Raw genomic sequence first — 57,671 nt, 5'->3', positions numbered from 1 at the left:
TTGCAGTACCAATCACCTGAATCAAACTGCCGCCAGCAGCCTGAATCTTACTGTTAGTCACGGCAACGTTCTCGGCATCACTGGTGCTTTGCATATGTGAAGCACTGAAACGAGATTGAACCACGCGCAGTAAAGGCAAACCCTGAATTGTCTTGATACCACGAAGGATTTCATTCCATTGATACGAGACCATCGCATTGGCGCGCGAGCTTTTGGATGTGGCTTGCGAGTAGATATAGCGAGAATACACACAGAACACCAACATCAAGATTAAGCCACCCATCACTACAAGCGCTGCCGTACCCGACATAAGGGCAATGGCGATGATAAATACAATCACAAACGGCATATCAAAATAGCTAAGCGTTGATTCTGCGGTCACTAAGCGTCGGAAGGTGTCGATATCTTTCAAACGAGCCAACTGAGACGAAACCCCAGCGGTTGATGTCATCGCGTAGGGCAGCCATAGAAGTTTCGATATTACGGCTTGTGAGATGTGCACCGCGAGATCTTTACCGGAGGTCGCAATAATGTTGACGCGCATTTTCTTAAAAAAGTATTCAGAGAAGCCAACAATGATGGCAAATAAAGTTAGCCAATAGAGTGTTGCTTGAGAACTCGAAGTTAGCGCGAAGTTATACACACTCATAATAAAGAAGGGCTGTAACGCGCCCAGTATACTGATGACGAAGCTCAGTATGATCAAGCTTTTAAGTTCGTTGTTATAACGATAGAAAGCGTATTTTATCCAATTGCTTCTGTCTTGCGATTCCGGCGGTGGTTCGCGGAATAGACGAGAATATTCGCTAATCGAAATCAGCAAACAGGGCTTTTTACACATTGGGTATTCAATGGTGTTGTTGTTCGTGTAATCAAACAGGAGCAACTTTCCATCCTTAGTACCTAAGAAAATGGCGCTAAGGTTCTCTATCTCAATTAAGCATGGGTGAGGGTACTGATCGATATTCTCGAGAGTTTTTAGCTTGGTCACATCACAACGGTATCCAAGACGCTCTATAGTCGCAGTAAAACTGTCGCTGTCTTTTTGTTTAGGAATAAAAGCGTCACTGAGAATAGACGGCGTGCCTTCCCATTCCAGTGCTATCAGGGTGTAAGCTAAGCCACGAATCAGCGGTGACTGACTGTAGCGTTCATCATAACCACTTGCTTCAAAGTCCAACACCCGCTGCGGAACATTGTTGAAGTCAACTAGGATGCTCATTGATCACCTCCGGTAAGTTTTACGCGTTTGAGGCGGTGGTTTAGTTTGTCCATCTTATTACTGGCGATGATTAGGATTTTGTCATTGGCACGATAGGCGGTACTGGTGAGCACCACTCGTGCAAATTCCTCATCATAGACACAATCGATATCATCAAATATCAATACACGCTTACTGGCGAGCAGGGCGCGAACCAATAATAAAGCGTAACCTACTTGGCGTGAGAATGGATTGCGCATGTGGCCTTTGAGTTCTGTGTAAAAACCAGCAGGAAGCCCATCGATTTGTGCCTTGATGTTCATGGTCTCGCACAGTGCAAACGCCGTATTATTCAAACTTGGTCGGAAGCAGGTTAGGTTATCAATAATGGTTCCTTCCACGAACGAGCTTGTTTTATCGACCATCAGCACGCTGTTACGCCATACGTTGTAGTTCAAGTCATCCAGAGGCGTGTCATTAATCATGATATCCAGTTTGTTATCGCTATTCTGCCGCGTAATACAGTTGGCGAGATGGGTCTTGCCTGTGCCACTTTTCCCTGTCAGTAAATAAGCTTGTCCGAGTTCAAATTCAATACGCTGATTTTCAGAATATTTAACAGAAATACGGTCTACTTCCGTTGTCTCATGTTGATGTTCAACAGACGCGGCCAGTTCAAGAAGCTCGGCGATACGCTGTATGTGAAGCTTGTTCAATTCCCAACGGCTCGCGGTACGCATCACTTGTTGGTAGGGCGCAAAGTAACGGTTGGTCAGCATGATTATTGCGGCCATTATGCCTTGACTTGACTCCATATTGATCACGGCTGTTGCCAATACCACAACAACACAAGCAATTGAGAGTTGTTGGATGAGCGCTAAGATCAAGCCAAAATTCGATTCAATCTGTTCGTATTTGATGTTTTCAACTTCACGTTCCTCGACCATTTGTGTCATCAGGCTTTCAACGCGGTATTCCATGTTTCGCGCTTTGATATCCAGCGGGCTTGAAATGATTTCAATGATTTTGGACGTCGTTAAGCCCTCTATATCGGACTTGTTCTGTAAGCTGCCAATCTTTTGTTTAGAAAGGCTCCAAGCGAAAATAGCTAAAATGAGCGAGGCAATCAGAAGCGTCACGCCAGCCCATATGTTGATGAGGCCAATAATAAGGATGGTTATTACGCTGACGGCAAGGTTGATCAGCGCTCGAACCGACTCGCCACCAAAGAAGGTTTTCAGCTCAGGAATGGTTGAGATCCGTTCTAGGTATTCCCCCGGTTCTAAACGGCGGAATTTGGAGATCTCAGCCAAACAGATGGATTGGAACACCTTGTTGGTTAAGTTGGTCTCAAACTGCCTCATGATGACGGAAGATATCTTCTCTTCCTGATTTTTCAGGTGATAGTCGAGGAAGATGGAAATCAAGATAATCGCGAACAATAAGAACAGAGTATCTTGTGCTTGGTTGGGTAACACTCGGTCAAAAATGATCAGAATAGAGAAGGGCAGTACCAAGCCAAACAGGGTGGAAATTATCGTAGAGAAAGTCAGGTAGCACTTATCTGCCATATTGATCTTTTGTGAAAACTGCTCAGTTTGCATTGCGGCCTCCTGTTTTCAACGACTCCGTTGAGAGAAGGTGTTTCGGCACGAGTTCTTGATTGTTTCGCCCTTCAATATCGCTCATCAATTGCATGATGCTTTCTATGGATTGAATCGAAAGCACGCCCTTAACTTGCTCAAGCTTAATGGTCTCTATGATGTAGTCATATCGAGCGCTTTCGTAGTCTCTTAAGGCGCTGAACAGTTTACTTTCAGCGGCCAGCAAATCGGTGATGGTACGCGTGCCTAATTGGTAAGCTCTTTGGATTCCTTTGTACGAGGCGTAGTTAGCGCGAATGATGTTTTCGTAACTGCTTATAGATTGCGAGAAATCATTAATGTTGAGTACAGAGGTGTTCACGCTGTTGCGTGTGGTGTAAAGCGAATCTTGATAAAGCAGTTCGGTACGTTCAATTGCCGTCGATGATTTTTGATATCCGTAATAATCGGAACCACCAGATAAGATAGGCAAGGCTAGATTCAAGCCAACACTGGTAGAGTTGCTTTCGCCTGTCGCAGTGATGTCGGTTTTATCGTAGTTATTGGCGTCATCGTGACGATAACTGGCTGAAAGCGACACGGTAGGTAAGAAGTTTGTACCGCTCTCTTTTAAGCTTCTGCGGCTTCTTTCGACATTTTTCTTCGCCACTAACAAGTCGTTATTGAGCTTTAACGCCTGATCCATGATTGAGCGTTGTTCGCTTTCGTTAATCTCTTTTAATGGCACGCTTTCGTATATATCTTGCGACGGAGTGATAGGGTACTGAATTTGAATTGAGAGCCCGTTGAGAATGACGCGACGGTCTTTCTGCAAAGTTCTTAACCGATTTGACACACCTTCTTTCTGAGCGATAACTTCGTACAGTTCACTAGCGGCGGTGTTGCCTAACTCTACGTTGCGTCGCATCTGATGTTCACGCGTTTCAGATGACTTAAGCTCAACCTTGGTTGCTTTTATCTGTGCGTTGTTTTTCAAATACTCGAAGTATTGAGAGCCGATTTCAGAGATAGTGCTTTGGATTTTATTCTCGTGTTTAATCTCTTCGATATTGAAGTCGAGCTTTGCCGTTCCGTATTTGAATATATCGCCTAGGTTGAATACCGATTGTGAAAGGGAAAGACTGTAGCTGTTTGAGTTATAGCTTGAGGACTCATCAGGCACACTCGATAACAAGGTTTCGTTTTCATTCCATGTGGTATCGGCAGCGCCGTTAAGCGAAGGTAGAAACTTAGAGCGGCTGATCCCAATGTTGTATTCGTTTTCTTCCACACCTTTATCACTGGCGCGAAGGGATAGGCTGTTTTGCAGGCCGAGTTCTACTGCCTCAAGCAAGGTCGTCGCCGATGCTGAAGGTGTCGTGCTGAATGCAAGCGCAGCCATGATGCTGCTAGTTAAGTTTCTGTACCGCCACATACTTGTTGATCACCTTAATGATTTGGTCGCTTTTGTAAGGTTTGCTGATCACGTAATCCATTCCGGCCTCAATACAAGCCTGGTGTTCATTACTGCTGGTCAATGCGGTTGCACCTATGATGGTACAAGGGTTTTTCTCGTTTTCTTGTTCAAACTGGCGAATACGTTTTGTCGCTTCAATGCCGCCCATACCAGGCATGATGCAGTCCATGAAGATGATGTCAGAACGTTTATTCATGAAGTGCTCAACTGCGTCAGCACCATCGCCAACCGTGTCTGGTTCATACTCTTGTTTGGTAAGAATTCGTTTAAGTAAGATCTGCTGAACTCGGTCATCTTCTACGATAAGGAACGAACTGTTCTCCATCTGTTCCTCTGATGCTTCTGCTTCCATAATGGTGAGCAAGTTAGGAATAAACTCATAAGGAATCGCAGGGGAGTTGATGATCTTATCGACGAAGCTGTGACACTCTTGCGCATGCTGAGTATTGGTTACTGACAGCAACAACTTGGTATTTGGGTGATTCTTAAGTTGAGATTTCACTGTTTTACTTAGTGATGCCAACTTGTTGGGTTCAAAGGTGTCGGTCAACATGATGGCATCGTACTCACCGAAGGTTTTTGCCGCCGAAAATAACTCATTGGCCGTGCGAACTTCGGTGATATCAAGCCCCAAGTTGCTGAGCATTTTCTTCATTACATCGATACGAACTTGAGTATTGGCACACAGCAGTAAACGTTTGCCGTCGAAGCGAGTTTTCTCTGTATGGAAATTCTTCGCCTTGAGATCAAGCTCAATCTGAAAACGTTCTTGTGTACCCGATTGGAACCAGTGACTTTCGTAATAACCGTAATCTTTTAAAACGCTTTTCGCTAAGTCGTCGGTGTTAGCGGTATGGTGCTTGTGAGCGCTCCAATGAAGCTTATTGAGCTTGGCGACAGAGACATCCAACGTTGAAAGGAAGTTGAGATTGATGGTGACACGCGTATTTTCCATATCCGAAGCCGCGCCAGACTCTATCGTCACGAACAACTTCTTGTTTGATTTAAGTTGGATGGCATTAGAAAGCTGTAGGAACAATATCCAGAACAAGCTGGTGGATTGGCCTTCAACATGGTTCGGCAAATTATCAGAGATAAAGCAGTCAAGTTGACCTTCGTTTCTCTGAACTTTGGCGCTGATATGAATCATCAATTCAGACAACACGTTCAGTAGCGAGAATTCCTTCGACTTACTTTCAGTACCCTGTGAAATCAAACGGTTATAGTTTTCTGCTAACTCAGACAAGGTACTACACGCAGAGGTAATATCCTTCGCCATCAATACGCCGTTTTCATCGGTTTCTTGAACCAGATATTGAACACCGCCGTTGATGGTGTTGGTGATTCCGCGAATTTCATAGCCGATTAGCGCATACAGTTGTTTGTAGAGGTCGTTATTGCGCTTTTGGTCTTCCAATTTACTAAAAATCAGTTTGAGGTGAGAGTAGATTTGGCGTTGTTTGGGGTTGATGCTCACTTCATTAAGAAGCTCTTCGAGTCTTTGTAAATCGAGTTCCTTTAGCTCTTGATAGAGCGCATCAAATTCATAGTCGATTTCTCGCTCGTTAGAGCTGGATTTCTTCAGTTTCAACATGGCAACTGAGTTAGAAAAAACGGCAATCACGGCCAATATCACGACCACCATAAACAACCAGACAAAGAACTCGTTTTTCTCTGACATTAAGTCGCTCGCATGGTTGTTAAATATGGTGCGGTAGTTGTCGTCCATCTGTAGGTAGTTGTTCGTCAGTGACAGGTATAAGTCGAGTACGTCGTTGCGTGTTTTAGTGCTGTCGGAAAAGCGATTGATGGCTAATTCAAGTTGGGTGTATTCGGTCGCACCAACCAAGCTAAATTCAGTTTTGTTCAAAGAAGCTAAAGACCTAAACTCGTCAATTTCACTCTTCAAGGTAACTAGATTGAATTCGTTAGTACCACAAGTGTCGTTACTCAAGCACTGCTGTAGAGTTTGAATCTCTTGTTCTATGGTCTGATTAAGCTTCTGAGCTTGTATAAGAAGTGGGGCGCTTTGCACTTGTGCAACTGAGTCTACTTTTGACCAAGACAGGTATAAATAGAAAGCGAGCGCAGCTAAAACTACGCTAAACAAGATGCTTAGTCGCAGAGCTGGTACGGAAATGTTGTAAGAAGGTTTTCCGCTCATTGATTACCTCTCATCGAATGCATCTTCGATGGCTGACATCACCGGTTTTGCTGCGTATTCGATCACGCGACGCGAGCCTGTTTTTACGTCGGCGGTAAATTCCATATAAGGTGATAGCTTGTATTGAGTGCCTCCTCGTTCAAGAAAGTTTCGGTTAATTTCAATCTCTGCCAAATAGAATTCAGCATCTTCTTCTTCATAGGATGAACGGCTGATTGAGGCGATGGTTCCCTCAACAAATCCATATTTAGCGAAGTTATAGGTATCCATTTTTACCTTCACAGCCTGTCCGATTTCTACAAATCCCATGTCTTTACGTGGAATCTTCGCTTCGCCGTGTAGCGAATTATTTATTGGGGCAATATCGGCGATACTCTCGCCTGGCGGAATCACAGCTGAACGGAAATTGAAGTGCAGTTTGTCGACCACGCCATCGACTGGTGAGTAGACAACCAGTCGATCAACCTTGTCGGAATGTTGTGGTTGTAAGATACGTTTTAGCTTGAGATCTTTATTCGCTTGAATGATTTGTGCTTGGTACTCGGAGTTTCGATTCTCAACCAAGTCACGGTGTTGCTTTTCCAGTTTGTCGAGCTGAAAACGTTCATTCATGACCGACTCATCAAGGTTCTCAATCTCACGCACCATATTGGATTCTTGTACTTTCATGTTGAGAACGTCGACATAAGACGCCATCTCTTCTTTATAAAGTGTGTTTTTAATGTTGAGTTGTTTGCGAATGAGCGATAGTTGGTTCTCTGAGCTTTTACGACGCTTAAGCATCGACCTAATCAGAGAGTTTTTGTGTTTAATATCATGGGTAATGAGCTCTTCGTTGGAGCGGTTTTTAGAAAACTCTTGTTGCCACGTATTCATGTTGACCTGAACTTGTTCTGGAAATTTTTCGATATAAGAAGCGAAGTTTGGTTCTACCATGTCGCGTAGGCTTTCATAACGAATTTTGTCTAGCTCTAGCTGAGTGATTTCGGTATTCACGGTATCAAGTTGAGTGTTGCGGTCTAGTGAGCGTATTCGTGCGATCGGCTGTCCTTCATAAACGACTTCTCCTTTTCGGACTAACATCTCTTCTAATATTCCGCCTTCTAGGTGTTGAACTTTCTCAACGTCAGATTCCAACAACAGTTCACCACGTACAGACACGACGATGTCGATACGCGCTTGTGATGCCACGGCGATAGCGACTAAAGCGAGTAGGAATATGATGAGCAACGTTTTGTGAACACTGGTCATGGCACTTGCAAGCACAATCGTGTCATCAGCTGTGACCTTAGAAGCCTCATTATTAGAAACGAGCGCTTTTCTTAAGTGATGTTCTATTTGGTTATTGCTCATGACTACCTCGATGACTTGTCATCTATTACTTCCTTAATGTCCAACAAGTGATTGATTTGTCGATTGACGTTGTGCAATTCAGTTTTTACATCCTCTAAAAGATCTTCTGGTGCAGGGAATTCGTGCTTACTCAAATGTTCCAACTTGGCCATTTTGGGTGGCAAGTCTTGATCGCACAGTAAAGTTAAGATGGTCTTTAATCTCTTTGAGTAGTTGTTGAGTTCATCAAAACGGTCACTTTTATGGAGCGTCTCTATGTTGATCGCTGCGTCTGAAAAGTCCTTATAAAAATCGCCTAATAGCAATTGAAGCCCTTTGTGGTTGTTGTCGATTGAACGCAGCAAACTCGTCATGTCTATCATCATTCCACCGCCGTAATTGCTTTAATCACAATAACTAAGGATGTTTAAAGGTAGTTTTCAAATTTTTTTTGATTCTTTATGCATAAAAAGAAAAATATGAAAAATGTTGTATAAAAACTTGGTTTTTCAAAATGGTGTCCTTTAATGCCTCTAAATACGATCAGTTAGCTAGTAGCAACGGAGGCTGTAATGGCAGGCGAAAATAACCAAAACAACCAAAATGAAGATCTAAATGACGCGGTAGAACAAACGGACACGAACGACGCGGGTACGCCCTCCCAACAGCAGAATCAACAAAATCAACAAAATACGATTGCGTCGACAATAGCGACGGGTGCTGAAAACACGGATGCGGCCGACGAGGTTAATCAGGCTTTAGAAGACAATCCGAGTGGTGCAGGTAATGCTGAAGATGCGTCGGCTTCTGGTGCGGCTGTTCAAGACGAGACGCCAGAAAGCGATGGAGATTCTGATGCAGCTCAATCCAATGTAGTCGGTGGTGCGGCTTCGGAAGCTGGCTCGGACAATGCTGCTGGCAGTGGTGGCGGAGCAGGTGCTGGCGCTCAAGCAGTAGGTGGCGATAACGCAGAGTCTGCGACAGGTGGAGCAGACGCTGAAGGTAATGAAGAACAAGGCCAAGCTGCACGTACCTCTGCAGCGTCGAGTTCTACATCTTCTGAATCGGGTGAGCAACAAGTCGGTGACGACCTCGATTCACAGACAGTCGAAGAGACATTTGCCGTTGATGTTCAAGCTTCAGATGAAGAGACCATCAGTGAAGTAGAGGATGACTTTGATTCTGAAACAGTAAGCGAAACGTTTAAAATCCAAGTAGAAAGTGAAAATGATGCGCCAGAAGCAGAACAAAATCTGGCTTACATCATGGATGAAGATGGCTCCATAACATTCACTCAAGAACAATTACTCGAATACGCAAGTGATGTAGATGGGGACGAACTGGTTGCATCTAACGTTCAAGTTGGTGCTGATGCAACGGTTCAAGATAATGGTGACGGTACGTTCACAGTTGTACCTTCCGCTGACTTTAATGGCGAGCTAGACCTTACTTTTGATATCAGTGACGGCCAAGAAACGATTAGCAGCGCAATTGATTTAACGGTACGTCCGATTAATGACGCACCTGTACCAGAAGATAAAACGTTTGAAATAGAGGAAGACGGAACTCTTGTATTCACCGACGCTGACCTTCTTTCTGGTGCTACAGACATTGAAGGTGACAACCTTACGGTTGAAGGTGTGACCTACGATGGCGGCGACGGTATTCTTACCGACAACGGCAATGGTACTTACACCTTTGCGCCAAACGAGAACTTCAATGGTGACGTAAACTTCAGCTTCGATGTATCAGACGGTACCGATACGGTAGCGGCAAATATCGATGTAAGCGTAACAGCAGTCGATGATGCGCCAGTATCAGGCGACCTTGCGTACTCAGTGGACGAAGACGGTTCGATTCGTCTAAGCCAAGAGCAACTGCTGTCTCAAGCATCTGACGTAGAAGGCGATGATCTAACTGCTAGTGGCCTAACGGTTGATGGTGATGCGACAGTTATTCAAAACGATGATGGCAGCTTTACCATCACGCCAGATGAGAACTTCAATGGCGACATTGATATCAGCTTTGATATCTCAGATGGTACCAATACAGTTCAAGCATCTGCAGATTTAACCGTTAACCCAATCAATGACCTGCCAGTTCCTCAAGACCAACAGTTCAGTGTTGAAGAAGACGGCACACTTATCTTCACTGACGCTGACCTATTAACAGGCGCGACAGACATTGAAGGTGACAACCTGACTGTTGAAGGTGTGAGCTACGATGGCGGCGACGGTATTCTTACCGACAACGGTAATGGGACGTACACCTTTGCGCCAAATGAAAACTTCAACGGCGACGTAAACTTCAACTTCGATGTATCAGACGGTACAGACACGGTTGCTGCAAACATTGATGTAAGCGTAACAGCAGTCGATGATGCACCAGTATCTGGCGACCTTGCATACTCAGTCGATGAAGACGGTTCGATTCGTTTAAGCCAAGAGCAATTACTGTCTCAAGCATCTGATGTCGAAGGCGATGATCTAACTGCTAGTGGCCTAACGGTTGGTGGTGATGCGACAGTTACTCAAAACGACGATGGCAGTTTTACCATCACGCCAGACGAGAACTTCAATGGCGATATCGATATCAGCTTTGATATTTCAGATGGCACTAACACGGTTCAAGCTTCTGCTGACTTAACTGTTAATCCAATCAATGACTTGCCAGTTCCTCAAGATCAACAGTTCAGTGTCGAAGAAGACGGCACACTCATCTTCACCGATGCAGACCTATTAACAGGCGCGACAGACATTGAAGGTGATAACCTGACTGTTGAAGGTGTGACCTACGATGGCGGCGACGGTATTCTTACTGATAACGGTAATGGTACTTACACCTTTGCTCCGAATGAGAACTTCAATGGTGACGTAAACTTCGGCTTTGATGTCTCAGATGGTACCGATACGGTCTCTGCCAACATTGATGTGAGCGTTACAGCGGTTGATGATGCACCTGTCTCTGGTGACCTAGCGTACTCAATTGACGAAGACGGCTCGATTCGTTTGAGCCAAGAACAGCTGCTTTCTCAAGCATCTGACGTAGAAGGCGATGACCTGACGGCCAGCGGCCTAACGGTTGGTGGTGATGCAACCGTTACTCAAAACGATGATGGCAGCTTCACGATTACGCCAGATGAGAACTTCAATGGCGACATCGATATCAACTTCGATATCTCTGATGGTACCAACACAGTTCAAGCTTCAGCAGATCTAACCGTTAATCCAGTTAATGACCTGCCAGTGCCCCAAGATCAACAGTTCAATATTGCAGAAGACGGTACTTTACTGTTCACAGACGCGGATCTGCTTACAGGCGCGACAGATGTTGAGGGGGATAACCTAACGGTTGAAGGTATCACTTATGAAGGTACTGATGGCGTACTGACTGACCTGGGTGAGGGCTCATACAGCTTTGCGCCAAATGAAAACTTCAATGGCGATGTGAGCTTCAGCTTCGATGTATCTGATGGCACCGATACGGTGTCTGCAAACATTGATGTTAGTGTGACTCCTGAGAACGATCCACCAGTTGCGGGTTCTACGTCTTACACCGTAAATGAAGACAATTCGATTACCATTTCTGATGCACAACTATTGGCAACATCTTCAGATATTGAAGGTGATGTATCTATCGACAGTGTGACGTATTCAGGTAGTGACGGTGTATTGGAAATCAATGGTAACGGCACGTACACCTTCTCGCCAAATGAAAACTTCAGCGGTGAAATTGCACTGGATGTGGTTGTTGCTGATGAAGATGGTGCGACCGATGCGACGACCGCTGGTATCAATGTTCTTGAAGTAAACGATCCACCAGTTGCAGGCCCAACGTCTTACACCATTGACGAAGATTCAGTACTGACCTTCAACGAATCACAAGTGCTACTAAATGCCTCTGATGTTGAAGGGGATGTAGAGCTTGTTGGTATTAGCTACGATGGTCCTGACGGCATCTTCTCAGTAAATGGTGACGGTACTTGCAGCTTCGCTCCGAATGAGAACTTTAATGGCCAAGTACAGCTTGATGTCACCATTCGTGATGGAGATGGTGCAGAAGTTGAAACCGTCATCAATGTTGACGTATTGCCAATCAATGATGCGCCAGTATCGGGTGATTTGGCGTACAACGTTAACGAAGATGGTTCAATCAAATTGAGCCAAGAGCAGCTGTTGTCTCAAGCGTCTGATGTTGAGGGCGAAGACCTAACCGCTAGCGACTTAACGGTAGATGGCAACGCAACAGTAACCGCCAATGATGATGGTAGCTTTACCATCGTTCCAGAAGCGAACTTCAATGGTGACATTGATATTCAATTCAACATTACTGATGGTACTGACACAGTTCAAGCAACCGCCGATCTTACGGTTAATCCAGTTAATGACTTGCCGGTTCCTCAAGATCAACAATTCAGCATTGAAGAAGATGGTACTCTGCAATTTACAGATGCCGATCTACTTACCGGTGCCACCGATATTGATGGCGATGACTTAACCGTTGAAGGTATTAGCTATACAGGTGGCGATGGCGTATTGACCGACCACGGTGATGGTACTTATACCTTTGCGCCAAATGAAAACTTCAATGGTGATGTGAACTTCAGTTTCGATGTGTCTGATGGTACAGAAACGGTCAGCGCTAACATTGATGTGTCTGTGACGCCTGAGAACGATCCACCCGTTGCAGGTTCAACCTCGTACATGGTCAACGAAGACAACGCCATCACCATTTCTGATGAGCAATTGTTAGCAAACTCTTCTGACGTTGAAGGTGCGGTATCGGTTGATAGCGTGACCTACAGTGGTACCGATGGTGTGTTCCAAGATAATGGTGACGGCAGTTACACCTTCCTTCCTAATGAAAACTTCAGTGGCGATATCAACCTTGATTTGATTGTTGCCGATGAAGACGGTTCGATTGATGAAACCACTGCGGGCATTACAGTTCTAGAGGTGAATGATCCACCGGTTGCGGGCCCAACGTCATACACCATTGACGAAGATTCGGTACTGACATTCAGCGAATCTCAGATTCTTGTGAATGCTTCGGATGTAGAAGGCGATGTAGAGTTAGTCGGCATTAACTACGATGGATCAGACGGTATCTTCACTGTAAATGGTGATGGTACATGCAGCTTTGCACCCAATGAAAACTTCAATGGTCAGGTTCAACTGGGTGTGACCATTCAAGATGAAGATGGTGCAACCGTTGAAACACAGATTAACGTTGATGTATTGCCAATCAATGATGCGCCAGTATCGGGCGATTTGGCTTACACCATCAATGAAGACAGCTCCATCACGCTAAGCCAAGAGCAATTGCTAGCACGTGCCGGAGATATTGATAGCGAAAACCTAGAAGCTATTAACCTGTCAAACGACGAAAACGCGACCATCCAACAAAACGACGATGGCAGCTACACCATTACACCAGACGCAGACTACAACGGTGACCTAGACCTGAACTTCGATATCATCGATAACGGTGGTGGTGAGGTTCAAGTTGGTCTAGATATCACAGTTAATCCACTGAATGACTTGCCACAAGCGCAAGATCAACAGTTCACGATTGAAGAAGACGGTACGTTACTCTTCACCGATGCTGATCTGCTTGCAGGTGCGTCGGATATTGATGGTGATGAGCTGTCGATTGAAAACGTGCTCTACACGGGCGCTGATGGTGTTCTTAGTGATAATGGTGACGGCACTTACAGCTTTGCACCAAACGAGAACTTCAATGGTGATGTTCAATTCTCATTTGATGTTTCTGATGGCACGGGTTCAACAGCCGCCCATATTGATGTAAGTGTAACGCCGGAGAACGATCCACCTGTAGCGGGCTCGACAGCTTATACAGTTCAAGAAGATGGCCAAATCACGATCAGTGATGAACAGTTATTAGCTAACTCTTCAGATGTAGAGGGTGATGTTGCTCTATCGAACGTTACTTACGCTGGTGACGATGGTTCGTTCGTTGATAACGGTAATGGCACCTACACCTTCACGCCAAATGAAAACTTCGACGGAGACATCTCACTAGACGTTGTCGTCGTTGACGAAGATGGTGCAACGGCGACAACCACAGCAGGCATTGATGTTATTGCCGTGAATGACGGTCCTGAAACGTCCGGCATTCAGGCTGAAGTCGACGAAGATAATTCAATTACCATTACTCAAGAGCAGTTACTTGCGAATGCAACTGACGTTGAAGGTGATGAGTTAACGGCATCTAACTTACAAACCAACGATCCAGACGCAACAATTGTTACTAATGACGATGGTTCATTCACTATTACGCACACAGAAAACTTCAATGGTGAGTTGGACTTCACGTACAGCATCAGTGATGGTGACAATGAAGTTCTGACCACGCTCGATCTAACGGTTAATCCAGTCAATGATGCGCCGGAAGCGGGCGATGAAATCTTCATCCAAGCGCAAGAAGACCAAACAGTTGGTGTGACTCTGCGTGAAGAGCCCGCACTGCGTTTAGACCAAGCGCCAGAAAACGGCATTATTGAAGCGAATGTCAATGATGAATGGGTGGTACTGGAAGTAGGACAAGAAGTTCCTGCAGATACAGAAGTGCGCTTTGTTCCAAGTGAAGATGCTCTGGCTGAAGGCACACACACTACACAAATCGGTACGTTTGACGATAACGCGAGTGTGGATGACTGGGGTACAGAAGTTGACCCTTATACTCGTGAGTTCTCAGATGGTGACTTAACAGTAACCGTTCAAAGTAACGATGATCCTCTAGGTGCTTGGAATGGCAATACACACATTGGTCACGGCCTTGGTGATACAGACCGCCAAGGGCTGAGTGGTGATGAAAAACTGACAGTTTCAGTTGAAGGTCAAGACATCAATGAAATCAGTTTCCACCTAGATGGTTTAGGTGGTTGGTTTATGGAAGAGTCACGTCACTTTACAGAAGTAGAAATTAAAGCATTCAATGAGGATGGCGACCTAATTGACTCGATGACTTACCACAAAGAAGATCGTGGTGGTTACGAGACTGATTACACGCTTACTGTTTCTGAACCTGTGTCTTACTTTGAACTTGGTACAATACAAGGAAATGGTACTTACGTCGTTCAAAACATGACAGTGTCACAAACCTGTCATGATGAAGCCGTGTTTACTTCGATTGGTGTAGACGGTTCTGAAATCACTGAAACGGTTGAGTTGAACATCCATGCGGGTGACAACGAAATCGAGCTAACGGCTGATCTTCCAAATATCACTATCGATACCGATGGTTCTGCTCAGTTTGCTTCTGTTGTGATTACAGAAGAACAGCTACTGGCACAAGCCTCTGATATTGATGGCGACGACCTTGATATTCAAAATCTAGAGCTGGTGGGTGAAAACTCAGAGCATGCAACACTGACTGATAATGGTGATGGTACTTGGACGGTAACACCGGATGAAAACTTCCATGGTGAAATCGAACTGGGTTATCAAGTTACCGATGGTGAACTGACCGACGACAACATCATTAACATTAACTTCGAGTCGGTGAATGATGCGCCAATCGTTTCTGGTCCAATGGTGCTATCGACAGACGAAGACCAAGGTATTACTTTTAGTGCTGATGATTTATTGGCGAACACTACAGATGTAGAAGGCGATACGCTGTCTATTTCTGACATCACTTACGGTGGTGATAACGGTGACTTGGTCGACAACGGCGATGGCACATTTACCTTCATGCCGAATGAAAACTTCAATGGTGAAATCGACATCGATTACAAAGTCTTCGATGGCACCGATGAAGTAGCAACGCACCTAGATCTAACAGTTATACCAGTCAACGATATTCCTGTTTCAGGTGAGCCGCTACACACCCAAATGCTTGAAAACGGCTCTATGATCATCGAAGCAAAAGATCTATTGTCTGGTGCGACCGATGTTGATGGCGACATTCTTCATGTTGAAAACCTACTACTTGCAGACCAAACGCAAGGTACATTAACGGATAATGGTGACAATACCTTTACCTTCGAACCTGCAGAAGATTTCTACGGTGAAGTGAATCTGACCTTCGATATCAGTGATGGTCAAGCAAGCGCGCCAAGCTCTGCAAGAGTAGACGTTGAGATTGTCAACGAAGGCCCAGAGGTTAGTGGCCCAATTGAAGCGGCGGTTGATGAAGATGGTTCAATCACCATTACGCAAGAGGACTTGTTGGCGAATGCAACCGATGTCGATGGTGACAACCTTGAAGCGGTTAACTTTGCGACCAACGATCCAAATGCGGCTATTGTAGAAAACTCAGACGGTAGCTTCACAATCACACCAAGTGCAGACTTCTTTGGTGAGATTGAGTTCACTTACGATGTCACTGACGCAATTGAGACAGTGGCAGCCGGTCTTAACCTGACCGTAAATCCAATCAACGATGCGCCAGACGTACCGGATATGTCTTTCACAACGGAAGATGGTCAAGCAATCACCATTACCGAAGCTGAGCTATTAGCACAAGCGACAGACGTTGAAGGCGATGAGCTGTCTGTTGTGAATGTGACTAGCGCGAGCGACACGGTAGAAGTCACGGACAACGGTGACGGTACATACACATTAACGCCAGAGCAGGGCTTCTTCGGCAATGTTGATTTAGCGTTTGATGTGAGCGACGGCACGGAGGTGGTGGCGGCAAACATCGACCTAAAAGTTGAGTTCGTCAATGATACGCCAGAAGCGACGCCAATGGTTGCAGATGTCGACGAAGATGGTTCAATTCTCGTTACGCAAGAGATGTTGTTGGAAAACGCGAGCGATCAAGATGGTGATGAGCTGTTTGCGAGCGCGCTGGAAACCAACGATCCAAACGCCACCATCGTAAATAATGATGATGGCACGTACACAGTGACGCCTTCGGAAAACTTCAATGGTGATATCGCATTCACTTATGAGGTGAGCGACGGTGAGCTGAGCACGTCTAATGACATGACATTGACCGTGAATCCGGTGAATGACATTCCAATCGTTGCTCCAGGCATGTACCACATTGAAGAGGATGGCAGCATCCTGTTCACTCAAGAAGATCTGTTGAGTGGTGCGATTGATATTGATGGCGACGACTTAAGCGTTACTAGCATCAATTACTCTGGTGATGAAGGCACAGTCACCGATAACGGCGATGGCACGTTCAGCTTCGTTCCTGAAGAGCACTTTAGTGGTGACTTACAGTTCAGCTTTACGGTTACCGACGGAACTGACGAGGTAGAGCAAGACCTTAACGTTCATATTGAAGCGGTCGCAGATGCGCCGGATCTTGTGATTACCGATGGCGATGGCGTTAACGTCGATGACCAAGCGATTTTGGTTGAGCCAGGCGGCATTGTTGAACTGAATATTGCAGCGGCGCTTGTCGACCAGGACTTGTCTGAAACACTTACCGTAACTGTAGATGGTGTGCCAGAAGGTTCGGTTATTCAATACGATAACGAAGGCGTTCTGAATGACCAAGAGAACGGTATCACCAGTTACAACGACACTGAAATTACAGTAACGTTTGAAGGTGAAACGGCAGGTTACCAAAACGCAGCGGGTTACTACAAAGTTGACGAAGACGGCAACATCACGGGTGTTGAAGTTGTCTATGAAAATGCATCACAAGTGGGTGGCGGTGGTGACCTTGTTCCCGGGCAAGACCAGTTCAGCTTCCAAGTTGAAGAAGGTGAAAGTTTCAACCTGTTCTTGATTCCAAACGGGCATCAGCACAATGACTTTGACGCGATGCAGGAAGGTCAGTACGAGTTCCGTGCAGCGGATGGTTCGCCTGCAAACATGGATACGGTTGATCCTCAACTTGTATTTGTTGCTGCCGATGGAACTGAAACTGTAGTTCAAGGGCAGAATGGTGACGCGATCTTCCATGGTGGTTCAAGCTCTCAGCTAAACCAAGATGGTATCGAACATACGCGCACGACGGTTAATGAAGACGGCGAGCTGGTTTACGGATTTGAAGATTTGTATGGTGGCGGTGATGCTGACTATTCAGACTTCAACTTCACAATCGATGTCGGTGAAGTGAACAGCCAAATCTACAGTGGTGAAGTGACGGTTGGTCCTGATGGTACGGTGAACCTACCAACAACGGCTATCGAAAATGCACTACAAATCCAGTTACCAGAAGACTTCAACGAACAGCTTGAAGTTCATGTAACAGCAACCGCAACAGAGCTATCGAATGATGATTCTGAAATGGTCTCTCAAACCATCTACATTAACGCGACAGGCGCCCACATTGAACATGCACCTGAAGCACTTCCTGTTGCTGCAACTGTGGAAGAAGATGGTTCTATCATCATTACGCAAGAAGACTTGTTAGCTAATGCTCGTGATCTCGATGGCGACCAGCTGACCGCTCTGAATTTAGCAACCGATGATGAGAGCGTAACTATCACAGATAACGGTGATGGTACGTACACATTAACGCCAGATGCTGACTTCAACGGTGATGTTAACTTCACATTTGATGTATCGGATGGTGATGATGTTGTCTCTACCAACCTTGAGTTAACCGTTTCACCAGTGAATGATGGCCCAGAAGCACAAGACCAGACATTCACCGTCGGTGAAGACGGCGTGTTAACGTTCAATGACCAAGACCTATTAACGGGTGCAACGGACATTGAAGGGGACGACCTAAGTGTTGAAGGTGTGACTTACACTGGCGCAGACGGTGTTCTCACAGATAACGGCGATGGCACATATAGTTTTGCGCCAAACGAAAACTTCAATGGCGATGTGAACTTCTCGTTCAATGTATCAGATGGTACCGATACGGTAACCGCTAACATTGATGTCAGCGTGACGCCAGAGAATGATCCTCCAGTGGCGGGTAGCACGTCTTACACCGTTCATGAAGACAACTCCATTACGATCAGTAACGAACAGCTATTAGCGAACTCTTCGGATATCGAAGGGGAGGTGGCAATTGACAGCGTCACCTACAGTGGCAGTGATGGTGTGTTGGAAATCAACGGCAACGGTACTTATACCTTCTCTCCAAACGAAAACTTTAACGGCGAAATTAACCTAGATGTTGTCGTGGTTGATGAAGATGATGCTGCCGTATCGACTACCGCGGGTATTACAGTCCTTGAGGTAAACGACCCTCCTGTGGCTGGTCCAACGTCATACACTATCGATGAAGATTCTGTACTGACCTTCAATGAGACTCAAGTTCTATTGAACGCATCTGATATCGAAGGTGATGTACAACTCGTCGAGATTAACTACGATGGCCCTGACGGAATCTTCTCCATCAATGGTGACGGCACATGTAGCTTTGCACCGAATGAAAACTTCAACGGCCAAGTACAGTTGGATGTGACCATTCAAGATGAAGACGGCGCTCAAGTTGATACTCATATTACGGTTGATGTCTTACCAATCAATGATGTTCCAGTATCAGGAGCCTTGGCATACAGCGTAGAGGAAGACGGTTCAATTACCTTGAGCCAAGAGCAACTTCTTTCTCAAGCGAGCGATGTAGACGGAGACGACCTTACTGCTTCTAACTTAATTGTTGATGGAGACGCGACAGTCGTTGCTAACGATGATGGTAGCTTTACCATTACACCAGATGCGAACTTCAATGGCGACATTGACCTAACGTTCGACATTAGCGACGGTACCGATACGCTGGTTGCGACGGCTGACCTCACCGTTAATCCAGTTAATGACCTTCCACAACCTCAAGATCAAACGTTCAGCATTGGCGAAGACGGCATCTTGAACTTCACAGATGAAGACTTGCTAACAGGAGCTACCGATATCGATGGGGATGACCTATCGGTTGAAGGCGTTACTTACACCGGTGCCGACGGTGTTCTTACTGACAATGGCGACGGAAGCTACAGCTTTGCGCCAAACGAGAACTTCAATGGTGATGTGAACTTCAGTTTTGATGTATCAGATGGTACCGATACGGTTCAAGCCAATATTGATGTGAGCGTGACACCAGAGAACGATCCACCGGTTGCGGGTAGTACGTCTTACACGGTTCATGAAGACAACTCGATTACCATTAGCAACGAACAGTTACTCGCTAACTCTTCAGATATTGAAGGTGAAGTGGCGATTGATAGTGTGGCTTACACCGGTGCCGATGGTGTATTCGAAGACAACGGAAACGGTACGTATACCTTCTCGCCAAACGAAAATTTCAATGGCGAAGTTAGTCTAGATGTTGTTGTGACCGATGAAGACGGTGCAACTGAAGCAACGACAGCTGGAATTACTGTACTTGAGGTGAACGATCCACCAATTGCGGGTTCAACCAGTTACTCAGTCAACGAAGACGAAGTCATCACCATCAGTTCAGAGCAACTGTTGGCGAACGCTTCAGACATCGAAGGTGAAGTGGCGATTGATAGCGTTAACTACACCGGCTCAGACGGTATCTTTACCGATAATGGTGATGGCACATTCAGCTTCGCACCAAACGCTAACTTCGATGGCGATGTAAGCCTTGATGTTGTCGTGACTGATGAAGATGGCGCAACCGTAGCGACCAACGCAAGCATTGATGTTCTGCCTGTTAACGATGCTCCGGTATCAGGTGACTTGGCATACAGCGTTGATGAAGATGGTTCGATTACCTTGAGCCAACAGCAATTACTTGCTCAAGCTGGTGACATTGACGGCGATGACTTAACAGCGGCTAACCTGACCGTTGGTGGTGATGCGACCGTCACTGTAAACGATGACGGTAGCTTTACCATTACGCCAGATGCGAACTTCAATGGCGACATTGATTTGAACTTCGACATTACCGATGGTGATGCAACGATTCAAGCAACGGCAGATCTCACGGTTAACCCTGTGAATGACTTGCCAACAGTCGGTGAACCACAATTCACCACTCAGGAAGACACCAGCTTTACCTTCACAGAAGAGCAACTGCTGCAAAATGCAGGTGACATTGATGGCGACAACTTGTCGGTTGAAAATGTCGCTTCTGACAGCGGTTCTTTGGTTGATAATGGCGATGGTACTTACACATTCGCACCGAATGAAAACTTCGACGGCAATGTGAATGTGACGTTCGACGTGAATGACGGTACAGCGACAGTACCAGCAGAAGCGACGATTGATGTTCAATCTGTGGTTGATATGCCTGAGCTGTCGATTGCCTCTGACTTGGTGATTGCTTCAGATAACTTCGAGTCTGGCTCAAATGGCTGGAATGCGGGTACTGAAAGCTCACAAGGCTTTGAGTCGGGTGACATGTTGGGTCGTATTGGTGGCACTGGTGGCGATGAAGCGGTCAGTAAAACTTACGACATTCCAAGTGATGTGAGCGAAGTGAATATCTCATTCAGCTTCTACGAAATTGATTCTTGGGATGGAGAGTCGTTCCAAATCTTTGTAGGCGGCGAAGAGCTTACCTCGCTAGATAATTCTGCGTTCCGTACCGAAGATGGCACGACAACGTTGTACGATTCAGCTGGCAATGAAGTGGGTGAAGTCGTCCATGGCGTATCGCAAGGTGAAGGCTTCAGTGGTTGGAATGACCAAGCACACCAAATCAACCTAACGGTACCCGTTGAAGACGGCCAACTTGAATTAGGCTTCGGATCAACCTTGAACCAAAGCGTGAGTGATGAGTCATTTGGTATCGACAACATTGAAATCACAGTGTCTGACGCGGATTACCAAATCATTGGTACCGAAGATACGCCAGTACCACTGGATATTGATGCGGCACTAACGGATACGGATGGTTCAGAAAACCTTGCTATCTTGATCGAAGATGTGCCGGAAGGAAGCTCGCTTTCTGCAGGTACGGATAACGGTGATGGCTCTTGGTCACTGCAACCAGGAGAACTAGAAGGGCTAGAGTTTATCCCTTCAGGTGACTTCAATGGTGATGTGGTACTAACCGTTAAAGCGACATCGACTGATGTTGATACAGGCACCACCGCAACGGCAACACAAGATGTGACGATTCATATCTCTCCAGCAAATGATGCTCCAGAAGTTGATGGGGATATCAGTGCAGTCACTGCCGAAGACAATAGCATCACGCTAACGCAAGAACAGCTGCTAGAACACGCTGTCGATATTGATGGTGATGACCTATCAGCAATCAACCTAACCACCAATGATGAAAATGCCACCATTGAAATGAACGACGATGGTAGCTTCACCATTACCCCAAGTGAAAACTTCAACGGTAATACCGAATTTAGTTACGATGTCACCGATGGAGAAGAGATGGTGGCAGCCGGTCTAGACTTGACAGTAACGCCAGTCAATGACGCGCCAGAGCCACAAGATCAAGCATTCACTATTGGTGAGGATGGTGTTCTTAACTTCACGGACACTGACTTGTTAACTGGCGCAACCGATGTTGAAGGAGACGACCTAACAGTAGAAGGTGTGACTTACACGGGTGCGGACGGTGTTCTTACTGACAATGGCGACGGCAGCTACAGCTTTGCACCAAACGAGAACTTCAATGGCGATGTGAACTTCAGTTTTGATGTGTCAGATGGCACGGACACGGTTCAAGCCAATATTGATGTGAGCGTAACGCCGGAGAACGACCCTCCAGTGGCGGGTAGTACGTCTTACACTGTTCATGAAGACAACTCAATCACGATTAGTAACGAACAGCTACTAGCCAACTCTTCAGACATTGAAGGTGAGGTTGCGATTGATAGCGTGACTTACACTGGCAGTGACGGTGTGTTCGAAGACAACGGTGACGGCACGTACACCTTCTCGCCAAACGAAAACTTCAATGGTGATGTGAGCTTAGCGGTTGTTGTTACCGATGAAGAAGGAGCAACAGAAGCGACCACAGCAGGAATCACCGTACTTGAGGTGAACGATCCGCCAATCGCAGGTTCTACCAGCTACTCAGTGAACGAAGATGAAGTTATCACCATCAGTGCAGAGCAACTGTTGGCGAACTCTTCTGATATTGAAGGTGAAGTGGCGATTGATAGCGTTAACTACACAGGCGCTGACGGCATCTTTACTGATAATGGCGATGGAACATTCAGCTTCGCGCCAAACGCAAACTTCGATGGCGATGTTAGCCTTGATGTCGTGGTGACCGATGAGGATGGCGCAACGACAGCTACAACGGCAAGCATTGATGTTCTTCCAATTAATGATCCACCAGTATCGGGCGACTTGGCATACAGCATTGATGAAGATGGTTCTATTACTCTGACTCAAGAGCAGTTGCTATCTCAAGCCTCTGATGTGGATGGCGATGACCTGACCGCAAGCAACCTAAGCGCAGGCGATAATGCATCCGTTGTTGATAATGGCGATGGTACCTTTACGGTAACGCCAGATGCGAACTTCAATGGCGATATCGACCTAAGCTTTGATATTTCGGATGGTACAGAGTCAATTGTGGCAAACGCCGATCTGACGGTAAACCCAGTCAATGACTTGCCAACGACATCTGATGTTTACGCGAACGTTGATGAAGATAATGTCATCACTATCACGCAGGAGCAGTTACTTGCGAATGCTGCTGATATTGAAGGTGATGACCTTGTTGCTTCCGACTTAACCTTGGTGGGAGATGATGCAACGATTGTCGATAATGGCGATGGCACATTCTCGATCACTCCAAGCGAAAACTTCAATGGCTACATCGATGTGGCTTACAGTATCAGCGATGGTGACACACCGATTGCGGTTAACTTAGGTTTGACGGTTGATCCAGTTAACGATGCGCCAATTGTTTCTGCTGATGTTGCGATAACCATTGAAGAAGACGGTTCATACACCATTACTCAAGAAGAGCTCCTACAATTCGCGACTGACATCGAAGACGATGACATGACCGCAATTATCGGAGAGCAAGGCGATGAAACGACCGTAACCGGTACGGTGCTGGATGCTGAAACGGGTAGCCCAGTCGTTGGTGCAGACGTCACAATGACCGATAACGCCGGTCACTCATACACCACGGTGACAGACCAATCTGGTCACTACTCTGTGAGTGGTCCTGTTGTTGACCAAGGTACCGTTACTATTGAACAAGAAGGCTCTATTACCAGCAGCTTCCTGGTTCCAGCAGGCGAAGATACCAACGGTGGCGTAACCGCTATATCTGAAGTCCTTGAAGAAACAGATATGCGTATCGTCGTGACCTGGGGGGAAAGTCCTCGTGATATGGATAATCACCTATGGCTTTACGATACAGAGTCTGGCAATGAGCTAGACCATATCTACTACCGCGATATGAGCCATGATCTTGGTGAAGGCAATGTCGTCCAACAAGATGTAGATGACACGAATGGTGGTGGTCCTGAAACCATCACTATTCCAAATTATCAAGATGCTGACATGCACTATTCAGTACACAACTACACCAGCAGAAGTTGGGATGTAGATGGTGTTGAAGATGTACAGGTTCAGGTGTTCGTTGGCGATACATTGGTTGAAACCTTCAGCCCGGATTTATCTGATAACCCATCAGGTGACCACTGGCATGTATTCGATATCGTGAATGGCATCATTGTTCCAAGCCAAGATGTCGGCACTCAAAATGCGTTCGATTTGCCAACGGCAGAAGAAGCGCTTGCGAATGAAAACGGCATTGATATCTCTGAATTGCTAACTGGCGATGAAGGTGATGATTCTGGTGATACGGGCGGAAACGAACCAAGTGTTGGAGATGTTTCCATTGAGAACGCTCTTATCACTGACAATGGTGATGGTACTTACACCATTACACCGGAAGAGAACTTCAATGGTGAATTCTCGATTAGTTACAACGTGGACGATGGCAACGGCGGGGTTACGCCTGCGGAACTAGACGTTACTGTAACAGCAGTTAACGACCTTTCGGTTATTTACGACCACGACTACACCATTAATGAAGATGGCTCGCTGACCTTTACCGATGAACAGCTATTGGCTGGTGCAACGGATATTGATGGCGATGACCTTTCTGTCGAGTCGGTTAACTACGAAGGCACAGACGGTGTGTTCACGGATAATGGCGATGGTACTTACACCTTTGCGCCAAACGAGAACTTCAATGGTAATGTCGACCTAACTTACGATGTGAGTGATGGTACGGATGTTGTATCGGCGAATATTGATGTTCAAGTGGTTCCAATCAATGACGTACCGGTAGCGGGTTCTACTACTTACAGCGTTGAAGAAGACGGCAGTATCACCCTAAGCGATGCACAACTTCTGGCGAATAGCTCGGATGTTGAAGGGGAAGTGTTTGTCAGCGATGTAAGCTACAGCGGCACTGATGGTGTATTCACTGATAATGGTGATGGTACTTACACCTTTGCTCCAAACGACAACTTTAACGGTGACATCAGTCTTGATGTCTCTGTTATGGATGAAGATGGCGCAACCGCTGAAACAACCGCAGGTATCGACGTTATTGCCGTTAATGACTTGCCAGTTGCAGGTTCAACGACCTACAGCGTTGACGAAGATAACGTGATTACCATCTCTGAAGCACAGCTTCTTGCGAACAGCTCAGACATTGAAGGTGATGTATCCGTTAGCGACGTTTCCTACTCAGGCGCAGACGGTATCTTTACTGACAATGGTGATGGTACTTACAGCTTCGCACCAAATGAAAACTTCAACGGCAATGTCAGCCTAGATGTCACCGTTGCTGATGAAGAGGGTGCAACGGCTGAAACCACTGCGGGTATTGAAGTTATCGCGGTTAACGACGCGCCAGTGTCAGGTGACTTGGCTTACTCAGTGGATGAAGATGGTTCAATCACACTAAGCCAAGAGCAGCTGCTTGCTCAAGCATCGGATGTGGACGGCGATGATCTTACCGCTGCCAACCTAACTGCGGGTGATAACGCTACCGTTACGGCAAACGATGATGGTTCATTTACCATTACTCCGGATGCCGACTTCAATGGCGATATTGACCTAAGCTTCGACCTTTCTGATGGTACTGAAACAGTTGTTGCAACGGCCGACCTTACTGTGAATCCAGTGAATGACATCGCGGTTGTAGAAGATGTCGCTTACACCATTGAAGAAGACGGTTCACTTACCTTTACAGACGAGCAACTGCTAGCGGGTGCTTCTGATATTGATGGTGATGAGCTTTCAGTTGCCGATGTGTCTTACACTGGCGCAGAGGGTGTGTTTACCGACAATGGCGATGGCACTTACACCTTTGCACCGAACGAGAACTTCAATGGTGACGTAAGTCTGGACTTCTCGGTATCTGACGGTACAGAAACGGTTGATGCAAATATCGACGTAACGGTAACAGACGTTAACGATGCACCAGTGGCAGGCGCAACGTCTTACCAAATGAACGAAGATGGCACTATTACATTGAGCCCTGAGCAGTTGATTGCTAATAGCTCCGATGTGGACGGTGAAGTGTCGCTTGATAGCGTGAGCTATTCAGGTGCAGACGGTATCTTGGTTCAAAATGAAGATGGTTCAGTCACCTTCGCTCCAAATGAAAACTTTAACGGCGACATCAGTCTTGATGTGACGGTTATTGATGACGATGGCGCAACGGCTGAAACTACCGCTGGTATTGAAGTGATTGCTGTTAACGACGCTCCAGTAGCAGGAAACGTGGCTTACTCGGTTGATGAAGATGGTTCAATTACGCTGTCTCAAGAGCAGTTGCTGGCTAACGCATCCGATGTTGATGGTGATGCACTGACCGCAAGTAACCTATCCGCAGGTGACAATGCGACCGTAACAGCGAACGATGATGGTTCATTTACTATCACTCCGGATGCTGACTTCAACGGCGACATAGACCTAAGCTTCGATGTGTCAGATGGCCTTGAAACTGTTCAAGCTGGCGTCGACCTAACGGTTAACCCAGTCAATGACTTACCAACGGCTGCTGACCAAAGCTTTACCGTTGAGGAAGATGGTACGTTAACCTTCACTGACGCTGACCTATTAGTAGGCGCTGCGGATATTGATGGTGATGACCTGTCTATCGCTGACGTGTCTTACACGGGCGCAGAGGGTGTGTTCACTGACAACGGTGACGGCACTTATAGCTTTGCTCCGAACGAGAACTTCAATGGCGATGTAAACCTTGGCTTCACAGTGACTGATGGCACTGAGACAGTCGATGCCAATATTGATGTGACGGTAACGGATGTTAACGATGCGCCGGTTGCGGGTTCAACGTCTTACCAAATGAACGAAGATGGCACCATCACAATTAGCCCTGAACAGCTAATTGCTAATAGCTCGGACGTTGATGGTGAAGTGTCGCTTGAAAGTGTGACTTACTCGGGCTCTGACGGCACCTTGGTGCAAAACGATAATGGATCTGTGACCTTCACGCCGAGTGAGAACTTTAACGGTGATATCAGCCTAGATGTGGTTGTAACCGATGATGACGGTGCAACTGCAACAACGACGGCAGGTATCGAAGTTCTGGCTGTGAACGATGGACCAGAATCTGAGGAAGTGGAACTAACCACAGCCGAAGACAGCACCATTCTTATCACACAAGACATGTTGTTAGCTCAAGCTACCGACATCGATAACACCGCAGATGAGCTGTCAGCTTCTGGTCTACAAATCGACTCTAGCTTGGGTGAGTTGCTAGACAACGAAGATGGTACTTGGTCATTTACGCCGAACGAAAACTTCAATGGCGATGTGCCAATGACGTTTAACGTTAGCGATGGCCAAGAGACAATTTCAGTCGACGGCAACATCGATGTTACGCCAGTGAATGATGCACCTGAAGCGCCAATGATTGAGATGCAAGGCGAAGAAGATGTGGTCATGGTGATTGACCCGGCTTACATCGCGGATCAAGTGACAGACCTTGATGGCGACGAGATCAGCATTGAGAGCATCACAGTTCGAGCTCCAGCGAACGCGACCTTAACTCAGCAACCAGACGGCATGTATCACTTAGTGACTACTCAAGACTTTAATGGCTTAGTGGAACTGGGTTATCAAGCTACTGACGGTGAAGAAGTGGTTGATGGGTCGCTGAATGTGGATGTCATTCCGGTTAACGACGCACCATTCAATGTCGGCAACGCAATGATGACCACAGGCGAAGATGGCGCGTTCACCTTCGATGCTGGCGACTTGATGAACTTGTTCGGTGATATTGATACCGCTGACCTTGTTGTTTCTCGCATTATCACCGCAGACGGTGAAGATGGCGGAGAAGTAACAGACAACGGCGATGGAACTTGGACATTCACACCAACAGGCGATTTTGCGGGCGTTTCTGACCTGCAAGTTGTCGTGAGTGACGGTGAGTTTGAAACGGTTCTCGATGTTCCTGTATACGTACGTCCTGTCGCAGATGGCGCGGTTATTTCAACTGACCATGACGGTCCATTGGTGTTCGGCGAAGATGAAACGGGTCACTTAGGACTGAACGTTGGCTTAGTCGATGATTCAGAAACACTAAGTAACCTAGTGATGACAGGTTTCCCTGTTGGATTCGAGGTAACAGATGGTGTGAATACCGTGATGATCACCGAGCCGGGTCAATACATCGACCTGTTCGATTGGGATATCTCAAACATTCAAATGACGCCTCCTGAAGACTTCCATGGTGAGTTCTTCGTAACGGTTAGCGCAACAACGGTTGATTACGGAGATGAACCGGAAGCGTTTGAAGATGGCATCGATTCTGGTGATTTCGAAACCGTAGCGGGTGATTCCATCATCCTAACGGCGGACGACCTAATTGGTTTGGCTGAGAATGTGGATGCTGACAGCGATGATGAAGTGAAATTGGTTCATCTTGCTGACCGCAGCCAAGGTGAGATTGTCGATAATGGCGATGGCACTTGGACGTTCACACCAGCACCAGGCTTCACTGGCGAAGCAGACATAGCTTACGTGGTTGATAAAGATGGCGTGCTTCATGATGAGCAAACTGGCGTGGTCGTGAAAGAAGGCGACTCACAAGAGAATGCAGCACCAGAAGTTAACAGCATCACGACGACGGAAATCGCAGCAGATGCAACCTTGTCGTTCACGGATCAAGACATGCTAGCGAACCTGAGCGATGCAGAAGGCGATAGCTTGAGCATTGAGTCAGTAAGCTTGATGGAAGGTCAGGGCGTAATTGAGAGCGATAACCAAGGTAACTATCAATTCACACCTGCTGAAGACTACACCGGTGATGTTCAAGTTGGATTTATAGCGACCGATGGCGAAAATCGCATCGAAAGCTTCTTCAATGTGGATATCCAAGGCGGAGATGAAGCAGCGGCGAGTGAAGGTTATGCCTTAGCTGATGATGGTTCACTAACTATTACGGATGCACAGCTGGTGGATGAGTTAGGCGTGAGTGATTCTGCACAAGTTGTCGATGTTGCAGACGCGAATGATGCAGGCTTCTTTGCTGAATCTGGCGAAGGTGAGTGGACCTACTGGCCAAACGAAGACTTCGATGGCAACTTAGCAATGAATGTTGACGTTAACGATGGCGGTGAAGTATCAAGCCACAGTGTAAGTATCCAAGTGGCCGATGAATCAGTGCAAAGTGATGAACCACAAGTCCAAGCTGCTCAAGCAACAGAAGAGCAACAAGTGGAAGTGGCTCAACAAGCTGATGACCAAGCTCAAGATGCTGAAGCTGAAGGCAGCACAGCAGATGTAACCGCGGCACCGGGCGATACCATCTCTATCTCAATTCCAGATGAGGTGAGTGGTAACGAATCGGTTGATTACGCTGATATGTCTGGCTTACCTGAGGGCGCTACTGTGAGCAACGCACTGGATAACGGTGATGGTAGCTTCACAATCAGTGGCAACCTAGAGCAGCCTGTATCCGTTGAACTTCCAGAAGGTTATGAAGGTACTAGCGAGATCCAATTCCAAGGTTACGACGAATTGGGTAGTTCAATAGACGGTGCTAGCGGTTCTGTTGAGGTTGAGGTCGATGATCAATACACCATGCAAGGTTCTACCCAAGAGCAGCAACCAGACATGGCGGGTATGGAATCTGGAGGCAGCGACTGGACAAGTTCAGGTGGTCAAGATCAAGGTGTTGACTTCACGGACGACTCTGGAAGCTTCGATTCAGATTCTCAAACTGGAACAGATCAAGGCAACGACTTCGACCAAAGCTCGATTTAATCGAGAAGGCTTAGTTTTAGTCTGAACCGACATTTAGTCTAAACCAACAAGTAGATAGGGCAGCGTAAAGTTGCCCTCATTAAAGCCATGTAGGGTTATTGATACATGGCTTTTTTATTGCTTGTTCTTCTAAATAATATTGTTTGTTTCGCTAAATAAACTTGAGAACAGATAAAAATGTCCTTAATTATTAGAAGAGTTAGTTAGAAAGGAGGGACGACATGTATCGTTATGTCAGTTCACCGCAAGCGTCGAAGTACATCGTGCCACCACCTCAACATCGTGAGTTGTCGAGTGTGGATGTGCCTGAGTCCGAATTAGAGATGCGAGAAATATTGAATAATTGGTTTGCTGATGGTTTAGCACCCATTATTGAAAGTGAAGATGACTACATCTCTGCGAGCGATCACGTTCGATTTGAAAAGCTCAGCGGCACTGTTGGGATGCTGTTGAGAAACAAAGATTATTATTTTGCGGCTAAGCGGATTTTATCTGTGTGGGAACAAGATTGCCTTGAAACCACTTACATCAATTATCTCATTTTACGCAGTGAGCGAGTCACTTCTTTAAGGTAAGTGAATGCTGTGGCATTTGCCAATAGCGATTAGCCATTTAGGGGGCGTGAGCTTACGATCTTTTTGTTTTTCTACCGAATTAGGTAAACAAAACAGGCAAACAAAAAGGGCAAGCTTTGAGGCTCACCCTTAAGGTCCTTTCTTTAATTAACGTTGTTGCTCTCGATTAACGATGCTTTTGTCTAACGTTATTGTTCTTTCCTGTCGTTATTACTTGTCAATAGGGTTGAGACTTACACCCAACCATCAAATTTGAGTCGTTTTTGAATTCTCTCGACTGCTTCTTTCTGCATTTGTCTAACACGCTCATTAGAAACATTCACATCTTGCATTTGTCCCACCTCAGACAGTGTTTTCACCTTGTTATCAAAGAAACCAAAACGGTGAATGAGAACCTTCTGTAATTTGGGTGGCAGTGTGTTTATGATTTGCTCTAGAGCTTGGGTAAAAGACTGATCTTCACAATCTTTTTGCGGGTCAGGGATATACTCACTTTCACACTGTTCAAGTACTATCGGTGCGTGGCTGATACCAACCGTTGTTGTCACGTCAATAAACCCACTTAACGCCACCAGTTGATCGACGCGTTCGGCCTTAACACCAGAGCTGTCTGACAACTCTGAAATAGAAATCTCTTTACTCATTTTTTTACTTACATCGAGCTTCTTGGACGCGAGGCTATTTATTTCTTTGCATACGTGGGCGGGCAATCGGACAGTACGACCTTTGTTCATCAATGCCGCTTCAATATTCTCTCGAATCCACCATACGGCGTAAGTCGAAAAGCGATAACCGGGTTCGGGGTCGTATTTATCGATTGCTTTGATTAAGCCGATGTTACCTTCCTCGATCAGGTCGAGCAGCGTGAAGTTGTTACCTTTACGTTTTAGGTAACTCTTTGCGATTTTTACAACAAGTCGCAGGTTTGATTCGATCATGATGTCACGTGCTTGCTTGTCACCCGCGCGATTCAATTTTGCGTAATACACCTCATCTTCACGCGACAGCAAATCAATCCCCACAATATCCTTTAGATAGTGAGCATAAGGTTCTGCAGTGGTAGAAAATGATTCTTTAGTGGGTGTGTCATCCGTGAGCCCCTGAAACGCAGCAAAACTGTCATTGTTCATTTCCTTGTCCTTTTTTAGCCGACTGAACGTTTTATTTTTTTATTTTATTATTATGCCACCAAGTGATTAACGCTTGGTTTCATTAGAGTGTAGATAACAGTTTCTTCTTTACCAATAAATAAAATGCAATTTCGTATACTTACGTCACAAAAAGATCTACAAGTATTTAACCATTTTACATCTCATCGAACGTGTCGGTTTTTCATGGGAAACATGAACATGCATAGCTTATAAAGTATGTATTATGCATTGGCGCATGTAGATAAATCGAGTGAATTTATAGGAGCGGGCGGCTATATAATTGATAGGGAAAATGAGGAGAACGTGGCAAGAGTCGAGGTTCCATGTTGCCAAAGTACCTCAGCTCTTTAACCTGTTCAGCTGACATTGTTTGCTGCGTAAAACTATAAAACTATAAAACTATAAAACTATAAAACTATTAGTGGAGACTAAAAGCTGTTACGGAATACTAAAAGTTATTACTAAAAGCTCATTGAATTGACTAATAAGTGCTGAGCACCTCATCGATTTGTTTGTTGATGATCTTCATTTCGCTGTAGATAACAGAAAGATCATCATCTTGAGGTGCAAGCTTATTAAGTGTGTTTTGCTCGACTCTTTCTAAGGCCACGGTGGCGGTTTCTTCGCCGAAGCTGGCTAATATGCCTTTTAATGTGTGCACGGTAAAATGAAGCTTGCCCCAATCCTGTTGCTGTACCAGTTCTTGTATCTCTTCTAATGAATTGCCATGGTCTTCTTGATACACAGACAACACGGCGAAAATCACTTCTTTGTCATTATCTAAGTAGGCATTTAGGGCATCAAAATCTAGCATATAGACTCCTGTCGGCTGTATGTTGAAAATGGGCTGGGCGGCTTAGTAGAAAAACCAGATCTTAATGAATCACTGAGCCATTGGCTCCATCTTGGTGGAAGCTCTAGCTGTGCGAGCTGTTTCAAGTATTCGTGTCTAAGGTTTTCTTCTATATGAGCTTTATGGACTGCATATATATAGTCAAGTTTCGCAGCAATTGAATATGGGTAATTGTGAATGTAGTCCTTTAGTTCTTGGATGGAATCGGAATTTTCGATATTTACACAAGTAGAAGGGTCTACATCTTTTGATTCAAGTTGATGGTTTATTGTCTCCCCTCGAGCTTTTAGGCACTCTGCAACTAAGTGGTACAGGGAGTACTCGCCAAAGTGAGTTAAAAGAGGTAGCAATTGAAGCAATAAGTGAGTGGGTTGGTTGTAAAAGTTATTTGCTAACAGTGTCGAGGCTCGAATCACTTTCTTGTGAGCAACTTGAGGGCTGTTCTCAATGAGTAAAATATTACTTTGAAATAGGGCAAGGCTGGCCAGAACTTGTTGCTGTTGTTTTACCGGAAGTTTGAGATTTACCAACTCTGTGAATTGATTAGCATGTTCCAGCAGAATACGTTTGTACTTTAATTGTGTCTCACGTTGGTAGGTCGCCTTTAGTGAACTGAAGTGAGCGTCAATGGAATGAATAATATCAATGTCGGCAGACGATATATGCGTCGCGTACATCTCACCAAGCTTGATAAGCATAAGAGTGTTGTCGACGTTTTCTGCCAAGTCGATTGCTCTTATCGCACGGTGACTGATGCTAGGCGTCATTTCAAACGCTCTTATGGCCAGTTTAAGTGCGGGCAGTAACATATTATGTTTTTCATAAATGCAGCTTAAACAATCAATAACGTTTAATGACAACGGTTGAGCAATCAGGTAATTGTGGAGCTTTTTTATGGCTAGGTTCGGTTTACCCAAGTTGTCTAGAATTAATGCCTCTGCGACTAATTTGGTCGGGTGCATATTCGTGTTTGAGTTGTTGATTGTGCTTGAAAGCAAATCCCATTCTTTGCCTCCAATTAAGTGCTCAATCAACGTCGCTTCAAACTGAACGCTATTGCCATTCGGGGAGATCGCTAACGCTTGTCTCAATCGTTCCAGATTAGTGATCGGATATAAGTCATTCAGTTGGGTGAGTTTCTTCGAAACGGACACAGCACTTTGAATCTTCTTGCCTAAAGATTGAGTATTGATCGGTTTAGAAACAAAGTGATGTGCTTCGCCAGAAAGGGCAGTCAATACGGTTTCCTGACGCATATCCCCAGAAACAAGAATCGTGGCGACTGTATGATCGATGAGCCTGTTTCGATAGAGGATCCCCAAAAGCTCAAACCCCGTGAAGGATTGCTCTAAGTGGTAGTCAATGAGGAGTACATGAAATGAATGCGTCTCGACCGCCTTGATGGCTTGTCGATAATCGGTCGCAATAAAGATGCAATCATGTGAAATACCCAAGCTCGAGAGTTGCTGCTTAATAAGTATTGTTGCGCTCTTAGAGTCGTCGACAATCAAAACCCGCAGGTCTGTTGGTAAGGTCAAATCCATTTTCCTCAATACCAAATATTATGTTTAATTTAGGTGTCAGGTTGCACATTGTCAAGGTGCCTATATCACATACAAACACTCAATAAACTATTGGTAATTAAAGAGTATTCGATTACATTTATGAAAGCCTTCAAACGCAGGTTACGTTTACCTTATTTTTGTGGGGTTATCCGTGTTTTAGAAATAAAAAAGAGATAAGCCGATAAGCTTACCTCTCTGTTTTCTTACACGATTGTTTATTTGAAATGTAGTCTTTTTTGAAGTTTTACTTACTAAAAAACTAGCGCTAATCACGCATGTTCAAAATCAATATTGCCGCTAGAGCCAAGAACGCCGTCATCATTAAGAACACATCGTTGTAAGCCATGATGGCAGCGTCACGTTGCATTGTACCAAGTAAGCTTGCTTGCGCTTGTTGCATCGCCGTTGCAGCATCACTTCCTGACTGAATGAAAAACGCTTGTTGTTGCTGAAGCGTCTGCCAGCCAAGTTGACTCACAGAAGGTAACGACTCCTTGATGTGTGCCAAGTGCTCACGGGTTTTGTTATCCAATAGCGTAGCGATAATCGCGATGCTGAAAGCACCACCTAGGTTTCGCATCACGTTGGTTAAAGTTGATGCGTCTGGCGTGTCCATTTTACTGATGTTCTTCATGGCAACCAAAGACAGCGGAACCATAATAAATGGGCTACCGATAGCACGCAGAACCATAGACAAAATCAGCTGCTGGCCACCAAAATCGATTGTCATGTGTGTATTTACGTAACAACTGAAACCGAACATCGCGAAGCCAAAGGTCACCAAGTACTTAGGCTTAATGATCTGTGTTAGTTTGGGCACAATTGGAAATATCAGAAGCTGTGGGAAACCCATCCACATTAGCACTTCACCAATTTCCATCGCGTTATATTGCTGAATTTGAGTGAGATACATCGGCAGCACATAGATAGAGCCAAGCAACGCCATCCCCAAAATCAAATAGGCGACACAAGACATAGCAAACTGCCCATCCCGCAATAGCCGCAGGTTAACCAATGGCTTTTTGTGTTGGAGTTCGTTTATCACGAAGTAAACTAAACTCACCGCCGACACGATACTCAAGCCAATAATAAAGCTCGAACTGAACCACTCTTCACGGTTACCTTCTTCTAGTACCACTTCCAAACAACCTAGCCCTAACGCCATGGTCGCGATACCAAACCAGTCCGCTTTTTTTAGCGTGCCAAGGTCGAGCTTTTCATCATCCAAGCCATATCGGATCATGGTGATCACAAGCAAAGCAGGCGGAATATTGATGTAGAAAATATAGTGCCATGAAAAGTTCTCCGTCAGCCAGCCACCAAATGTTGGGCCGATCGATGGAGCAAAGGTCGCGGTTACGCCAAACAGTGCCATACCCACAGCACGCTTGTTAACAGGCAATAACTGAATCACTAACGAGAAAGCAAGCGGGATTAAAGCGCCACCACTGAAGCCTTGCATCGCCCGGAACACGATCATCGAGGTCATGTTCCAAGAGAACGAACACAACAAAGATGAAATGGTGAAAATGGCCGTCGTCCACGTGATATAACGGCGTTTACCGAGCGCTTTAGAAAGCCAACCACTGAGTGGAATAGCAATCATCTCTGCGACTAGATAAGACGTAGAGATCCACGAACTTTCATCTAAGGTGGCAGACAGCGCGCCTTGAATATCTTTGAGAGACGAGTTGGTGATCTGAATATCCAAGATCGCCATAAACGCGCCAATCAAACCGCCAAATAGGGCGATCCAATGGCGTCTAGAAACCACTCCATCATCATTAGTGTGGGTGACAACACCAGCGTTACTCATGATCTAGCCTCGTTTATCGATGGTCGCTACCACAGACAAACCAGGAAGCAATCTACCTTTCAATTCTTGCTGATCTGGAATGGTAATTTTCACCGGTACACGTTGAACGATTTTAGTAAAGTTACCGGTCGCGTTTTCTGGTGGCAGTAGCGCAAACTTGGCGCCAGTCGCAGGAGAGAAACTGTCTACCACGCCTTCAAGTGGTTGTCCCGGGAAGGCATCTAATTCAACTTCTACGGATTGACCTTTATGAATGCCGCTTAACTGTGTCTCTTTGAAATTAGCTTCGATCCACACTTGGTTGTTTGGTACCAAACTCATAAGTGGCGCGCCGGCTTGAATCAACAGACCTTCTCGCACGCTGCGTTTGCCAATTACACCATCTGCTGGCGCGTAAACTTTGGTGTAATCAAGGTTAAGTTGTGCTTGATCTCTTTGTGCTTGAGCTTCAGTCACGGATGCGTTTGCTTGTTCGATTTCACTCGCAATCACGATTAGCTGATCATTACTTGCGACGAGGTTTGCTTTTGCTTCTTCAAGTTCTGCTTGGGTGACTTTTTGTTGTGCGACCATGCTGTCGACTTCATCTTGCGAAGCATAGTTGCGCTTTAATAAGCTGCGAGAACGCACGACTTGTTGGATTGCACGCTCGTATTCAGCTTGTGCGGAATCAACACGGCTCTCGGCTTGATTTATTTGGCTACGTTGTAACGTTTGTTGAGCGATAAGGTTGTGTACGCTTGATTGAACGACGCTTAAATGCGCATTCGCCTGAGCAAGTGCAGATTGGTAATCACGATCATCAATTTGAACCAACAAGTCACCTTGTTTAACCGATTGGTTATCACTCACGTAAGACTTAACAATATAACCTGACACCTTCGGGCTTATATTCGTGATGTCGCCTTGTAGGTAGGCATTGTCGGTAGATTCAAAGTATTGGCCATAGCCGTACCAATATCCGGCACCAGCAAGACCTAATGACAGCATGATCGCAGTAGCAATAAGCGGGGCTTTTTTACGTTTTTTTGTGCTTACTGATTGCGAAGCGTTGTTGTTCTCTGTCATTTTTTATTTCTCATTTTGTTTTTATTTAGATGTAACGAATTGTAAATGAATTCGATTGATTGATAAGATAGGAAAAAAGGGAAACACTGTTGCAAAAATCTTACTAATATAGCTTTGGGAGAAGTACGATGGACTTAAATGCTGTGACTGTTTTTACACAAGTTGTTGATTGTGGGAGTTTCACGCACGCAGCTGAAGCGTTGAACATGACCAAGTCGACCGTCAGCCGAAAGCTTGACGAGCTAGAGCAGCATCTAGGTGTGAGGTTGATCACCCGTTCGACACGAAGTTTAGTTTTAACGCCAGAGGGTGAGCGCTTTTATCAGTCGAGCATGCAGATGCAAGAGATCATGAACCAAGCTGAGTTAGAGGTTTCTGCCAATCAGGATTTGATCCGAGGGCAGTTGAATGTTGTGTTGCCTGTCGAATTGGGACATCAAGTATTAGCCACATACATCCACAGTTTCCTAAAAGAGCACCCAAACGTGACTTTGAACTTAGAACTGTCGAATCGAGAAGTCGACATCATTGCTGAGGGGATCGATCTTTACGCGCAAATTGGTGAGCTGGTGGATTCGAGCTTGGTTTCTCGCTACCTCACAACATCGAAGCGTGTATTGGTAGCCAGCCCTGAGTATTTAGAACAGTTCGGTGAAATCTCTTCACCCGATGACCTTAAGCCTCCATTTAGGATGATTGAAGTGGTGAACAAGGCGGCACGTCTACCTAAGTGGCATTTGCAATTAGAAGGCGGTGAGTCGATTTTGATCGATCTGCCGTGTCAGTTGCGAGTGAATACCATCACGGCATGCCTAACAGCGTGTGTGGATGGGCTCGGCTTGGCGGTGCTTCCTGAATTCATTTGTCGTGAGCACTTCAAGACAGGGAAGCTGATTCGTTTGTTACCTGAGTATGAGATGCCAGAAGTTTCAGTAAGCCTAGTGTATGCAGACAGACAGTTGATGCCGAAACGTAAAAAGGTCTTTATCGACTATCTACTGACTGCCTTTCAAAATAGGAAGCAAAAGTAACGGGGATAACCTTAGCGGGTAAATAAGTGCTTAGGCTTCCTATTAATCGTTTTTGCCTAAACCGTATCGAAGCTAATGATAAGTTGACTGCCAATCGACGACTTGTCCATTCGCCAATATAGCTTTGACCGACAGGGCCGCAATATCAACGTTATCGTGACGAAAGGTCTTGTTGGAGAAGTTGGCAATGATCTTACTCCCGTCACTGAACTCGGTTTGTTGAACATCTCCGTTCTTATCTAACCAGTCGAAATCGACCAACTGTTTATCCCATAACTGTTCGTGCATCGGTTCAAAGCCATTTTGATAGTTTTTCAATGCTCTGATTCTCGGGCTTGAACTTGATAAAGCTTCATCTCTGGTCAAGTGAACCATCGGTGGCGTGTTATACAGCATGGCGCTTAAGTCACGATTTGCTTGTATATTGGTGAACTTAAGGCTGTCTGAGTGCCAATGGTGCGTATTGATTACTTCATCATGGAAAACGGCTTGGTAAAGCGGAATTCGATATTGTGGCGAAAACAGTAGCGACTTGTAGGGCTCTTTAACCTCGGAGGGTTTAAAGAAGAAGTCAGGCTTGTGGTCTGGGTACCAACGACCTAAGTAATAGGGAGATCGGCGGTTCTCTTTCATGTCTTTATCTGTCCAACCAAAACCAACCGTTTCTAAGCCGTGCGCAAACGCGATGCCTTTTGTTGTTAGGCTGTTGCCGTCTTCAGATCCTAATACTAACGATGGTTGCTCGCTTAGCCACTGCATTCGGTTGTTGAAGGCAGAAAGCATATCCGATTCGTTTGTATCGCCATTACCATTGCTGTTGCTATGACTCTTGCTATGACTGTCTATAGAGCCGCTGTAATCCTCACGTGCCATGGCGGTTGCATCAACATCTAAGAACAAGCTGTTGAAGTTGCCGAATTTCATAATGTCTTGAGCGCGCTGCTTTACGTAATCTAAATGGCAATTCGGATTAAGATAGAATCCGTTACCTCGAAACCCTTTTTTTAGGCTGCCATCCGCTAGTTCAATGGCACAACTTTGACGCATTGGCTCTGGTAATTGAGCGGTTAGCCAGTTGTCGTTCAGCTTCGCAGGAATGGCTGTGTTGTAGGAGTCATAGGTGCCGACCAGATATCCTGACTGTTTTGCCAGACCCACAGCGTTAGGTTGATAGAATGCTGGCATCCAATTATCAAATCCGAGCCAAAGTTTGTTTAAGCCTGCCTTATTTAGATTGGTTACCATGTCTGAAGACAACGCTTGTCCCCAAGTGTCTGACGAGTTTAGGTAAGGGGAAGCGTGCTCTAGCAACCAGTTCTTCTTATTCTGCGCTGCCACGTATTGAGCTTTAATCGTGTTGTTTTCGAGTGTCGGATTACCGACTGAAAATAACACCTGCAACGACTGGCTAATAGAGTCCAACAATAACTGTTTGTGGTACTGACTGAACCAATCTTTACCCTTGGAGAGTGATGAAAGCTCTCTTTTTGCTTCCTTGGAAACGTTGAGTTTTGAGCCCTTTAGATACCAGCTTTTCAATCCCCACCAGTCGCTTACATCTTGGACGCTTAGTGGATCTTTGCCAAACAAATAAACGTGGCTCGCGCCGATCAACTTACTCACATCTGGATTGCGCTTTTGCTTTGCTACAAGTGTTTCAGACTGGTCATTATTGATGCGCCAATCTCGGTATTGTTTGGCACCATCTAACCACGAGTCTCCGAGGGTGATACGAACAATAAAAGGCTGTGACTGATTGAGCATCGTAAATTGGTGTGATGCCTTCATATCAATTTTGGTCTTTGTATTTGAGGAAGCATTAGAGGATGCATCTGAAAAGAGCAGTTGATTGTTGGTTGCATTAATCATCTGATAGCTAATGAAGTGGTCGTTCTGTTGTGCTGTCCAAAAAGGCATCTTTAGGTCTTGAGTGGTGTTGCTTCCAGAATGGTTGTCGACTAGGTAACTACCCCAAAGCTTGTTATTTGTAGGTACACGCATGCCTTCGCTAAAAGGAAGAAATAGGGTCTGAGTTTGTTGTTCTGCAAGATCAAACCACGCCAACTCTACGGGCTGGTTACGTTTCACCTGTATATTTGAAGGGAAGCTGAACTGAAAAGTGAGTTGATCTTGATTTAGTTCTGCCTCAATGTTTATCCCACTAGGTACTAAGGTCCAAGTTGCGGTCTTTGCTGAGTTAGTTTTATTGGAAAGACCAATGACTAGATTGGTCGCTTTCTGTGGTTGGCTATCAACGGTGAGAGCGCCGCTGTTAACGCTTAAGCCGTTCCAATCTATCTCTAAAGTATTCGATGAAATAGAGACTGTATTGTTAGTGGCGATGTTAGCGTTGTCGCGAATACTGCTGTCGCTAATGCTATTTCCGCTAACGCTGCTGTTGCTGGTGCTAATAGTGGTTAGCGTTATTTGGCTCGCTTGTGTATTGGATGAAAACAGACAAGCTGTTGTTAAAGCTACAATGGCACAAGTAGAAAGATTGAGTGGGTGACGTACGCTGAGCATATCTAGATTCCGTAAAGGGTAAGTACGGTAATTACACCCAAGTAGCGTTAGTGCTTTGTCACCTATATGTCTCTATTTTCTGCATTACCTAGTTTCTCATCTTCTTCTGAAAGCATTCCATTAGAAAGGCACCGCGACACGCTGCACATATTGGACTTCAATCGTACCTTGGTATTCAAACATTTCAACCGAAGCACTCAAGTGTTTGGCATTAGTCCCTAGTGGGCTTTCTGTGGGAACGGGTGCTTGCGCTGTCTTGATTGGCACTTTGTAGCCTAACAGGTTGTAGTTCTCATCGAACCATTGCCAACTCACATTGGCGTTAGGGCAGTTGTCGATCACCTTCGGTGGCGTGATCACGATATGTGGTTCGCTGAGTTTACTTTCGAGTGTTAACCATCGCTTGCTGTTGTCTAAAGCGACAACAATAGGATAGTGGTTCGAACCTATCCTTAGTTGATAAACACCAGATTCGGGTTTGATAAACATTTCACTAGTCTCAATCTCTTGATACTCATTGTTAGAAGCGAGTTGTCCATCGAGAAGGATCTTACCTCTTGGGGAAACTAGAGAGATAGGTTGTGTTTGGATTTTCATGTCTTCACTGAGTTGTTCTGCAGCGACTTTGATTTGATAACCTTGCGATGACAGGCCGTAGCGTCGAATGAAGCTAACTTGAATGTGATGTTTCGTCTCAATGTCTTGTCTTAGTGAAGTTCCGCATTGAGTTTGGCTCAGTATCTCTTGTTTAACTGGCAACCAAAGCTCGCTATCAAGTGTTTGTTGATTGAGTGCGATTTGAAGCTCTTGCCACGCGACTTGAGGTTGTTCATCAAGCAGAGATTGATACGTATGTTGTAATGGCGTGTTGGTAAACCAAGCGGCGTGACACGCAAACGGCAAAGCGCAGATCAATGCGATTAACGAAGTGACTCTCATTATGATTCCCCAGCTAAGCGGTAACCAACGCCGCGATGTGTTTCGATCTTTAGGGTTGGCAGCTTCTGGCGCAAGCGCAGTATGTGATTATCCACGGTTCGGGTACTTGGAAAGGCTTGATAACCCCAAATCTTATTGAGTAACTCATCACGATGAAACACACGACTTTGGTTCTGAACAAACAAGACCAATAACTGGAACTCTTTAGGTTTTAACGTGATCGGGCTTTCATCCAAATAAGCGATTCGTTCCGACAAGTTGATTTGGATATTTGCGTAATTTAAGTGGCTCACCCCTAACGGACGAAGTTGGGTAATGACTCGAGCAAGCAACTCCTCGTTCGAGAAAGGTTTAGTGACGTAATCTTTGGCTCCTGCCATTAAGCCTTCTACGCGTTGTTGGACTTCCACTTTAGCCGTTAACACAATCACTGGTAGGGCTTTGAGCAGTAACCAATTCGGCAAATGTCGCAAGCTGTCACCGTCTTCGAGTTGTCGATCCAGTATCACTAGATCGGCTCGGAACCATTGCTTACTGGCACTCTCTGAATCCTTCGCCCAAAGGCATTGGTAACCATTGGACTCAAAGAAGCTGACGAGGCCCTGCCCAAGTAGATGGTCGTCTTCAATCAGCAGTAGGGTGTTCATAAGCTATTTCCAAAATACATCGGGTTGGGTTACGAAGAATAATGAGGCGGCCATTCGCTTGTTTCATCAAGTGTTCGACAATTGTGAGGCCAATGCCCATGTTGTCTTGTCTGTGATTGATATTCGGTGTTGCTCGAGATACAAACCGTTGCAGAAAAGAAGGGAAGTGACCTTCGTCTTGCACCTCAATCCTGAGCCTATCAGCGAGTTCTACCTTGACCAAAACCTCACCTATACCGTGTTGTTTAGCGTTCTTAATCAAGTTATCTAAGCAGATGGTTAGCCAGTAATACGGTAGGTTAAGTTCAGCACCACTTGAATCACATTGATACTCGATATTGTGCTTTTCACATACATGATCGAGCCACTCTACTAAAGATGCGTTTTGCTTTAACAAAGGCTCCGATTGATCCGCACTTAGGTACACTTTACTGTTTTCGGTGAGCTGAGAGAGCCTTTGATAGTCGGATATTAAACGCCAAACCGCATTTTGAGTTTCATCAGAAAAGTCATCGTAGCGATTTCTAAACATCTCGACGGTTAAGCCTAGGCTAGTAATTGGCGTGCGCAGTTCATGAGTAAGAAGCTGTAAAACGAACTGCCTCTCTTTTCGTTGTTTTGTTCTTAGGTATAAGACTCTACCGAGTCCGGAAATCAACGTTAACAGCAATGTAAAGATCAAGGTTTTCATGATCAGATTGTCATTGCTAGGCTCGCTTAAGCACACGTTGCTGTAACGAAAAGTACAGGTTTCACCCGTCAAAGATACCTCTTGCCGCTCTGCAATAGGTTGCCAAACATCTAAGGGAATGGCTTTCCAGCCTTGCTCGCCACTTAACCAAAGCACATCGTCCTGTTGCCAAGCTCGGTATCCACTGAGCAGTGCTTCTCTGCCTTGTGCACTTAGGTTTTCTAGCTTGTTATATAAAGGGTGCTGAGGGTTGGTAAGACTCAAAAATGGGCGTATCTGCTCGCTCACATCTGGGTAAGCTACTAAATAACGATCAGCAAAACTGCCACCTGCAGGGTGTCGTTTGGAGTGTGCTGCAAACCAAATGGAATCCAATGTTTGTTGCTGACACAAAGCGAGCTCAAACTCGATGGCGTCATCTAATGAAGGGTTATTGCTTTCAATCGCTCGGCAGTGATCTTGTATTGACGCTAACGCTGCGATGTCGTCCCAACTGAATTGGTTGAAATCAGGATAGCGGCTACGTTCATGAAGCAGAACTTTCGGATACTGAGCCAACTCTTGTTGAGATACTAGGATTGGGGATGATTGCCAGCTCAGTTGATACAGGGTTTGCCACTTGTCTTGCAAACTTTGGGCATTGGCTAGAGTTGGGAGCCAAAAGATCAAGCCAAGGGCTAAGGTAAACCTGCGCATCCAATCATTCTCGTTAAAAGTCGTGGGGCGAGTCTAAAGAGTTTTGGACGTGATTTGTAACCTGAATGTCAACAAGTGTTCCTTTAACAACAAATTGTCGAGTGGGTCATGTTTTAAAATAATAAATTAAAAATACAGTAAGTATCATTTGAATGGATTAAACTAGATAGTTGTGTACTTATTGTCATTATTGAACGAATGGAGGGGACTATACTGGGTTCATACCTAATCAGAGGAACCACCATGAAAACACTCATTAAATCAGTATTGGCACTTAGTATCTTAACAGCTGGCTCGGCTCAGGCATTCGAATTAACGAGTAATGATATTCAAGAAGGTCACCCAATGGCGAAGACGTTTGAATATTCAAGTTGGGGTTGTAACGGCGAGAACTTGTCACCGCAGTTGATGTGGAAAGATGCTCCAGCAGGAACCAAAAGCTTTGCAATCACGGCTTATGATCCAGATGCTCCGACTGAAAGTGGTTTCTGGCACTGGGTCGCGTTTGATATTCCAGCAACAGTGAGCGAGCTCCCTCGTGGTGTCGACATCTCTAAAGTGGGTGGCAAAGAAGGCCGCATAGATTATGGAACGGTAGGTTTCGGTGGCGCTTGTCCTCCTGAAAAAGATGGCATGCACCGCTACCAGTTCACGGTTTGGGCATTGCCAACGGATAAGCTCAACCTAGACGAAAACACGCCGTCGGCTGTGGTTGGATTCACGTTGAACAGCATGGCTTTAGACAAAGCGAAACTGACTACAACTTACACACGTTAATAGCTTTATACACGTTAATAATTGACACACGCTAATAAAGCGACCAGTTATTGATGCGATAGCTGGTCGTTGATAATAAGTAAACAAGGGGGATGAGATGAATCATCAATATCAAGTGACGATCTTTCGCGCAGAGCAGTTACAAAAGCTTCGTAATGTGAGGATTCTATCTCCTAGTATCATTCAGATCATTACAGGCAGTAAGCGCCTGTTTTGGAAAGATTCAGCGGCAGAACTCTCACATTCTGAGCTGCTGTTGTGTGAGGCATCAGCGTCATTAAGTTTTGAGAATATGCCTCACAAAGGACGTTTCTTGTCGCGAGTATTCAGCTTTCAATTCCAACCTTCTCAAGGGATGCTTGATTTAAGTGAGGAACGCTCGAATGATCTGGGGCTGCCTACAGTACAAGCGGACCGAAGCTTACAAGATTCACTCAATGCTCTGTTTTCGTTCGATAGACAGAGCATGAGCAAAGAGACCCAACAGTTTTGGTTGCAGGGCTTATACCAGCAATTAGCCGAAAAAGGGGTATTGCATCGATTGTTTGCCAGTGCCAACGTTTCGTTTAGCCAAAAGCTCAGCCATTATCTTTCACATGCACCAGGTGAGAAGCATCCATTGGAGTCGGTGGCGGAGCGCTTTGCGATGAGCCGTGCCACGCTAATCCGAAAGCTCAAACTGGAAGGTATGCAATATCGTGAGGTACTGGCTGCAGTTCGCTTGAGTCATGCGCTTTATCTGATGCAAAACGGGCAGCAGAATGTGGCGGTGTTGGCTCAGTCTTGCGGTTACCAATCGGAGGGGCGTTTTAGTCAGCGCTTTAAAGGGAAGTTTGGTTTGTCGCCAAGCGAATACATCAAAACCGTCGTCAGCAATACAGTCGCGAGCAATAAAGTCGCGACGCCATAACTAATCTGTTTGTCCTAAACGCTCACTTTTTTGTCTCGTGCTGCCAATGCCGCGAAAATCGTGCACGCAAAAGCAACAGATGCGATCAGCAGAATGGGAACACTCCAAGAATCGGTTTGAGCATGAAGCTTACCCACCAGCGTTGGGCCTGTTGCTGCTAAAGCATAACCAATTCCTTGCGCCATACCCGACAGCGATGCGGCTTGGCTGCTATTCGATGTTCTCAGGCCAACAAAAGAGAGCGCGATAATAAACGTAGAGCAGTTGGCTAATCCAAAGAGTCCCACCCAAAAGATCGCAAACTCAGGCAAATACAGCAGCCCAATTAATCCAATGAATACACTCGAAGTACAAAGCGTAATGAGCCATTGTTGGTTATCGCTTTTACCTAAGAACGGCAGTAACAGCAATCCCGGAACCATAGTCGAAAATTGTAGAAATCCATAAATATAGCCCGCGTCGATTTCGCTGTAGCCAAGGTCGTTCAAGATCTGTGGAAGCCAGCCTGCCAAAGAATAGAAGGTAAATGAGTTAAGCCCAAGAGCTAGTGTCACTTGCCATGCAACGCCACTCTTGATCATCTTCTTCATCGGAATCGGCTTTTCTTGATGCTTGTTATTGGTTGCTGAAGAAGAGCGCTTTCTGATCTTAGGCAACCAAATCATCAAAGCTAATATTGGGAATATTAGGTTCATTAACAGTGCTAATTTCCAACCCGTAATCGTGAATAAGGTTATATTTGAAAACGGCACCATCAAACTTGAGCCTAACGTCGAACCGATGCCCATCGTAAAAATGTACAAAGAAGTGACTGTCGCAATACGAGTAGGGAAGCTAATTTTCACTACTACGGGCAACAACACATTACCAATCGCGATACCAAGTCCAATCATTACTGTGCCGATGTATAACGTCGGAATTGCTCCAAAAGAGCGCAGTGTAATACCCGTAGTGATCAAAACTAAGCCTAAGAGCAAGCTTGGTTCTAGACCAATTCGTTCGGATATCTTGGTGACTAATGGTGAAAATAAGGCAAAAGTTAACAGTGGCAAAGCTGTTAAGAAGCCAGCAGCCGACGACGTAAGGTTGAGGCCTTCCATAACCTGAGAAAGCACAGGAGCCAAGCTCGTAAAAGGCCCTCGAAGGTTAAGTGCTAGGAATAGAATCCCTAACATGACGAAAATGCTATTACGAAGAGAGGCGCTCATAGGTTGTTCTACTGTTTGCTTATGAGAAGAAAAGCTAGCCTACAGGTCATTGAATGATTACACAAATACCGTTTAAATAGGTTTACTAATGATTGAACCTGCGCAGTACGCGCTTTACCAGAGAAGGTCACCCATGACTGAATTGAATGTCGATAAACTCATCTCAGATTTCCCATTACTTCAACAATTGATTGCATTGGAAGAAGTGGTTTGGTTTAACCCAAATGTGACGACTCTGGAGCGCGGTTTACCTTATGTGGGATTGGGCGAACAAGATATTCATGATGCGAGTTTGAGGTTACAAAGGTTTGCCCCTTATCTAGCCAAGGCGTTTCCTGAAACTAAAGTGACCAATGGCATCATCGAGTCTGAACTTATCGATATTCCTTCGATGAAATTAGCGTTAGAAGCCCATTATAAGCAGCCAATAAAAGGGCGTTTGATGATGAAAAAAGACAGTCATTTACCGATTTCAGGTTCAATCAAAGCGCGCGGAGGTATTTATGAAGTACTAACGCATGCCGAGAAGCTTGCGATTGAAGCCGGGTTACTGTGTGAGAGCGATGACTACAGCAAGTTGCTCGAACCTGAGTTTCGTAACTTCTTCCAACAATACAGCATTGCAGTAGGTTCAACGGGTAACCTAGGCATGTCGATCGGTATCATGAGTGCCAAATTGGGCTTTACGGTCTCTGTTCACATGTCGGCTGATGCAAGAGCGTGGAAGAAAAATAAACTGCGAGAGCACGGTGTTAACGTGGTCGAGTATCAACAAGATTATGGCGTTGCAGTAGAACAAGGACGTAAAGAAGCGGAACAAGACCCACGCTGTTTCTTTATTGATGATGAAAACTCGCAAACCCTGTTCCTTGGTTACTCTGTGGCTGGAGAAAGGCTTAAGAAGCAATTCGAGCAACAGGGTATTGTGGTTAATGAACAGCATCCTTTGTTTGTTTACTTGCCATGTGGGGTAGGTGGTGGCCCCGGTGGTGTTGCATTTGGATTGAAGATGGCTTTTGGTGATCACGTGCACTGTATTTTTGCTGAGCCGACTCATTCGCCTTGCATGTTGCTCGGTGTTCACTCGGGTTTGCATGATGAGATCGCAGTGCAAGATCTGGGTATTGATAACCTCACCGCCGCAGACGGTTTAGCGGTGGGTCGTGCTTCTGGCTTTGTTGGTCGCGCGATGGAGCGCTTGCTTGATGGTTATTACACATTAACCGATGAACGCATGTATCAATTGTTAGGCGAACTGAACCAAGCAGAGGGGATTCAACTTGAGCCTTCAGCACTCGCGGGTATGCCGGGTGCGATTCATGTTGAGCAAAATAGCGAATACCTTGCTCGTCTACAAATTGATGAGTCGACGCTAGCGAATGCAACGCATCTTGTGTGGGCGACTGGCGGAGGCATGGTGCCGAAAGAAGAAATGGCCGCTTACTTGGAAAAATTGTCGGTTTAGCCCTAAAGCGTTTATAAGCTCGCTGTTTGTTGATGCTTAGCTGTTAAATATAAGCATTTAAAAAGATAAGTCATGATAGAAGAGTGTTGTTTATCGGTTGAACGCACTCTTTGTTACTCCTAAATCCAGTCGTTATTCAAACAATAACTTGCGCAGATCGTTATCCGAAACACATATTTTATAAATTAGGCTTCTTAGATGTTCTAACTATCAGTTAGGTTGAGTGGCATTCAACTTGATAGGGATTTAGCAATGCAAACGGATAAAGTGATGCAGACAAGACACATAAATACACCAGAAAAATTACTCCAGCGTTTAGATGCGATTGGGGAGTCTTTGGAAGCATCGGGTAAGGCTCATGCTTTACTGGGATTGGGCTCCGTAGGTATTGAAACGGAGCGACTTGATCAGTATTCAGATGTCGATTTTTTCGCGATAGTACAAACGGGGCATAAGCAGTATTTCTTAGACTGCTTGCATTGGCTATCTGATATTCACCCAATCGACTACGCGGTGAGAAACACCGTCGATGGCTATAAAGTCTTATACGCTGACGGAATCTTTTGCGAATTTGCGGTGTTTGAATCCCATGAGTTAGCGCATATTCCATTTGCTGAAGGGCGCATTGTTTGGCAGCAACCTGAATTTGATACGCAGTGTTGTGTTCCACCAGTAAAAGGGGAGGCACACACTAACTCCCAAGAGTGGATCATTGGTGAGGCACTAACCAATCTTTATGTCGGCATGTCTCGTTATAACCGAGGCGAAAAGCTGTCGGGCAGTCGGTTCGTTCAATCTTACGCACTTGATCGTTTGATCGATCTTGTGGATCAAACTGAACATTCTGAGCCTGAATTCGTTGATGAATTTATGTCGGATAGAAGGCTAGAAACACGCTTTCCTAAGTTTGCTCAATTGCTACCAACCTTTACACAAGGTTACGAGCGCACGGCTGAATCGGCACTTGCCCAATTAGAATTTCTCAACACCCACTTCACGGTCAATCAAGCCATGTGTGACCGAATTACTGAACTGTGTTCCGGTAAAGATTAAGCCTATAACCTGTTAATCTTAAGACCTATTTTCCTGGTGCGCGTAAATAACAGTTGTCGCTCGTCTGTATTGTTGATAGGTTTTAACCATGAAATTTAATTCTGCTTCAACTTCAATTTTCTTTTGGTGGTGCTCTAAATAGAGCAGCACGGAATACTTACATTCTTTAGCTGCTGGACGGTAGCTAAGAATGTCATAAAAAATGTCGCCTCTTTTTATCTCCAGTAGCTTTTCTAACTTGGAGATACACCATGAATACCAACTCAAACAGCCATATCGACAGCAACGGCCATACTGGCAGCAAGAACAATACCAACACACCTGAAATTATTCTGACTGGTGATAGAGCTACTGGGCCTTTGCATTTGGGTCATTACGTCGGTTCACTTAAACAAAGAGTCTCTTTGCAGCACATTCACGACCAAACGATATTGGTCGCTGACATGCAAGGGCTTACCGACAACGCCCATAATCCTTCGAAGGTTTCTTCCAACATTCTCAATGTAGTCGCTGACTATCTTGCGGTGGGTATCGACCCGACCAAGACCACGATTTGTTTGCAATCACAGTTGCCGGTGTTAGCTGAGCTCACCATGTTCTACAGCAATCTTGTTTCTATCGCTCGCTTGGAACGTAATCCAACGGTCAAAAGCGAGATTCAAAACAAAGCATTTGGACGCTCAATTCCAGCAGGCTTCCTCACTTATCCAATCTCACAGGCGGCTGACATCACCGCTTTCAACGCGACTCTAGTACCTGTCGGTGATGATCAACTGCCGATGTTAGAACAAACCAATGAGATCGTGCGAAAGTTAAATTCGCTCGCTGGCAAACCAATCTTGAATGAATGCAGGCCATTTCTCAGCAACGCCTCGCGTCTCCCTAGTACTGATGGTAAAAGTAAGATGTCTAAATCGATGGGCAACGCCATTAATCTTGGTGCAACAGAAAAAGAGATCAGAGCTGCCGTTAAATCCATGTATACCGACCCAAACCATCTACGAATTGAAGACCCAGGCAAGGTAGAAGGGAACATCGTGTTCACTTATCTTGATGCTTTTCACACAGACGTTAACTATGTCAGTCAGCTAAAAGAGCATTATCAAAGAGGTGGGCTAGGCGATGGACAAACTAAGAAAGTATTGGAAGAGTGCTTACAAGAGATGCTTCGTCCTATTCGTGAAAGAAGAGCTGAGCTACTGGATGACAAAGCGCAGCTCATCGATATTTTGCGAAATGGTAGCGAAGTCTCTAGGGAAAGAACGCAAAAGGTATTGTTCGATGTAAAAGGTGTTTTTGGTCTGAATATTATTTAGCATTGACTGCACCTGTCACAGGCTAAACGGCGGGAGAGTGAAAGCGCGATGACTTAGCAATCAAGAGTTTGGTATTCAATGATTGGTTTGGATGTAAATAAAGTCAATTGATTTGAATGGTGATTACGATTGATTTATAAAATGTCTTTTATGAATGCCTTTTATGAATGTCTTTGAGGTTATGTGGCAAAGCACAACCTCAAAACCTTATCTTCAAGTAATGGTAATTAAATGAAAATTAACGTTTTACTCCCTACCTTATTTTCGATTTTAGCCCTAATGTCGGGTTGTTCAGATGTAGTCAGCGATGAATACTCGACTTATGCACAAGCCAAAGAGGAGCGCTTGTTTGACAGAGGTTGGTTACCCGACATCCTGCCTAAATCTACTTCGAATATTGAAGTGAATAACGATCTGGATGCGAATACATCAGAAGGGAGCTTTATCATCAACGAGCCAGCATTGTCCGAGTTTATTGCGAAATTGGAGTCGAATGAGTCGACCAATGAATTTCACTTTGTCGACGGCGAAAATGTTTGGGTGTTCATTGTGGGAGAAGACAGTGTAGTTAACTACACACTAAACAAGCGTGAAGACTAAGTTAATGAATTCCAACCTATATCTGTTTATTGCTGATATGGGTTGATAAATAACACGTTTCACCAAAGTACCAGCAAGCACTCATCATGGTTATTCTTCGGAAGGCAATCATGGAATTCAAACCGTTGAATTTGTCGACGCTGCGCTTTCGTCGTCGTTAACCCAAAGAGGCGACGAATAATGTTCAATCTTTGGGTTCAGTTCTTTGTATATGGATATAAAAGACATGAGGATAAATTCGTGTTTTCTCGTTCTTCTTATTACATTACTTCAGTTAACCATCAGATTTCACTTACTTTTTTTGACTGCATGTCTCAGTTCGTCTTGCACCAGTAATTATGTTTTGAATTAAGCTCACGTATGCAACTAGGTTTATTTCTATATGTGGAATATCTATCGTTAAGATATGCACTCATCAAGTTGGTGAATTTGTAAAACATAATTATAAAAGGTTACATATGCGTAGTGCACATTTAATAATGCTATTCCCGATAGCGTTTACTTCTCAAGCTGCTAATGTTGTTGACTATTCGAAGGTTGACTTGTCTAAAGTACTTAATAATACAAAACAAGGGCTTACAGTAGCCAGTGAACCACTGTCTTATCAAGATATAAGCCGAGTAAACACCAATACAACAACACTTTTACGTAAGAAGCAGCTCCATTATGGAATTCCTGTTTATGGACAATCTGTGGTCGTTGATCTTTCTAAGCAAGGTGTGGCAAAAGCTGTTGATGGCCAAGTGTTAACCGGTATTGAGTCAGATATTGGTTCAACACTGCCCATGATTAATGCTAAACAGGCGGTTGATATTGCGAAGTCACAACACAAAGGTATTGCCGCAGCTACTATCCGTGACCCTCACACTGAGCTTGTTATTTGGCTTGATGATCAGCAGTCTGCTCGGCTCATCTATAAAATTGATTTCTTACAGACTAAAGGGATGGCTCCTTCAAGGCCGATTACGCTTGTGGATGCTAAATCTGGTGAGCTATTGGAACAGTGGGAAGGCATCGCTTTTCTTGAGGCTGAAGGTCCTGGCGGTAACGAAAAAAGTGGGCGTTATTATTTTGGCTCAAACACACAGTATGGCGGTTTTCAGGTTAACCCGTATTGCCAAATGGACAGCGAGAACGTCGTTACTCTGAACATGAACAATCAGCAAAGCTCTGGGCAGATACATCAGTTTAGCTGTAGCGATAATAATGGCGTGAACGTTAACAATTATCGCGCAGTGAATGGTGCGTATGCGCCGATGAATGACGCTCATTATTTTGGCCAACGTGTATTCGACATGTACCAAGATTGGCTAAATACACGTCCGATTAAACAAAAGCTCACTATGCGTGTTCACTATGGTTCGAATTATGGGAACGCATTTTGGGACGGTCGTCAAATGACATTCGGCGATGGTAACCAATCGATGTATCCGCTAGCGACATGGGATGTGATCGCCCATGAAGTAAGCCACGGCTTTACTGAACAAAACTCAGGCTTAGAATATCGTGGAATGTCGGGAGGAATGAATGAATCCTTTTCTGATGTGGCAGCAGCAGCATTAAGTGAATATGTACACGGTAGCTTCAATTGGAAGATGGGCGAACATGTGATGAAACATAGTGATGCAATGCGTTACTTCATTCAACCAAGCCAAGATGGTGTGTCTATTGACCACGTCAACCAGTACTACAATGGCATTGATGTTCACCATAGTTCAGGCATTTTCAATAAAGCGTTCTACCATTTATCAACAAGCAATAACTGGGGAATTAAGAAAGCTTTTGAGGCCTACGCGACCGCTAACCAACTTTATTGGACACCTAACTCGGATTTCCAACAAGGTGCTGACGATGTCTGCAAAGCGGCCCAAGATCTTGGTTATGAAACCTCTGCGGTAAGGATTGCTTTTAACGAAGTAGGCATTGATGTAGAACACTGTGGTTCTGGTCAGCCTAATCCACCATTACCATCACCAACTTCAGACGTTGTGGACCTAGAGATCAATATGCCAACGCCTATCTTGAGTGACGGCGAGGATCAGCAACAGTTCGTTCTCAAAAACACACCAGCCGATGAGGTATGGGTGCAGACTTATAATGGGTACGGTGAAGTAGATATGTACGTTGCAATCGGTCGACCAGCCACGCTGAGTGACTACGATTGTGCGTCAACTAATCAAGGCAACCGAGAATATTGTGGTCTCAATGGTGTAACGGGCGCTGACATTTACGTGATGGCCTCTGGGACTCAAGGTTCGATGAATGCGTATGTTGCTGTGAGTGCTGACCTAGAAGCTCCTCAACCTGAGCCACAAGGTTTGTGCGATAACCTTCAAGAGTGGAACCCAAATTACTATTACCCCGCAGGCACAGCAATTCAATATTATGGCAATAGATTCTCAGCGTCTGCGGATAACTGGGGAGCCGACCCGTTCAACAATTATTGGTACTGGGTATTTGAAGGTACTTGTGACTAGTTAAAACGACTTAAAGTGATTCAAGTTAGCTAAAACCGATGAGAAGGGAGCGCAGTCTGTGCTCCCTTTATTCGTTCAAAGTGAGAAGTGAAGGTGTACGCTTATCTTGTGTTAGCAAATCCAACGTTAGAGTATGTAACTTAGCGTTATTCAGCATTTAATATTCAACATTTAGTAACGACGAGATAAGGATGATTAAATTGGAAATTAGCCATTTGGACCATTTGGTATTAACCGTTAAAGACTTATCCGTGACGGTGGATTTTTATCAAAACGTGTTAGGTATGAAGTCAATCCAATTCGGTGAAGGGCGTTTGGCTTTATCGTTTGGTAATCAAAAGATTAATCTTCATCAAAGAGGTAATGAGTTCGAGCCAAAGGCTGAGTGCGTGCAAGCTGGCAGTGCCGATCTCTGCTTTATTACCAATACGCCCATGATTGATGTTATTGAGCATATCCAAGCGCTAGGAGTCGTGATAGAAGAGGGACCAGTACCGCGAACAGGTGCAACGGGTAAAATCGTTTCTGTCTATGTTCGAGACCCTGATGGGAACCTGATTGAAATATCCAATTACTAGATGTTGGCGAGAGCAAAATACCAGACCGTTTAATAGAAAGTTAATAGCACACCAACTGCCTTTAGAGCCAATAGATGCTGGATGTTGAAAGGCAAATAAATTACAATCGAACAATGTTTTATTAATTCAAACTCTAATCCCTATGCTGAGAAATTTAATCACATTCATCGTTAGCCTATTTCTTTTGACGGCTTGTTCTACAACGAGCAACAATCAACTTGATGATAAGACATTAAGTAACGAAGACACTGTATCTAAAAGTGTAGAGGAAGAGACCAATCTAGACATTAGTACAGAAACAAACTCCGGTACTGACGCAAATGAAGATTCGAATACACACGCTAAGACAGAGCTTACATCAACCGAAACCTCTCAAATAACGGCAAAACACGCGGCCGATGAGCACGATAGTGAAAAGGGTATAGGAAACTATTTCTTGCAAAATAATGAACCAACCAAGAAGGTCATTAAATCGTTAGAGGGTGTGACAGACACATTGAACATTCTGACCTTCGGAATATTTGCTACGGGCCATGGATAAGCAAGTTGGGGGCGAACTCCAAGCTAAACTTTGTAATGAAGCGATGAAGGCGAGCTAAGTGGTTCGCCTTTTTTATATCGCAGCCTAATTAACTCATCGTTCTGTTGGCTATTATGTTTGTTGTTCAATATCCACAGCTCTATCTGATTAAGTCAAAACACAGTCAACTAAAGTAGGAATTTTCTCGTTCTGGAAGGGACTAGTCGTATTTACTGTATTCGACTTGTTATATGCATCAAGGCTTTTAATACTCTTACCCAAAAGTAAGCAATGAAATCTAATCTTGCTAAGACAATGTCTTATATTCACTTTGGAGCATAGTAATATGCTTGTTGTGAAGTTCGATGTTTAGATTAAGTTATCAATATTCTAGGGAAGAGATATGAAGAACAAGAGTGTGTTTTTAAGCGTTGCGATGGTCATGTTATCGGCTCAAGCAAATGCATCTAGCGCGAATCATGAAGCTGTTTCAGATGGAGTTATCGCCGAACAAAGAGCGAACCTTTCTGAAAATACTCAAGGGAAAGGTTTTGGACCGCAAGCCCCACGAGATTTGGACTCTTTAAAGGGAACTAACGCCCGCCTGTTTTCGGATGCGCCAGATTCAACAGCAATGAACTTATGTAATATTCACTTTCACAAGAACGCCGAGCATAAAGGGGGTGAGTTTACTCAATACGCTGGCAATGGTGATGGTAAGGGATTCCAGAGTGGATTTAAATACACAGGCAAGTTGAGTTCAGCTGAGCTGAAACCATTTGAGGGCAAGGTTTGTCCGAGCGATCATGGCTCTTTGCATTCAGGTGACACCATCGAAGTGCATTATGTGTACTCGACAGCACAAGTTGAACCGGGTGAAACACTGGGCGCTTGTTTTAACGATGCGATTACCAATCCGCAATTGCGTGTTGAAACTCAAGTCTATGTATTAGTTAATGACGACAAAGCTCTCGACTTCGAAGCATTAGCGAAACACTCTAAAGTCAACGGTTTAAACCAAGCCCCGAACATTCCACAAAATACGGGCTCAGCGATTCAATACGCAGGCTCTACAACTGGCCCTGGCTACAATGAACAAGGTTCACCGTTCCAAGTAACATGGAGCGTGAGACCACAAGTAGCGAAAGTAAACATTGCGACGGTTGGCAGCTGGTGTGAAGGCAATGACTTCAACGAAGATCACGCGCATGGTGTGAGAAACATAGTTGTAAACCCAGAGTTGTTGTCACCAATAGCGAACTAATCTTGTTACGTTGATTTGTAATCAATATTTTTCAAAGGCGAGCCACTAGGTTCGCCTTTTTTGTGTCTTAAAGAAAAACGCTTAGTTTCAGTTTCAGTTTTAGGCTTAGTGTAGTGGTCTAATGATCCCGGACACCAAATTAGGTGGTAAAGTCTCCACCATAAATGAGGTGTTCAATGACAAAACGACAACGACGTACATTTTCTACTGAGTTCAAAATAGATGCTGCAAGTTTGATTCTTGATCAAGGGTACTCCATACCTGAAGCCGCTAACTCTATGGGCGTAGGTGAAACGGCTTTACGGCGATGGGTCGACCAACTCAAAGTTGAGCGAGGAGGGATGACTCCAACGACTAAAGCCCTCACGCCTGAGCAAAAGAAAATCCAAGAGTTAGAAGCCCGGATTAACCGGCTAGAACGAGAAAAATCCATATTAAAAAAAGCCACCGCTCTCTTAATGTCGGACGAACTCGAACGTTCTCGTTAATAGACAAGTTGAGGGAGCACGAATCGGTCAAAATGCTTTGCGAACTGTTCAACGTAGCTTCGTCTTGTTACTACGAGTTTAAGCAACGCAAGCCGGATGCCAGTCGCATTCGTCTAGCTAGCCAAATTAAAGAACTCTTCAACATGAGTCGAGGCTCTGCTGGCAGTCGTACTCTTGTCTCAATGCTGAGCGAAAAAGGCATAAAAGCCGGACGATTCAAGGTTCGCCAGATAATGCGTGAAGCTGATTTAATGAGTAAACAGCCAGGTTCGCATCGATATAGACATGCAAAAGCAGAAAGGCTAGATATTCCAAATCTACTGAAGCGTGAGTTTTCTGTCAGTACTCCGAATCGTGTTTGGTGTGGCGATATTACTTATATTTGGTCAGGTTCGAAGTGGACCTATTTAGCGGTAGTGCTTGATCTATTTAGCCGACGCGTTGTGGGGTGGTCTTTATCCGATAAGCCCGATACCGAATTAGTATCTAAAGCTTTGGAGATGGCCTGGGAGCAACGAGGATGTCCGAAGAACGTGATGTTCCATTCAGATCAAGGCTGCCAATATAGCAGCCGTAAATATCGCCAAAGACTTTGGCGATATCGTATAACTCAAAGCATGAGTCGTCGTGGTAATTGTTGGGACAACGCTCCCATGGAGCGGCTATTTAGAAGCTTGAAAACCGAGTGGATACCAGCAACAGGTTACCTGACACAAGCTCAAGCTAAGAAAGACATCAGCCATTACCTGATGAGTTACTATAATCGGCAACGGCCTCACCAAGCAAATGATGGGCTGTCGCCAGTAAATGCCGAAAATCGGCTTAAGTCAGTGTCCGGAATTTGTTGACCACTACATAGGCTTTGGTTTAGGTTTAGGTTTAGGTTTAGGTTTAGGTTTAGGTTTAGGTTTAGGTTTAGGCTTAGCGGGGAAATTACGCGTGACACTTATTCAAAACATGAGTTGTGTTAAACGTGCTTAGTCAAAAACGTTCTTTACCCGAATCGAAGCTCCATGATACGTTCATGATCAATTATGTTGGGTTATAGATAAGGACAGTCCAATGTCATTAGAAGGTGCGATTACATTCTTTATTGCCATGTTTATATTTGGTATTACTCCGGGGCCTGGCGTGTTTGCCATTTTAGCTCGTGGCATGGTTAACGGTTGGCGAAAGTGCATCACTCTCTCGTTAGGGATGATATGCAGTGATCTTATCTATCTTGCGCTTGCCTGTTTTGGTCTCGCGACGATTGCTGAGAACTGGTCGTTTGCTTTTGAGGTAATTCGCTACGTTGGTGCGGCTTATTTGATTTACTTAGGCTACAAGATGTTTAAGAGCCTACCGGAAGTGCAAGGCTCAGCGGAACTCGCAGCCAAACAAAGTCAGAAATCAGAACTCGCCAGTTTCGCACAAGGCTTTTTGATCTCAGCATCAAACCCTAAAGTGATTCTCTTTTATATTTCATTCTTGCCGACGTTCATTGACCTGACGGTTTTGCAGTCACAAGATATCATATTGGTTTCTGTTTTAGCGGCTGTTGCTCTGATGTCTGGTTTAATGCTAATTGCAATGGGCGCGGGCAGAATGGCCAGTTTACTTAAAACGCCAC

Annotated in this window: 31 protein-coding genes (2 of these 31 cut by a window edge); 15 read left to right on the top strand and 16 right to left on the bottom strand. The window is 45.0% G+C overall.

What is annotated here, in order from left to right; all coding sequences use genetic code 11:
* The 6 genes in view from DUN60_RS21695 to DUN60_RS21670 are tightly spaced (at most 3 nt apart) and all read right to left on the bottom strand, a layout consistent with a single transcriptional unit that may run on beyond the window.
* Positions 1-1,222, bottom strand: partial view of an ATP-binding cassette domain-containing protein gene (locus tag DUN60_RS21695; protein ID WP_114635420.1) — the 5' portion only. Its footprint begins 917 nt before the window's first position; the window shows 1,222 of its 2,139 coding nt (coding positions 1-1,222); the start codon lies at positions 1,220-1,222; the stop codon falls past the left edge of the window.
* Complete coding sequence (locus tag DUN60_RS21690; protein WP_114635419.1) at positions 1,219-2,805, bottom strand: ABC transporter transmembrane domain-containing protein; 1,587 nt, start codon at positions 2,803-2,805, stop codon at positions 1,219-1,221. The genes DUN60_RS21695 and DUN60_RS21690 overlap by 4 nt, the downstream gene beginning before the upstream one ends.
* Positions 2,795-4,219, bottom strand: coding sequence for a TolC family protein (locus DUN60_RS21685; protein WP_114635418.1), 1,425 nt, complete (start codon positions 4,217-4,219; stop codon positions 2,795-2,797). Before DUN60_RS21685 ends, DUN60_RS21690 begins: the two co-directional genes overlap by 11 nt.
* On the bottom strand, positions 4,194-6,425 hold the full coding sequence (locus DUN60_RS21680) for an ATP-binding response regulator (RefSeq protein ID WP_114635417.1): 2,232 nt from the start codon (positions 6,423-6,425) through the stop codon (positions 4,194-4,196). The genes DUN60_RS21685 and DUN60_RS21680 overlap by 26 nt, the downstream gene beginning before the upstream one ends.
* A gap of 3 nt (positions 6,426-6,428) precedes the next feature.
* Positions 6,429-7,778: an HlyD family type I secretion periplasmic adaptor subunit gene (locus DUN60_RS21675; protein ID WP_065206046.1), complete on the bottom strand. Its 1,350-nt coding sequence runs from the start codon at positions 7,776-7,778 to the stop codon at positions 6,429-6,431.
* 2 nt (positions 7,779-7,780) lie between these two features.
* Positions 7,781-8,143 (bottom strand): hypothetical protein, encoded by a 363-nt coding sequence (locus tag DUN60_RS21670; RefSeq protein WP_016793662.1) that lies wholly within the window; start codon positions 8,141-8,143, stop codon positions 7,781-7,783.
* A 186-nt stretch (positions 8,144-8,329) separates the two neighbouring features.
* Here DUN60_RS21670 and DUN60_RS21665 point away from each other — a divergent pair, with 186 nt between their 5' ends.
* Together DUN60_RS21665 and DUN60_RS21660 are read left to right on the top strand one after the other, a co-directional pair.
* On the top strand, positions 8,330-29,848 hold the full coding sequence (locus DUN60_RS21665) for a tandem-95 repeat protein (RefSeq protein ID WP_114635416.1): 21,519 nt from the start codon (positions 8,330-8,332) through the stop codon (positions 29,846-29,848).
* 221 nt (positions 29,849-30,069) lie between these two features.
* Positions 30,070-30,423, top strand: coding sequence for a hypothetical protein (locus tag DUN60_RS21660; RefSeq protein WP_017079131.1), 354 nt, complete (start codon positions 30,070-30,072; stop codon positions 30,421-30,423).
* A gap of 233 nt (positions 30,424-30,656) precedes the next feature.
* Here DUN60_RS21660 and DUN60_RS21655 read toward each other — a convergent pair whose 3' ends face one another.
* From DUN60_RS21655 to DUN60_RS21635, 5 genes are all read right to left on the bottom strand, one after another.
* Complete coding sequence (locus DUN60_RS21655) at positions 30,657-31,553, bottom strand: sigma-70 family RNA polymerase sigma factor (protein ID WP_114635415.1); 897 nt, start codon at positions 31,551-31,553, stop codon at positions 30,657-30,659.
* Positions 31,554-32,055: 502 nt separating this feature from the next.
* A complete protein-coding gene (locus DUN60_RS21650; protein WP_017079133.1) occupies positions 32,056-32,388 on the bottom strand; it encodes an Hpt domain-containing protein in 333 nt (110 codons plus the stop codon).
* Positions 32,382-33,971: a response regulator gene (locus DUN60_RS21645; protein ID WP_114635414.1), complete on the bottom strand. Its 1,590-nt coding sequence runs from the start codon at positions 33,969-33,971 to the stop codon at positions 32,382-32,384. The genes DUN60_RS21650 and DUN60_RS21645 overlap by 7 nt, the downstream gene beginning before the upstream one ends.
* A 286-nt stretch (positions 33,972-34,257) precedes the next feature.
* Positions 34,258-35,808 (bottom strand): DHA2 family efflux MFS transporter permease subunit, encoded by a 1,551-nt coding sequence (locus DUN60_RS21640; RefSeq protein WP_114635413.1) that lies wholly within the window; start codon positions 35,806-35,808, stop codon positions 34,258-34,260.
* Between the two features lie 3 nt (positions 35,809-35,811).
* On the bottom strand, positions 35,812-36,876 hold the full coding sequence (locus DUN60_RS21635; protein ID WP_019822141.1) for an HlyD family secretion protein: 1,065 nt from the start codon (positions 36,874-36,876) through the stop codon (positions 35,812-35,814).
* A gap of 128 nt (positions 36,877-37,004) precedes the next feature.
* Here DUN60_RS21635 and DUN60_RS21630 point away from each other — a divergent pair, with 128 nt between their 5' ends.
* Positions 37,005-37,907 carry a LysR family transcriptional regulator gene (locus tag DUN60_RS21630; protein WP_017092646.1) on the top strand — a complete coding sequence of 301 codons (903 nt, stop codon included), beginning with the start codon at positions 37,005-37,007 and terminating at the stop codon, positions 37,905-37,907.
* Positions 37,908-37,979: 72 nt separating this feature from the next.
* On the opposite strand, the gene DUN60_RS21625 is transcribed toward DUN60_RS21630, so the two are convergent.
* The 4 genes from DUN60_RS21625 to DUN60_RS21610 form a co-directional block, all read right to left on the bottom strand.
* A complete protein-coding gene (locus DUN60_RS21625; protein WP_114635412.1) occupies positions 37,980-40,430 on the bottom strand; it encodes a glycoside hydrolase in 2,451 nt (816 codons plus the stop codon).
* A gap of 120 nt (positions 40,431-40,550) precedes the next feature.
* Positions 40,551-41,369 (bottom strand): DUF2861 family protein, encoded by an 819-nt coding sequence (locus DUN60_RS21620; RefSeq protein ID WP_114635411.1) that lies wholly within the window; start codon positions 41,367-41,369, stop codon positions 40,551-40,553.
* Positions 41,369-42,016, bottom strand: a complete 648-nt coding sequence (locus DUN60_RS21615; protein ID WP_054546940.1) for a response regulator transcription factor — start codon at positions 42,014-42,016, stop codon at positions 41,369-41,371. Before DUN60_RS21615 ends, DUN60_RS21620 begins: the two co-directional genes overlap by 1 nt.
* Positions 41,994-43,403 (bottom strand): ATP-binding protein, encoded by a 1,410-nt coding sequence (locus DUN60_RS21610; RefSeq protein WP_114635410.1) that lies wholly within the window; start codon positions 43,401-43,403, stop codon positions 41,994-41,996. The genes DUN60_RS21615 and DUN60_RS21610 overlap by 23 nt, the downstream gene beginning before the upstream one ends.
* Before the next feature lie 243 nt (positions 43,404-43,646).
* On the opposite strand from DUN60_RS21610, the gene DUN60_RS21605 reads away from it, so the two are divergent.
* Together DUN60_RS21605 and DUN60_RS21600 are read left to right on the top strand one after the other, a co-directional pair.
* Positions 43,647-44,180 carry a YbhB/YbcL family Raf kinase inhibitor-like protein gene (locus DUN60_RS21605; protein WP_114635409.1) on the top strand — a complete coding sequence of 178 codons (534 nt, stop codon included), beginning with the start codon at positions 43,647-43,649 and terminating at the stop codon, positions 44,178-44,180.
* 97 nt (positions 44,181-44,277) lie between these two features.
* A complete protein-coding gene (locus DUN60_RS21600; RefSeq protein WP_114635408.1) occupies positions 44,278-45,090 on the top strand; it encodes a helix-turn-helix transcriptional regulator in 813 nt (270 codons plus the stop codon).
* 14 nt (positions 45,091-45,104) lie between these two features.
* Here the strand turns inward: DUN60_RS21600 and DUN60_RS21595 are convergent, their stop codons facing one another.
* Positions 45,105-46,298, bottom strand: a complete 1,194-nt coding sequence (locus tag DUN60_RS21595) for an MFS transporter (protein WP_114635407.1) — start codon at positions 46,296-46,298, stop codon at positions 45,105-45,107.
* 133 nt (positions 46,299-46,431) lie between these two features.
* Between DUN60_RS21595 and DUN60_RS21590 the strand changes: the two genes are divergently transcribed.
* The 10 genes from DUN60_RS21590 to DUN60_RS21545 all read left to right on the top strand — a co-directional run.
* The gene (locus DUN60_RS21590; protein ID WP_114635406.1) at positions 46,432-47,763 is read left to right on the top strand and encodes a D-serine ammonia-lyase; all 1,332 of its coding nucleotides are present in this window, start codon (positions 46,432-46,434) and stop codon (positions 47,761-47,763) included.
* 252 nt (positions 47,764-48,015) lie between these two features.
* Positions 48,016-48,816: a hypothetical protein gene (locus tag DUN60_RS21585; protein ID WP_065206058.1), complete on the top strand. Its 801-nt coding sequence runs from the start codon at positions 48,016-48,018 to the stop codon at positions 48,814-48,816.
* A 251-nt stretch (positions 48,817-49,067) separates the two neighbouring features.
* Positions 49,068-50,132, top strand: coding sequence for a tryptophan--tRNA ligase (trpS, locus tag DUN60_RS21580; protein WP_114635405.1), 1,065 nt, complete (start codon positions 49,068-49,070; stop codon positions 50,130-50,132).
* A 231-nt stretch (positions 50,133-50,363) separates the two neighbouring features.
* Complete coding sequence (locus DUN60_RS21575) at positions 50,364-50,732, top strand: YbbD-related protein (protein ID WP_114635404.1); 369 nt, start codon at positions 50,364-50,366, stop codon at positions 50,730-50,732.
* Between the two features lie 458 nt (positions 50,733-51,190).
* Positions 51,191-53,209 carry a M4 family metallopeptidase gene (locus tag DUN60_RS21570; protein ID WP_114635403.1) on the top strand — a complete coding sequence of 673 codons (2,019 nt, stop codon included), beginning with the start codon at positions 51,191-51,193 and terminating at the stop codon, positions 53,207-53,209.
* Positions 53,210-53,409: 200 nt separating this feature from the next.
* Entirely contained in the window at positions 53,410-53,787 is a 378-nt protein-coding gene (locus tag DUN60_RS21565; protein WP_114635772.1) for a VOC family protein, read from the top strand.
* A 142-nt stretch (positions 53,788-53,929) separates the two neighbouring features.
* Positions 53,930-54,328 (top strand): hypothetical protein, encoded by a 399-nt coding sequence (locus DUN60_RS21560; protein WP_114635402.1) that lies wholly within the window; start codon positions 53,930-53,932, stop codon positions 54,326-54,328.
* A 382-nt stretch (positions 54,329-54,710) separates the two neighbouring features.
* Complete coding sequence (locus DUN60_RS21555) at positions 54,711-55,571, top strand: delta-class carbonic anhydrase (protein ID WP_114635401.1); 861 nt, start codon at positions 54,711-54,713, stop codon at positions 55,569-55,571.
* 176 nt (positions 55,572-55,747) lie between these two features.
* Positions 55,748-56,907, top strand: a protein-coding gene (locus tag DUN60_RS21550; RefSeq protein WP_114633672.1) for an IS3 family transposase whose coding sequence is annotated in 2 segments (ribosomal slippage) — positions 55,748-56,015 and positions 56,015-56,907 — 1,161 coding nt in all. Because the reading frame shifts where the segments join, the coding sequence is not laid out codon by codon here.
* Positions 56,908-57,121: 214 nt separating this feature from the next.
* On the top strand, positions 57,122-57,671 hold the 5' portion of the coding sequence (locus DUN60_RS21545) for a LysE family translocator (RefSeq protein WP_114635400.1). 77 nt of this gene lie beyond the right edge of the window; 550 of the gene's 627 nt are visible here — the first part of the coding sequence; it begins with the start codon at positions 57,122-57,124; its stop codon lies off the right edge, out of view.

This window comes from Vibrio splendidus, from assembly GCF_003345295.1.
GTDB classification, from domain to species: Bacteria; Pseudomonadota; Gammaproteobacteria; order Enterobacterales; family Vibrionaceae; genus Vibrio; species Vibrio splendidus_K.
Note: the sequence above shows the minus strand (reverse complement) of the source record. Positions and strands in the feature narration are given on the sequence as shown.

Bases quoted from the DNA above. Each gene is read 5' to 3' on its own strand.
- DUN60_RS21685 (WP_114635418.1), bottom strand. From the start codon at position 4,219: ATGTGGCGGTACAGAAACTTAACTAGCAGCATCATGGCTGCGCTTGCA.
- DUN60_RS21650 (WP_017079133.1), bottom strand. From the start codon at position 32,388: ATGCTAGATTTTGATGCCCTAAATGCCTACTTAGATAATGACAAAGAA.
- DUN60_RS21560 (WP_114635402.1), top strand. From the start codon at position 53,930: ATGCTGAGAAATTTAATCACATTCATCGTTAGCCTATTTCTTTTGACG.
- DUN60_RS21690 (WP_114635419.1), bottom strand. From the start codon at position 2,805: ATGCAAACTGAGCAGTTTTCACAAAAGATCAATATGGCAGATAAGTGC.
- DUN60_RS21595 (WP_114635407.1), bottom strand. From the start codon at position 46,298: ATGAGCGCCTCTCTTCGTAATAGCATTTTCGTCATGTTAGGGATTCTA.
- DUN60_RS21555 (WP_114635401.1), top strand. From the start codon at position 54,711: ATGAAGAACAAGAGTGTGTTTTTAAGCGTTGCGATGGTCATGTTATCG.
- trpS (WP_114635405.1), top strand. From the start codon at position 49,068: ATGAATACCAACTCAAACAGCCATATCGACAGCAACGGCCATACTGGC.
- DUN60_RS21625 (WP_114635412.1), bottom strand. From the start codon at position 40,430: ATGCTCAGCGTACGTCACCCACTCAATCTTTCTACTTGTGCCATTGTA.
- DUN60_RS21605 (WP_114635409.1), top strand. From the start codon at position 43,647: ATGAAAACACTCATTAAATCAGTATTGGCACTTAGTATCTTAACAGCT.
- DUN60_RS21615 (WP_054546940.1), bottom strand. From the start codon at position 42,016: ATGAACACCCTACTGCTGATTGAAGACGACCATCTACTTGGGCAGGGC.
- DUN60_RS21570 (WP_114635403.1), top strand. From the start codon at position 51,191: ATGCGTAGTGCACATTTAATAATGCTATTCCCGATAGCGTTTACTTCT.
- DUN60_RS21575 (WP_114635404.1), top strand. From the start codon at position 50,364: ATGAAAATTAACGTTTTACTCCCTACCTTATTTTCGATTTTAGCCCTA.
- DUN60_RS21670 (WP_016793662.1), bottom strand. From the start codon at position 8,143: ATGATGATAGACATGACGAGTTTGCTGCGTTCAATCGACAACAACCAC.
- DUN60_RS21660 (WP_017079131.1), top strand. From the start codon at position 30,070: ATGTATCGTTATGTCAGTTCACCGCAAGCGTCGAAGTACATCGTGCCA.
- DUN60_RS21630 (WP_017092646.1), top strand. From the start codon at position 37,005: ATGGACTTAAATGCTGTGACTGTTTTTACACAAGTTGTTGATTGTGGG.
- DUN60_RS21665 (WP_114635416.1), top strand. From the start codon at position 8,330: ATGGCAGGCGAAAATAACCAAAACAACCAAAATGAAGATCTAAATGAC.
- DUN60_RS21675 (WP_065206046.1), bottom strand. From the start codon at position 7,778: ATGAGCAATAACCAAATAGAACATCACTTAAGAAAAGCGCTCGTTTCT.
- DUN60_RS21620 (WP_114635411.1), bottom strand. From the start codon at position 41,369: ATGAGAGTCACTTCGTTAATCGCATTGATCTGCGCTTTGCCGTTTGCG.
- DUN60_RS21590 (WP_114635406.1), top strand. From the start codon at position 46,432: ATGACTGAATTGAATGTCGATAAACTCATCTCAGATTTCCCATTACTT.
- DUN60_RS21610 (WP_114635410.1), bottom strand. From the start codon at position 43,403: ATGCGCAGGTTTACCTTAGCCCTTGGCTTGATCTTTTGGCTCCCAACT.
- DUN60_RS21635 (WP_019822141.1), bottom strand. From the start codon at position 36,876: ATGACAGAGAACAACAACGCTTCGCAATCAGTAAGCACAAAAAAACGT.
- DUN60_RS21645 (WP_114635414.1), bottom strand. From the start codon at position 33,971: ATGGATTTGACCTTACCAACAGACCTGCGGGTTTTGATTGTCGACGAC.
- DUN60_RS21655 (WP_114635415.1), bottom strand. From the start codon at position 31,553: ATGAACAATGACAGTTTTGCTGCGTTTCAGGGGCTCACGGATGACACA.
- DUN60_RS21585 (WP_065206058.1), top strand. From the start codon at position 48,016: ATGCAAACGGATAAAGTGATGCAGACAAGACACATAAATACACCAGAA.
- DUN60_RS21600 (WP_114635408.1), top strand. From the start codon at position 44,278: ATGAATCATCAATATCAAGTGACGATCTTTCGCGCAGAGCAGTTACAA.
- DUN60_RS21640 (WP_114635413.1), bottom strand. From the start codon at position 35,808: ATGAGTAACGCTGGTGTTGTCACCCACACTAATGATGATGGAGTGGTT.
- DUN60_RS21680 (WP_114635417.1), bottom strand. From the start codon at position 6,425: ATGAGCGGAAAACCTTCTTACAACATTTCCGTACCAGCTCTGCGACTA.